Origin of the sequence: Pseudomonas sp. MWU13-2100 (assembly GCF_023242365.1) — a bacterium.
Lineage (GTDB): Bacteria > Pseudomonadota > Gammaproteobacteria > Pseudomonadales > Pseudomonadaceae > Aquipseudomonas.
In genome coordinates, this window is record NZ_JALLIX010000032.1 from 1 (window position 1) to 57,671 (window position 57,671).

General features: G+C 57.0%; 45 protein-coding genes and 5 pseudogenes (1 of these 50 running past the window's edge). 38 read left to right on the plus strand and 12 right to left on the minus strand.

The window, feature by feature from the left end; translation table 11 throughout:
* The first annotated feature begins 254 nt into the window (after positions 1 to 254).
* Both M5B99_RS20580 and M5B99_RS30325 read left to right on the plus strand, forming a co-directional pair.
* A complete protein-coding gene (locus M5B99_RS20580; RefSeq protein WP_248805756.1) occupies positions 255 to 1,796 on the plus strand; it encodes a dermonecrotic toxin domain-containing protein in 1,542 nt (513 codons plus the stop codon).
* A 1,912-nt stretch (positions 1,797 to 3,708) separates the two neighbouring features.
* Positions 3,709 to 5,118 (plus strand): NEL-type E3 ubiquitin ligase domain-containing protein, encoded by a 1,410-nt coding sequence (locus M5B99_RS30325; RefSeq protein WP_248805808.1) that lies wholly within the window; start codon positions 3,709 to 3,711, stop codon positions 5,116 to 5,118.
* Positions 5,119 to 5,138: 20 nt separating this feature from the next.
* Here M5B99_RS30325 and mnmC read toward each other — a convergent pair whose 3' ends face one another.
* A complete protein-coding gene (gene mnmC, locus M5B99_RS20590; RefSeq protein WP_248805757.1) occupies positions 5,139 to 7,151 on the minus strand; it encodes a bifunctional tRNA (5-methylaminomethyl-2-thiouridine)(34)-methyltransferase MnmD/FAD-dependent 5-carboxymethylaminomethyl-2-thiouridine(34) oxidoreductase MnmC in 2,013 nt (670 codons plus the stop codon).
* A 140-nt stretch (positions 7,152 to 7,291) separates the two neighbouring features.
* Between mnmC and pap the strand changes: the two genes are divergently transcribed.
* Together pap and M5B99_RS20600 are read left to right on the plus strand one after the other, a co-directional pair.
* Complete coding sequence (gene pap, locus M5B99_RS20595) at positions 7,292 to 8,800, plus strand: polyphosphate:AMP phosphotransferase (RefSeq protein WP_248805758.1); 1,509 nt, start codon at positions 7,292 to 7,294, stop codon at positions 8,798 to 8,800.
* Between the two features lie 108 nt (positions 8,801 to 8,908).
* Complete coding sequence (locus tag M5B99_RS20600; RefSeq protein ID WP_248805759.1) at positions 8,909 to 10,093, plus strand: thiolase family protein; 1,185 nt, start codon at positions 8,909 to 8,911, stop codon at positions 10,091 to 10,093.
* Between the two features lie 179 nt (positions 10,094 to 10,272).
* Here M5B99_RS20600 and M5B99_RS20605 read toward each other — a convergent pair whose 3' ends face one another.
* Positions 10,273 to 10,482 carry a DUF6316 family protein gene (locus tag M5B99_RS20605; protein WP_248805760.1) on the minus strand — a complete coding sequence of 70 codons (210 nt, stop codon included), beginning with the start codon at positions 10,480 to 10,482 and terminating at the stop codon, positions 10,273 to 10,275.
* 210 nt (positions 10,483 to 10,692) lie between these two features.
* Here M5B99_RS20605 and M5B99_RS20610 point away from each other — a divergent pair, with 210 nt between their 5' ends.
* Complete coding sequence (locus M5B99_RS20610; RefSeq protein WP_248805761.1) at positions 10,693 to 11,655, plus strand: DMT family transporter; 963 nt, start codon at positions 10,693 to 10,695, stop codon at positions 11,653 to 11,655.
* 125 nt (positions 11,656 to 11,780) lie between these two features.
* Here the strand turns inward: M5B99_RS20610 and M5B99_RS20615 are convergent, their stop codons facing one another.
* Positions 11,781 to 13,175, minus strand: a complete 1,395-nt coding sequence (locus M5B99_RS20615; RefSeq protein ID WP_248805762.1) for a class II fumarate hydratase — start codon at positions 13,173 to 13,175, stop codon at positions 11,781 to 11,783.
* Between the two features lie 191 nt (positions 13,176 to 13,366).
* On the opposite strand from M5B99_RS20615, the gene M5B99_RS20620 reads away from it, so the two are divergent.
* The 7 genes from M5B99_RS20620 to M5B99_RS20650 all read left to right on the plus strand — a co-directional run bounded on the left by M5B99_RS20620 (position 13,367) and on the right by M5B99_RS20650 (position 21,216).
* Positions 13,367 to 13,894 carry a DUF2059 domain-containing protein gene (locus tag M5B99_RS20620; protein WP_248805763.1) on the plus strand — a complete coding sequence of 176 codons (528 nt, stop codon included), beginning with the start codon at positions 13,367 to 13,369 and terminating at the stop codon, positions 13,892 to 13,894.
* Positions 13,895 to 13,906: 12 nt separating this feature from the next.
* Complete coding sequence (locus M5B99_RS20625; protein ID WP_103495907.1) at positions 13,907 to 14,203, plus strand: BolA family protein; 297 nt, start codon at positions 13,907 to 13,909, stop codon at positions 14,201 to 14,203.
* 117 nt (positions 14,204 to 14,320) lie between these two features.
* Positions 14,321 to 15,259 (plus strand): rhodanese-related sulfurtransferase, encoded by a 939-nt coding sequence (locus tag M5B99_RS20630; RefSeq protein WP_248805764.1) that lies wholly within the window; start codon positions 14,321 to 14,323, stop codon positions 15,257 to 15,259.
* Positions 15,260 to 15,295: 36 nt separating this feature from the next.
* Entirely contained in the window at positions 15,296 to 15,898 is a 603-nt protein-coding gene (locus M5B99_RS20635) for a DsbA family protein (protein ID WP_248805809.1), read from the plus strand.
* Positions 15,891 to 17,702: an ABC transporter ATP-binding protein gene (locus M5B99_RS20640; RefSeq protein WP_248805765.1), complete on the plus strand. Its 1,812-nt coding sequence runs from the start codon at positions 15,891 to 15,893 to the stop codon at positions 17,700 to 17,702. The genes M5B99_RS20635 and M5B99_RS20640 overlap by 8 nt, the downstream gene beginning before the upstream one ends.
* Positions 17,703 to 17,912: 210 nt before the next feature.
* On the plus strand, positions 17,913 to 20,372 hold the full coding sequence (locus M5B99_RS20645) for an EAL domain-containing protein (RefSeq protein ID WP_248805766.1): 2,460 nt from the start codon (positions 17,913 to 17,915) through the stop codon (positions 20,370 to 20,372).
* Positions 20,373 to 20,451: 79 nt separating this feature from the next.
* Complete coding sequence (locus M5B99_RS20650) at positions 20,452 to 21,216, plus strand: iron-containing redox enzyme family protein (protein ID WP_263860599.1); 765 nt, start codon at positions 20,452 to 20,454, stop codon at positions 21,214 to 21,216.
* Between the two features lie 137 nt (positions 21,217 to 21,353).
* On the opposite strand, the gene M5B99_RS20655 is transcribed toward M5B99_RS20650, so the two are convergent.
* The 5 genes from M5B99_RS20655 to M5B99_RS20675 all read right to left on the minus strand — a co-directional run bounded on the left by M5B99_RS20655 (position 21,354) and on the right by M5B99_RS20675 (position 26,124).
* On the minus strand, positions 21,354 to 22,280 hold the full coding sequence (locus M5B99_RS20655; protein ID WP_248805768.1) for a GGDEF domain-containing protein: 927 nt from the start codon (positions 22,278 to 22,280) through the stop codon (positions 21,354 to 21,356).
* 272 nt (positions 22,281 to 22,552) lie between these two features.
* The gene (locus M5B99_RS20660; protein WP_248805769.1) at positions 22,553 to 23,293 is read right to left on the minus strand and encodes a YciK family oxidoreductase; all 741 of its coding nucleotides are present in this window, start codon (positions 23,291 to 23,293) and stop codon (positions 22,553 to 22,555) included.
* A 36-nt stretch (positions 23,294 to 23,329) separates the two neighbouring features.
* The gene (mupP, locus tag M5B99_RS20665) at positions 23,330 to 24,001 is read right to left on the minus strand and encodes an N-acetylmuramic acid 6-phosphate phosphatase MupP (protein ID WP_248805770.1); all 672 of its coding nucleotides are present in this window, start codon (positions 23,999 to 24,001) and stop codon (positions 23,330 to 23,332) included.
* A gap of 3 nt (positions 24,002 to 24,004) precedes the next feature.
* Positions 24,005 to 24,703: a bifunctional 2-polyprenyl-6-hydroxyphenol methylase/3-demethylubiquinol 3-O-methyltransferase UbiG gene (ubiG, locus tag M5B99_RS20670; protein WP_248805771.1), complete on the minus strand. Its 699-nt coding sequence runs from the start codon at positions 24,701 to 24,703 to the stop codon at positions 24,005 to 24,007.
* Positions 24,704 to 24,792: 89 nt separating this feature from the next.
* Positions 24,793 to 26,124, minus strand: coding sequence for a TRZ/ATZ family hydrolase (locus tag M5B99_RS20675; protein WP_248805772.1), 1,332 nt, complete (start codon positions 26,122 to 26,124; stop codon positions 24,793 to 24,795).
* Between the two features lie 109 nt (positions 26,125 to 26,233).
* Between M5B99_RS20675 and mtnA the strand changes: the two genes are divergently transcribed.
* The 18 genes and pseudogenes from mtnA (at position 26,234) to M5B99_RS20765 (ending at position 48,034) form a co-directional block, all read left to right on the plus strand.
* Positions 26,234 to 27,310: an S-methyl-5-thioribose-1-phosphate isomerase gene (mtnA, locus tag M5B99_RS20680; RefSeq protein ID WP_248805773.1), complete on the plus strand. Its 1,077-nt coding sequence runs from the start codon at positions 26,234 to 26,236 to the stop codon at positions 27,308 to 27,310.
* A 327-nt stretch (positions 27,311 to 27,637) separates the two neighbouring features.
* Positions 27,638 to 30,289 (plus strand): DNA gyrase subunit A, encoded by a 2,652-nt coding sequence (gene gyrA / locus M5B99_RS20685; protein WP_248805774.1) that lies wholly within the window; start codon positions 27,638 to 27,640, stop codon positions 30,287 to 30,289.
* Between the two features lie 93 nt (positions 30,290 to 30,382).
* Positions 30,383 to 31,468, plus strand: coding sequence for a 3-phosphoserine/phosphohydroxythreonine transaminase (gene serC, locus M5B99_RS20690; protein WP_248805775.1), 1,086 nt, complete (start codon positions 30,383 to 30,385; stop codon positions 31,466 to 31,468).
* Complete coding sequence (pheA, locus tag M5B99_RS20695) at positions 31,468 to 32,562, plus strand: prephenate dehydratase (protein WP_017129662.1); 1,095 nt, start codon at positions 31,468 to 31,470, stop codon at positions 32,560 to 32,562. The genes serC and pheA overlap by 1 nt, the downstream gene beginning before the upstream one ends.
* A gap of 11 nt (positions 32,563 to 32,573) precedes the next feature.
* Positions 32,574 to 33,686: a histidinol-phosphate transaminase gene (gene hisC / locus M5B99_RS20700; protein ID WP_248805776.1), complete on the plus strand. Its 1,113-nt coding sequence runs from the start codon at positions 32,574 to 32,576 to the stop codon at positions 33,684 to 33,686.
* Positions 33,679 to 34,629: pseudogene (locus M5B99_RS20705) on the plus strand (prephenate dehydrogenase/arogenate dehydrogenase family protein); the annotation flags it as partial. The gene hisC and the pseudogene M5B99_RS20705, both read left to right, overlap by 8 nt.
* A gap of 5 nt (positions 34,630 to 34,634) precedes the next feature.
* Positions 34,635 to 35,324: a (d)CMP kinase gene (gene cmk, locus M5B99_RS20710; protein ID WP_248805777.1), complete on the plus strand. Its 690-nt coding sequence runs from the start codon at positions 34,635 to 34,637 to the stop codon at positions 35,322 to 35,324.
* A 120-nt stretch (positions 35,325 to 35,444) separates the two neighbouring features.
* Positions 35,445 to 37,136, plus strand: a complete 1,692-nt coding sequence (rpsA, locus tag M5B99_RS20715; protein ID WP_100939090.1) for a 30S ribosomal protein S1 — start codon at positions 35,445 to 35,447, stop codon at positions 37,134 to 37,136.
* 186 nt (positions 37,137 to 37,322) lie between these two features.
* Entirely contained in the window at positions 37,323 to 37,604 is a 282-nt protein-coding gene (locus M5B99_RS20720) for a hypothetical protein (protein WP_248805778.1), read from the plus strand.
* 122 nt (positions 37,605 to 37,726) lie between these two features.
* A complete protein-coding gene (gene ihfB, locus M5B99_RS20725) occupies positions 37,727 to 38,041 on the plus strand; it encodes an integration host factor subunit beta (protein ID WP_104448966.1) in 315 nt (104 codons plus the stop codon).
* 19 nt (positions 38,042 to 38,060) lie between these two features.
* The gene (locus M5B99_RS20730; RefSeq protein WP_248805779.1) at positions 38,061 to 38,270 is read left to right on the plus strand and encodes a hypothetical protein; all 210 of its coding nucleotides are present in this window, start codon (positions 38,061 to 38,063) and stop codon (positions 38,268 to 38,270) included.
* 185 nt (positions 38,271 to 38,455) lie between these two features.
* Entirely contained in the window at positions 38,456 to 39,499 is a 1,044-nt protein-coding gene (locus tag M5B99_RS20735; RefSeq protein ID WP_248805780.1) for an LPS O-antigen chain length determinant protein WzzB, read from the plus strand.
* Between the two features lie 468 nt (positions 39,500 to 39,967).
* The gene (tviB, locus tag M5B99_RS20740; RefSeq protein WP_248805781.1) at positions 39,968 to 41,245 is read left to right on the plus strand and encodes a Vi polysaccharide biosynthesis UDP-N-acetylglucosamine C-6 dehydrogenase TviB; all 1,278 of its coding nucleotides are present in this window, start codon (positions 39,968 to 39,970) and stop codon (positions 41,243 to 41,245) included.
* A gap of 59 nt (positions 41,246 to 41,304) precedes the next feature.
* Entirely contained in the window at positions 41,305 to 42,354 is a 1,050-nt protein-coding gene (locus M5B99_RS20745) for an NAD-dependent epimerase/dehydratase family protein (RefSeq protein WP_248805782.1), read from the plus strand.
* Positions 42,355 to 42,359: 5 nt separating this feature from the next.
* Positions 42,360 to 43,583: an oligosaccharide flippase family protein gene (locus tag M5B99_RS20750; RefSeq protein ID WP_248805783.1), complete on the plus strand. Its 1,224-nt coding sequence runs from the start codon at positions 42,360 to 42,362 to the stop codon at positions 43,581 to 43,583.
* Between the two features lie 232 nt (positions 43,584 to 43,815).
* Complete coding sequence (locus M5B99_RS20755) at positions 43,816 to 44,910, plus strand: hypothetical protein (RefSeq protein ID WP_248805784.1); 1,095 nt, start codon at positions 43,816 to 43,818, stop codon at positions 44,908 to 44,910.
* A 34-nt stretch (positions 44,911 to 44,944) separates the two neighbouring features.
* Positions 44,945 to 46,870, plus strand: coding sequence for an asparagine synthase (glutamine-hydrolyzing) (gene asnB / locus M5B99_RS20760; RefSeq protein ID WP_248805785.1), 1,926 nt, complete (start codon positions 44,945 to 44,947; stop codon positions 46,868 to 46,870).
* Between the two features lie 24 nt (positions 46,871 to 46,894).
* Positions 46,895 to 48,034, plus strand: coding sequence for a glycosyltransferase family 4 protein (locus tag M5B99_RS20765; protein ID WP_248805786.1), 1,140 nt, complete (start codon positions 46,895 to 46,897; stop codon positions 48,032 to 48,034).
* Positions 48,035 to 48,703: 669 nt separating this feature from the next.
* Here M5B99_RS20765 and M5B99_RS20770 read toward each other — a convergent pair.
* From M5B99_RS20770 to tnpB, 4 genes and pseudogenes are all read right to left on the minus strand, one after another.
* Positions 48,704 to 49,264 (minus strand): annotated as a pseudogene (locus M5B99_RS20770) (transposase); the annotation flags it as partial.
* A 46-nt stretch (positions 49,265 to 49,310) separates the two neighbouring features.
* Positions 49,311 to 49,475 (minus strand): annotated as a pseudogene (locus tag M5B99_RS20775) (transposase domain-containing protein); the annotation flags it as partial.
* A 64-nt stretch (positions 49,476 to 49,539) separates the two neighbouring features.
* A pseudogene (locus M5B99_RS20780) lies at positions 49,540 to 49,902 on the minus strand (IS3 family transposase); the annotation flags it as partial.
* A 184-nt stretch (positions 49,903 to 50,086) separates the two neighbouring features.
* A complete protein-coding gene (gene tnpB / locus M5B99_RS20785) occupies positions 50,087 to 50,251 on the minus strand; it encodes an IS66 family insertion sequence element accessory protein TnpB (protein ID WP_248805787.1) in 165 nt (54 codons plus the stop codon).
* Between the two features lie 85 nt (positions 50,252 to 50,336).
* On the opposite strand from tnpB, the pseudogene M5B99_RS30330 reads away from it, so the two are divergent.
* The 8 genes and pseudogenes from M5B99_RS30330 to M5B99_RS20820 form a co-directional block, all read left to right on the plus strand.
* Positions 50,337 to 50,494: pseudogene (locus M5B99_RS30330) on the plus strand (hypothetical protein); the annotation flags it as partial.
* A 269-nt stretch (positions 50,495 to 50,763) separates the two neighbouring features.
* A complete protein-coding gene (locus M5B99_RS20790; RefSeq protein ID WP_248805788.1) occupies positions 50,764 to 51,804 on the plus strand; it encodes a polysaccharide biosynthesis protein in 1,041 nt (346 codons plus the stop codon).
* A gap of 3 nt (positions 51,805 to 51,807) precedes the next feature.
* Positions 51,808 to 52,926: a UDP-2-acetamido-2,6-beta-L-arabino-hexul-4-ose reductase gene (gene wbjC / locus M5B99_RS20795; RefSeq protein WP_248805789.1), complete on the plus strand. Its 1,119-nt coding sequence runs from the start codon at positions 51,808 to 51,810 to the stop codon at positions 52,924 to 52,926.
* Positions 52,927 to 52,949: 23 nt separating this feature from the next.
* Entirely contained in the window at positions 52,950 to 54,080 is a 1,131-nt protein-coding gene (gene wecB / locus M5B99_RS20800) for a non-hydrolyzing UDP-N-acetylglucosamine 2-epimerase (RefSeq protein WP_248805790.1), read from the plus strand.
* A 14-nt stretch (positions 54,081 to 54,094) separates the two neighbouring features.
* Positions 54,095 to 55,348, plus strand: a complete 1,254-nt coding sequence (locus M5B99_RS20805; protein ID WP_248805791.1) for a glycosyltransferase family 4 protein — start codon at positions 54,095 to 54,097, stop codon at positions 55,346 to 55,348.
* Positions 55,348 to 56,310, plus strand: a complete 963-nt coding sequence (locus M5B99_RS20810; RefSeq protein WP_248805792.1) for a UDP-glucose 4-epimerase family protein — start codon at positions 55,348 to 55,350, stop codon at positions 56,308 to 56,310. Before M5B99_RS20805 ends, M5B99_RS20810 begins: the two co-directional genes overlap by 1 nt.
* 2 nt (positions 56,311 to 56,312) lie before the next feature.
* Positions 56,313 to 57,347, plus strand: coding sequence for an MraY family glycosyltransferase (locus M5B99_RS20815; protein ID WP_248805793.1), 1,035 nt, complete (start codon positions 56,313 to 56,315; stop codon positions 57,345 to 57,347).
* A gap of 94 nt (positions 57,348 to 57,441) precedes the next feature.
* Positions 57,442 to 57,671 carry the 5' end (the start) of a polysaccharide biosynthesis protein gene (locus tag M5B99_RS20820; RefSeq protein WP_248805794.1) on the plus strand. It continues 1,765 nt past the right edge of the window, so 230 of the gene's 1,995 nt are visible here — the first part of the coding sequence; the start codon lies at positions 57,442 to 57,444; the stop codon falls past the right edge of the window.

Here is a 57,671-nt window from a genome sequence, read left to right on the forward strand (position 1 = left end):
GAATGATCCCGTAGTACATCACCTCAGGCCGGCCTTGTGCCCGGCCTTTGCCAATGCTCGTGGTTTTGCCGGCCGCCGGGCATTGCCGTGGACTCCGCTGCTGCGCCGCGTTGCCCGACGAGGTGTTATCCGACTATCCGAAAGGTTTGAATGTCTGATTTAACTTACTGATAAATAATGAATTTTTTTGAATTTTAAAACCTGGGCTGGCTGATATCCTCGATGGACATGGACGATTTAAAAGGATGTTTGCAATGTCAGCCGTTACCCATCTTGCGCCCGCCGCCCTGGACGAACATAGCGCCAACGAAGACGTGATCAACAGCAATGCGCCACCTTGGTTGTTGGGCGCCCGCGCCGAAAATATTGCACGCCTGCGCGAACACCTGCGGCGCAGTCTTTTACTCAAGGAGGAGGTGACCGAGTGGCTCAAGGATCTGCAAACCGTCCGGGGGTTTTGTGAGCCTGTGCTGGAGCGCGCGCTGCGAGATCGATTCGGTCCGGGCCTGGATATCCATCGGGATCAACTGAAAATTGCCAATCGCTGGCCGACACTGCCACCGCCGATCGGCTCGGCTCACTTCTTCCCGATGAACTATACCGGCCGCAGTTTGCTGGAAGCCGCGCTGCAGAACTTCGAGCCCGATGAACGTTTCCCCCCTCAATCCCATGTAAGCCTGAGCTGCAATCCGAAACTTGCGCCAACGATCAGCCTGGATGCCTTTGTCGAGCTGGTGCGCCAGCTCGATCTGGGAAGGCGCTATCAGCAGCACCTGTGCCAGGTTTTTCATCTTCCGGAAGGTGAGGGGGAGGAGGCGGATAACAATGAATTTCGTATCGAATCGGCCATCGTGCAGCAAAAGAAAGCCGATATGTTGGTGGATGCCTACATCGCCTACATGAAAAAAGACATCGATGGCATGACTCATCAGCAAGTTTGCAAATGGATCGAGCTGAATGTTGACGTTGCCCCGGATGGCTCGAGGATGATGGCCTACGACGTGCGCATGCTGGGGGTCACCTTGTCCGGCATGTGCCTGTTTACTCTGGCGAATTTGCCGTCGCCCGAGCAGAGCAGTGTGAAAAACCGGGTGCTGGTGCATATTCCCAACGACCCACTGACGCGATTCAAGCTCTACGCCTCGCTCGAGGCGTTTCAGGCTGAGCTGTGCCGCCGCCTTTGGCAGCCTGCTTATGAGGCGTTTTTCTGTACGTTTGTCAGCCAGCGCGACTTGCCAGGTTTCCTCGCGCGGTTGCGCAAGAGCCTGACCCTTGAGACCCGCGACGCCGCGGGCAAGGTCACGAAGTCCCTGAACCAGGCGGCCGACCTGCAGTTGACACCGCAACTGCTGAGTGGCGAGTTGTTTTCTCATCTTTACCGGCAACAGATCCTCAGGTTGCAGGAAGATGCGCGGATCGTGGCGGTCCCGACCGAGGATGTCGACCAGGACGCCCGCCAGGCCAGGTATCTGTCGCACCTGGGCCTGGGCATGACCCTGTTGAATCTGGCCGCCTTCGCCAATCCCTGGCTCGGCGTGCTGATGATGGGGGTTGCGGTCGGCCAACTGCTGGCGCAAACCTATGAAGGTTATGAGGATTGGCGGTACGGCGAGCGTGACGAGGCAATCACGCACCTGATGTCGGTGGCCGAGGATATCGCGACGATGGTTGCCCTGGGGGTGGCCATGCACTGGGGGAGCAAGGCCATCGGGCTTTTTCCAACGGCGCTCGGACTTTTTCGAGGACCTGCTGCCGGTCAGGTCGAGCGATGGTCGCTACCGGCTGTGGCAGGCTGACCTGCGCGCCTATCGCCATGATGTCTCCGGACTTGCGGACAGGACGCTGGACCTGGAGGGCTTCTATCAGGGCGACGAGGCGGATGAAGGACATCGCTACCTGGATATCGCTGGCGAGCCTTATCGGGCCTATCGGGATGAGTCAGTCGGTGCCTGGCGCCTGCGCCATCCGCTCCGGGCATCCGCCTACGAGCCTTTGCTCGAGCACAACGGCGCGGGGGCCTGGAGGCTGGCGCACGAATGGCCGCTGCAATGGCACGATCCGGTTTACCTGTTTCGTCGCCTGGGGCCTGATGTCCGTTTTTTGAACGATGAAATGATCGAGCGGATCCTGTCGATTCAGCGACTCGACGAATCGCTGCTGCGCCGGATACATATGACTGATGCAACGATTCCGGCCCGACTGCTCGACTCGATACAGCGTTTCAATCTGGACAATGAGTTGAACTGGCTGCTCGTGCCTGCCGATGCACCGGCGGCGGCCGAGGCGCGCCTGCTTGACCTGAAGTTGCAGATCCTGCCGAGCCTCAAGGGCTGGCCCCGGGATCACACGCTGATGCTGCTGGACGGGGCGGGCAAACCGTTGCGCGAATACGGAGTGGACCTGGCAGTACAGCCTCTGAAGTTGATTGTGCAGCTCCGGGACATTGAGACAGATGGATTGGCGGTGGTCTTGAACAAACTGACCCTCCAGGATCGCAAGGTACTGCTTGGTCCGAAGACTGACTCCGAACAGGCGCCGTCGCTGCTGGAGAACGTGCTGCGCAGCCATGTGCGGGAGCATCACGCCACGGTGTTCCAGCGACTGTACAGGTTGTGCTGTCTGACCGATAACGGGCTGCCATTGGGCTTGCGGCGTGGCTTTCCCGAGTTGCCGGACGGGGTCTTGCGTGAAGTCCTGGGGCAGATGGACGATGTGCTGAAAGGGCGCTTGGGTTCCAGTGATCGCCTGCCCTTGCAGTTGCTCGAAGAGATGGGCGAGAGCCTGCGTGAAGTTCGCGTCAACCAGGCGCTGGAAGGCGGTTTTCTCAACAATCCGGACAGTCTGGATACCGTCAGGTTGCAGTTGTCCATACTGAAAACGATGGGCGGCTGGCCGAAAGATGTCCGCTGGGAGATTCGTCAGGATCGTTTTGATGGCCCGTTGTTGATCGGGATGGGCGATTTTGATTTTTCCCGGCGCCGGGTCCTGGTCAGGACCACCCAGGGTTATCAGGCCTTTGATGGCTCGGGCCTGAGTCTGGGGCCGAAGGCAAAGGGTCCCTATGCCCTGAGCGGTGCCTTGCTGAGTGGCCTGCGGCTGATTGAACGGGAGGCGATGGGGGTCAAGCTGGGCGAGGCCGACCTGCTGCACAAGCTGCTGATGTCCAAGTTGCTGGAGCGTCCCCGGGCCGAGCTCGAAGAGACACTCGGACTTCCCGCCCGCAAGTCCGGATACCGCTCGCGGACATGGCGCAACAACGATTCTCCCGGCTGTCTGCGTGTCAGGCGCGGCGGTGTCTATGGGTCGCGACGCGGCCTGCGACGGTTGGGCCGACTGTATCCCGACCTCTGTGAGCCGGAGGCGCGCAACCTCTATATTGCCCTTGGCGACGATCCCCTTCAGGTCAGAAATCGGCTTGAGGCCCTCGAGGAAGAACTCCGCCAGCTGCGGTTGACGCTCAGTGGTTGGCGAGGGGTGGAGGCGAGTCTTCACCGGCGGCATGCCTGGCTGGGAGGCATGGATGAAAGCCGTGAACAGGCATCCTCGATCATCGAGCGTTGCTGGCGCTGGCAAACCCCCCGGACCTATGACGAGAACGGCGTGGTCATCGGGCGCAGCCTCAGTCTGGCGGGGTTGCGTGTTGACAGCTTGCCGAACCTGCCCTTCGGGATCAGCTTTGATCATGTCACCGAGCTGTCGTTGAAAAACATGGGTGTGGAGCGTATTCCCGAAGACTTTCTCGAGCATTTTTCCAATCTGCGCGTCCTCGAGTTGAACAACAATCAGCTTGAGTTCCTGCCGGACGCCATTGCGGACATGAGCGAGCTCAGGGAGCTGCACGCACAGGACAACCGGATCACGTTGACCCGGGGCTCGGTCAATATGCTGTCGAGCTTGCACAATCTTGAAGTGCTGAACCTGAACGGCAACTTCGATGTCGGCTTGCTGGATGTCGGCCAGATGCCGCACTTGCGCCGTTTGCACTTGCGCGGTACGGGAATCGATGGCCTGCCCTCGGGCTTGCTGACGCGGGTGCGATTGTACGAAGCGGACCTGCGTGACAACCGGATCCAGAGTATGTCGAGTGCGGTTTTCACGGCGCCTTCGCCGATCAATCGGCGGATCATTCTGCGTAACAATCCCTTTACCGTTGACTATCAGAATCTGCTGGCGGCCTATCGGACACGCACCGGTATCACTTTCGGCATTCCGGAGACGGAGCTGGCGTTGGATGAGTACAGCGCGCGCCAGCGTTGGTTGGCCGATATCGAGGAAGGGGAGCGACGTGACACCCTGCAGAACCTCTGGCAGGACTTGCGGCGAGAGGCGGGCTCCGAGGAGTTTTTCGTGTTGTTGGGGCGATTGGGGGGGAGCGCTGAGTATCGGAAGATTCGCGCGGACCTGACGCGACGTGTCTGGGAGGTGCTGGCGGAAGCGGCCGAGAACACGGCGTTGCGCAATGAGTTGTTTGACTTGGCCGCCGATCCGCTGACGTGCGTCGACAGCGCCGCGCGAAACTTCAGCCATCTGGAAGTCCGGGTATTGCTGTCCAGGGCCCGCAGCCTGGCGGCCAGGAGCAATGAGCCGACGGAGCTGCTGAAGTTGGCGCGCGGCCTGTTTCGCCTGGAGCGTATCGATGATATCGCCCGGGAGCATATCAAGGCCCTGCATGAGCATCCCGAGTTGCCTTCATCGAGTGGCGTCGATGAACTCGAAGTGCACCTGGCCTATCGGGTCGGTCTGGGCCGTTCGCTGTATTTGCCCGGACAACCGAAGGAAATGTTCTTCAGGTCGATTGCCAATGTCAGCGAGGAGGAGATCCTCGCTGCCCGCGCACGTATCCGGCAGGCCGAGAACACACCGGCGATGAAGACCTTCGTGGCTTCGCGGGATTTCTGGATCGACTACCTGAAAAAGAAATACCCGCGTGATTTTGTTCGCTTCAACAAACCCTTCCATGATCAGGAAGAGCTGTTGCTGACACAGTCCCCGGAGATGCTCAGCGAGAGATATGCCCGGCGTTTGTCGGTGTTGATGGAAACCCGTATGGCCGAGGAAAAAGTCTTCCTCGAGGCGCTGACCCAGCACGAACTGGATGAGCATCCCGCGCCGTTCTGACTCGACGGCGGGAGGCGGGGTCAGGGGCCTGTCTGCGGCTTGCTCTTGCCTCGAATCAGTTCACGCAAGGCGAAGCGATTCGGATGACAGGCCTCGGCGACGCTACGCGGCAGGGGCAGCGGCTCGTTCTCCAGCCAGGCGGCGAGCAGTTCGCCCGAGAGCGGCGCACTGATCAGCCCGCGCGAGCCGTGGCCGCTGTTGATATACAGGCCCTCGAGCCAGGGGCAGGGGATTTGTGGTACCTGCCGGGCATCTTTGCCCAGTACGCCATAGGCGTTGGCGAAATGCTCAGGGTCCGCCAGCGGTCCGACGATCGGCAGATAGTCCGCGCTGGTGCAGCGAAAGGCGGCCCGCCCTTGCAGCTGTTCCGGGGCCAGTTCGGCGGCGTTCAGGCGCAGGGCCAGATCGGGCGAGATGTCCTGTAGCAATGCCAGGTTGCCGATGTGCTCCGCCGTGGTGGGGGTCAGGTCAGTGCTCTTGAAGTCGAAGCTGGCGCCGAGGGTATGTTCACCGAGGCGTGCCGGTGCGACATAACCTTCGGCGCAGACCACGGTGCTCAAGGCTGTGCTGTCGGCGGTTTGCGCCAGGCGGGTAATCTGCCCGCGAATGCGCTTGAGCGGCAACGCGGCGCTGGCGGCGAAGCGTTTCACTTCGGCGGCCCCGGCAAGGATCACCACCGGGGCGCAGCCCAGCAGGGTATCTGCATCCCAGGCCTGCCATTGGCCGTCGACCCTGCGCAGTTCGACGGCGTCGCTATGGGGGCGTACTGCAATATTCGGATGGCTGGCCTGCCACTGACACAGGGCCGGCGGATGGACCCAGCCGCCTTCGGGGAAAAACAACCCACCGTGCTCAAGCGCGACACCGGCCAGGACTTGGGACTGGGCTTGATCCAGGACGTGCAGCAACTCGGGGCTGAAGGCAGCAGCCAGCTGCGCCTGGCGTTCGGCCTCTTTCTCATCGAAGGCCAGTTGCAGTACCCCACAGCCATCCCAGTCGAGGCCGCGCTGCAACTGTTCGAGCAAGCGCCGGGTATGCCCGAAACCGCTGAGGATCAGTTGTGACAGTGTCGTGCCGTGGGCCGACAGTTTGAGGTAGAGGACGCCTTGCGGGTTGCCTGAGGCTTCCTGGGCCAGGTCCGCGTGGCGCTCCAGCAGGCAGACCTGCCAGCCACGGGCCGCGAGACTCGCGGCGCTGGCACAACCGGCCAGGCCGCCGCCGATCACCAGGGCCTGCCGCTCGCCACCGGGCGGCTGTGGACGGGCGAACCATGGCTTGGCCGGCGGCGGCGCGGCGATGTCCGTGGGCCAGCCGATAAATTCGCCGCGCAGGATTTCCCACTTGTGGCCGATGCCCGGGGTGCGGCGCATCTTGAAGCCCGCCGCGTTCAATGAGCGCCGAACCCAGCCGGTGCTGGTAAAGGTGCTCAGGGTTGCGTCGGGGGCCGCCAGTCGCGCCAGTTCGGCGAACAGTTCGGGGCTCCACATTTCGGGGTTTTTCGCCGGGGCGAAGCCATCGAGGAACCAGGCATCGATCTGGGCATCCAGTTGCGGCAACTGTTCCAGTGCATCGCCGACCAACAGCGTCAGGGTCACCCGGCCATTGTCCAGCAACAGCCGCTGGAAGCCTTGATGAATGGCGAGGTACTGACCGAGCAATTGCGCGCTGAAGGTCGCCAGTTCGGGCCAGAGGGTGAGGGCGCGTTGCAGGTCGGCGTGGCTCAGCGGGTACTTTTCCACGCTGACGAAATGCAGTCGGGCGCCCTGCACCGCGCAGGCCTCGAACAGTTGCCAGGCACAAAGGAAGTTCAGCCCGGTACCGAAGCCGGTTTCACCGATCACCAGCCGATCGCTCGGCCCCAAGGCCGCAAAACGCTCTTTCAGGCGATTTTGTTCGATGAAGACGTAGCGGGTTTCTTCCAGGCCCGACAGGTCGGAAAAATACACGTCGTCGAAGACCCGCGAGTGCGGGCGACCCTGGTCGTCCCAGTCGATCTGGGCGTGGGCGGGAGAGGGGGGCGATACGCGGGTCATGGGGCAGCTCGACGGCAACAAGGCGGCTATTCTAGCCGATTGCCGGACACCGGATTGATCCACGGCAAGGCCTGGGGATTTCCCGCCACACGGCGCGGTCCGATCCGTTAGTCTTGCTCCATCTTGGAAGGGAGTCGCCCATGTTTGAATCCGCCGAAATCGGTCACGCCATCGACAAAGAAACCTACGACGCTGAAGTCCCGGCCCTGCGCGAAGCCTTGCTGGAGGCGCAGTTCGAACTCCACCAGCAAAAGCGCTTTCCGGTCATAGTGCTGATCAATGGCATCGAGGGGGCGGGCAAGGGCGAGACGGTCAAGTTGCTCAATGAGTGGATGGATCCGCGCTTGATCGAGGTCCGCACTTTCGACCAGCAAACCGATGAAGAGCTGGCCCGGCCACCGGCCTGGCGCTACTGGCGGCAGTTGCCGGCCAAGGGCCGCATGGGGGTGTTCTTCGGCAACTGGTACAGCCAGATGTTGCAGGGGCGGGTGCATGGGCACTTCAAGGACGCCGTGCTGGACCAGGCGATCGGCGGGGCCGAGCGCCTGGAGAGAATGCTCTGCGACGAAGGCGCGCTGATCTTCAAGTTCTGGTTCCACCTGTCCAAGAAGCAGATGAAGGCGCGCCTCAAATCGCTGCAGGATGACCCGCTACATAGCTGGCGCATCAGTCCGTTGGACTGGCAGCAGTCGGAGACTTACGACCAGTTCGTGCATTTCGGCGAGTGGATACTGCGCCGTACCAGCCACGATTATGCGCCTTGGCATGTGATTGAGGGGCTCGACCCCCGCTACCGCAGCCTGACCGCGGGCAAGATCCTGCTGGAAGGCTTGCAGACGGCGCTCAAGACCCGGGACGCCAAGCCGCGTCCGACCAATGCCGCGCCCTTGCTTTCGGGGGTGGACGATCTGAGCCTGCTGGATAGTCTGGATCTGAGCCAGCACCTGGACAAGGACGATTATGAAGAGCAACTGATTACCGAGCAGGCGCGGCTGGCCGGTTTGCTTCGGGACAAACGCATGCGCCGACACGCGCTGGTGGCGGTGTTCGAAGGCAACGACGCGGCGGGCAAGGGCGGGGCGATCCGCCGGGTTGCGGCGGCGCTTGATCCACGACAGTACCGCATCGTGCCGATCGCCGCGCCGACCGAGGATGAGCGTGCCCAGCCCTACCTCTGGCGGTTCTGGCGGCATATTCCACCACGAGGCAAGTTCACCGTGTTCGATCGTTCCTGGTACGGCCGCGTGCTGGTGGAGCGGATCGAAGGTTTTTGCAGCCAGGCGGACTGGATGCGCGCCTACAGTGAGATCAACGATTTCGAAGAGCAACTGAGCGAAGCCGGGGTGATCGTGGTGAAGTTCTGGCTGGCCATCGACAAGCAGACCCAATTGGAGCGTTTCCAGGAACGCGAGGATATTCCGTTCAAGCGTTTCAAGATCACCGAGGACGATTGGCGCAACCGTGAGAAATGGGAGCTGTACCGCGATGCCATCGGCGATATGGTCGACCGTACCAGTACCGAAGTGGCGCCCTGGACACTGGTGGAGGCCAACGACAAGCGCTGGGCCCGGGTCAAGGTGCTGCGCACCCTCAACCTGGCCATCGAGGGCGCGTTCGCAAGGGATGGCAAGAAGGGCAAGTCGAAGTAGGACGATGGCCGCGCATACGCCGGATGAATGATTGTCGCGGTCGGGAATCGGGTGGGCTTATGCTCACTCGATCCTTCCAACCGACAACAACAATCAATGAGGTAGGCCATGCGTGAAGTGGTGATCGTCGACAGCGTGCGGACTGGCCTGGCCAAGTCCTTTCGCGGCAAATTCAACCAGACCCGGCCGGACGACATGGCCGCCCATTGCGTCAATGCCTTGCTCAGCCGCAACGGCATCGATCCGGCCAGCGTCGAGGATTGCATTGTCGGCGCCGGCTCCAACGAAGGTGCGCAGGGGTACAATATCGGTCGTAACGTCGCGGTGTTGTCGAAGCTGGGCACCGGCACCGCCGGCATGACTCTCAATCGCTTCTGTTCTTCGGGTTTGCAGGCGATTGCCATTGCCGCCAACCAGATTGCTTCCGGCTGCAGCGAGATCATTGTCGCCGGAGGGGTCGAGTCCATCAGCCTGACGATGAAAAGCGTCAACACCGACAACCTGATCAACCCGCTGCTCAAGGAGCAGGTGCCGGGGATTTATTTGCCCATGGGCCAGACCGCCGAGATCGTCGCCCGGCGCTACGCGGTCAGTCGCGAGCAGCAGGACCTGTATGCGCTGCAAAGCCAGCAGCGCACCGCCGCTGCCCAGGCCGCGGGGCTGTTCGACGATGAGATCGTGCCCATGACGGTGACCTATGCGGTCGAGGACAAGGCCAGTGGGCAGATCCAGCATCTGCAAGGTGTGGTAGAGCGCGATGACTGCAATCGTCCGGATACCACGCTGGAAAGCCTGGCCGGTTTGAAACCGGTGTTTGCCGAAGACGGTTCGGTCACGGCGGGCAACTCGTCGCAACTGTCCGACGGTGCTTCGATGACCCTGGTGATGAGCCTGGAAAAAGCCCTGCAACTGGGGCTCACACCCAAGGCCTTGTTCCGTGGTTTCGCCGTGGCCGGTTGCGAACCGGACGAGATGGGGATCGGCCCGGTGTTTTCGGTGCCCCGGCTGCTCAAGGCCAAGGGCCTGAGCGTGGCGGATATCGACCTGTGGGAATTGAACGAAGCATTCGCTTCCCAGTGTCTGTACAGCCGCGATCGGTTGGGCATCGACAACGAGAAGTACAACGTCAACGGTGGTTCGATTTCCATCGGCCATCCGTTCGGCATGACCGGCTCGCGCCAGGTCGGGCACCTGGTGCGCGAACTGCAACGGCGCAAGCTGCGTTATGGCATCGTCACCATGTGCGTGGGCGGCGGCATGGGCGCGACGGGCTTGTTCGAAGCGTTGCGCTGAGGCTCATTACCGGACGGGCTTGTCCGCAAGACTGTTGGCGGTCTTGCGGGCCCCTTCGCGATGGTGCGCGATCCGACGAACTCTGCTCCCACGGATTCGTGTCGCATGGTAAATCTGTATTCGACGCAAAACTGTAGGAACATGGCTTGCCCGCGAAGCTTTTGGCAATCTCGAGTCTGCTACAGGGCCTGGCTGGCGCGGATGTCTCTGGCCAGTTGCATGCGCTTCAGATACAGCTGTGTTTCGCGCTCGGCATCGTCTCGGGTAAAAAAGGGCCCTTCCAGGGTGTTTTCCCGGGTGCTGAAAAAAAACAATCCATTGATGACCGTGACCCGGTGGCTGCGAAAATGCGTGGCCTCGGAGCTGTCTTGTGCGCGTTTGCCGTACATGGCGAAATCTCACTGGTGAACGTAGCTGTCAGAAATACAGCATAAAACTTATAAAGATAGCTCGTCCAATCGTCCGATCAATGGTTGTAGGCAGTTTATTGGCGGCGCTTCCAGCATGCTTGAGGTCGCATCGGGCTTGGCTTCCCGGCTGTGTTGTCGGCCATGCAAGGCCTAGAATGGCGGCTTCCCCATACGTCCATAGGACTCTTCATGCACATTTCATCCGGTCGCTGGGGCTATGGTCTGTTCCTGGCGCTGCTGACAGCCGTGCTCTGGGGCATTTTGCCGATCAAGCTCAAGCAGGTGTTGCAGGTGATGGATCCGGTGACCGTGACCTGGTGCCGATTGATCGTGTCGGGGGGCTTTCTCTTCATTTATCTGGCGACGACCCGGCGTTTGCCGAGCCGGCACGACCTCGGACCGCGGGGCGGCTGGCTGGTACTGCTGGCGGTGTTCGGCCTGGTGGGCAACTACGTGCTTTACCTGATGGGCCTGAACCGGCTCAGTCCCGGTACCGCCCAACTGGTGGTGCAGATGGGGCCGATCTTCCTGTTGATCGCCAGCCTGTTTGTGTTCAAGGAGCGCTTCAGCCTGGGGCAGGGGATCGGCCTGCTGGTGCTGCTGTTCGGCTTTGGTCTGTTTTTCAACCAGCGTCTGGTTGAGTTGCTGACGTCCCTGGGGACTTATACCGCCGGCGTATTGCTGGTGTTGCTGGCGTCGACGGTCTGGACCTTCTACGCCTTGAGCCAGAAGCAATTGCTGACGGCCTGGAATTCGTTGCAGGTGATGATGGTGATCTACCTGTTTTGCGCCTTGTTGCTCAGCCCTTGGGCGCACCCGAGCGAAGTCCTGCAACTGAGTTCGTTGCAGGGCTGGCTGTTGTTGGGCTGTTGTCTCAATACCCTGGTGGCTTACGGCGCTTTTGCCGAGGCCTTGGCGCACTGGGAAGCCTCGCGGGTGAGCGCGACCCTGGCGATCACGCCCCTGGTGACCTTTGCCGCGGTGGCCCTGGCGGCCTGGCTGTGGCCCGGGTTCGTGCAACCCGAAGACATCAACGGTCTGGGGTATGGCGGCGCGTTGCTGGTGGTGCTGGGCTCGGCGCTGGTGGCCTTGGGGCCTTCGCTGATGGCCGGGCTCAAGGCCCGGCGCGTGCGTTTGACGATGAATCCATAGTGAACACCTTTGCAGGAGTTCCCCATAACCGGTGGGAGCAGAGCTTGCTCGCGAAGGGGCCCTTGCGGCCGCCAAAAGCTTCGCGAGCAAGCTTTGCTCCCACAAGGACGAATTAACGCTCGGCGTCAGCCGTTCTTGCCGGACTCAAGCATGTTTTCCGGCCGCACCCAGGCGTCGAACTCCTCGTCGGTCAGATAACCGAGCGCCAACGCCGCCTCACGCAAGGTGAGATTTTCGCCGTAGGCCTTCTTGGCGATCTGCGCCGACTTGTCGTAGCCGATATGCGGATTCAACGCCGTCACCAGCATCAGGCCTCGCTCCAGGTGCGCAGCCATCTGCACCGGGTCGGGTTCCAGCCCGGCAATGCAGTGCTGCTGGAAGTTGCGACAGCCATCGCCGAGCAGTTGGATCGACTGCAGCAGATTGTGGATGATCACTGGCTTGAAGACATTCAACTGCAAGTGCCCTTGGCTGGCGGCAACGCCGATCGTCACGTCATTGCCCATGACCTGGCAGGCCAGCATCGACAGCGCCTCGCACTGGGTCGGGTTGACCTTGCCGGGCATGATCGAACTGCCCGGTTCGTTGGCTGGCAATTTGACCTCGGCCAACCCGGCCCGTGGTCCTGAGCCCAGCAGGCGCAGGTCGTTGGCGATTTTCATCAGGGCCACGGCAAGGGTTTTCAACGCGCCGGAGAGGGTGGTCAGGGGTTCATGGCCGGCCAGGGCGGCGAATTTGTTCGGCGCGCTGATGAACGGCAAGCCGGACAGCGCCGCCAGTTCGGCGGCGACCGCCTCGGCAAAGCCATGCGGCGCATTCAGCCCGGTGCCGACGGCAGTGCCGCCCTGGGCCAGCTCGCAAACCGCCGGCAAGGCCGAGCGAATCGCCCGCTCGGCGTAGTTCAGTTGGGCGATATACGCCGAGACCTCCTGGCCGAAGGTGATCGGCGTGGCATCCATCATATGGGTGCGTCCGGTCTTCACCAGCTTCATATGGCGTGCCGCCAGTTCCGCCAGTCCGCCGGACAACTCGGCCATCGCCGGCAGCAACTGCTGGTACACCGCCTGGACGGCGGCGATATGCATGGCGGTGGGGAAACAGTCATTGGAGCTCTGGGAGCGGTTGACGTGATCGTTGGGGTGTACTGGCGACTTGCCGCCGCGGCCCTTGCCGGCCAGCTCATTGGCACGCCCGGCAATCACTTCGTTGGCGTTCATGTTGCTTTGGGTACCGCTGCCGGTCTGCCAGACCGCCAGCGGGAACTGGTCGTTGTGTTCGCCGGCGAGCACTTCGTCGGCGGCCTGTTCGATCAGCCGGGCAATATCGGCGGGCAGGTCGCCATTACGGTTGTTGACCCGGGCCGCGGCCTTCTTGATCAGGGCCAGGGCGTGCATGACCGCCAGGGGCATTTTTTCCGTGCCGATGGCGAAGTTGATCAGCGAACGCTGGGTCTGGGCGCCCCAATAGGCCTCTTGCGGTACGTTCACCTGGCCAAGGCTGTCGGTTTCGATGCGACTCATTCGGTTTCACTCCTGATGGCGGGTAAGCGCAGTTTAGGTCCTGATCGACGGAATGGGTTCCCTTCCAGGTTTTACTCTCTTCGCGACCGTTGGGCACCTGCGCGCTTGCCACGGGGTTGAGTGACACACTTTGTTAGGCGCAGAATGGTCGCCCTTGGGGTTTTACCTCGCCTGTTTAGAAAGGACACTCGATGACCCGTCTTCGTGCCATCTGTACCGCGGTTGCTCTGGTATGCGCCAGCGGCCAGGTTTTCGCCGATACCGCCAGCCACAACGCCAGCGCCGAAGCTTTCCTGACGTTGGCCCATGCCGACAAGCTGGGAACCCCGGTCTACGCGCAAGTGCAACAAATGTTCGCCCAGCGCTTCGAGCAGACCCAGGCACCGGCTTCGAAAAAGCCGTTGCTCGACACCTACCAGGCCAAGGCCAATGCCGCCCTGGACCAGGCCATCGGCTGGAACAAGCTCAAGCCTGACATGCTCAAGCTCTACACCGACAACTTCAGCGAGTCCGAGCTCAAGGACCTGGTCGCGTTCTACCAGTCGCCACTGGGCAAGAAAGTCCTGGAAAAAATGCCGCAGTTGACCCAGCAGTCGGCCCAGATGACCCAGGCCAAGCTGGAAAGCGCGGTACCGGTGGTGAACAAGCTGCTGGAAGACATGACCAACGAACTGACGCCAGCCAAGGCCGCCGCGCCGGCCGCCAAGAAAAAGCCGTAAGCGGAGCTTGAGATGAGCATGCAGCAACGTATTGAAACCGCACTGGGCGCCCTGCAACCCGAGCACCTGCAAGTCCTGGACGAAAGCCATATGCACAGCCGCGGGTTGCAGACCCACTTCAAGGCGGTGCTGGTCAGCGCACAGTTTGCCGGGTTGAACAGCGTCAAGCGCCATCAGAAGGTCTACGCCACCCTGGGTGACCTGATGAGTGAGTTCCATGCGTTGGCCCTGCATACCTACACCCCTGAAGAGTGGGTGAAAATCGGCGTGGCCCCGGCATCGCCGGTCTGCGCCGGCGGGGGGCATTGATGCTGGTTTTTTGACCGGTGTTTTTTTGCTAGAATCCGCAACGCGCCGCACTGTCGGCGCGTTTTTTTTGCATCCGGTTCGCCCTTTGCGAGGGCAGCCACCTGGAGAGAATCACCCATGACTCAAGCCATAGTCGTGGCGGCACTTTATAAGTTCGTCACCCTGGAAGATTACGTTGCCTTGCGCGAGCCACTGCTGCAGGCGATGGTCGACAACGGTATCAAGGGCACCCTGCTGATCGCCGAAGAGGGCATCAACGGTACCGTTTCCGGTAGCCGCGAAGGCATCGACGGCCTGCTCGCCTGGCTCAAGCGGGATCCGCGGATGGTCGATATCGACCACAAGGAATCCTATTGCGACGACCAGCCGTTCTATCGGACCAAGGTCAAACTGAAGAAAGAAATCGTCACCCTGGGCGTCGAGGGTGTGGACCCGAACAAGCAGGTCGGCACCTATGTCGATCCGCAGAACTGGAATGCGCTGATCGCCGATCCGGAAGTGCTGTTGATCGATACCCGCAACGATTATGAAGTCTCGATCGGCACCTTCGAAGGCGCCATCGACCCGAAAACCACCAGTTTTCGCGAGTTCCCCGACTACATCAAGGCTCATTTCGACCCGTCCCGGCACAAGAAGGTTGCCATGTTCTGTACCGGCGGCATTCGCTGCGAGAAGGCCTCCAGCTACATGCTCAGTCAGGGCTTCGACGAGGTCTATCACCTCAAGGGCGGGATCCTCAAGTACCTCGAAGAAGTGCCGCAGGAGCAAAGCAAGTGGCAGGGCGACTGCTTTGTCTTCGACAATCGCGTTACCGTGCGCCATGACCTGAGCGAAGGCGACTACGATCAATGTCATGCCTGCCGCACGCCGATCAGCGTCGAGGAACGTGCCTCGGAGCACTATGTGGCCGGGATCAGTTGCCCGCATTGCTGGGACACCTTGAGCGAGAAAACCCGCCGTAGCGCCATCGATCGCCAGAAGCAGATCGAACTGGCCAAGGCCCGTAACCAGCCGCACCCGATCGGTTACAACTATCGTCAATCTTCCGAGGGCTGAACCATGTCCGCGCGGCTGCTGTATGTCATGGACCCGATGTGTTCCTGGTGCTGGGGGTTTGCCCCGGTGGCCGAGGCCCTGGTCAAGCAGGCGCAGGCGGCGGGTGTCGAACTGCACCTGGTGATGGGCGGCCTGCGCACCGGCAGTGGCGCCGCGCTGGAGCCGACGACCCGGCGCTATATCATGGAGCACTGGCAAGCGGTCACCGAGGCTACCGGCCAGCCGTTCAAGCTCGACGGCGCCTTGCCCGACGGTTTTGTCTACGACACCGAGCCGGCCTGTCGCGCCGTGATCACCGCGCGCAGCCTGGCGCCGGACTGTGCCTGGACACTGGTGGGGCTGATCCAGCAGGCCTTTTACGTCGAGGGCCGGGATGTCACCCAGGCCAGCGTGCTGGTGGAGCTGGCGGAGCAAGCCGGTCTGCCGCGCATCGAGTTTGCCGGTGCCTTCGACACGGCAGGGCAACATGCGGCTACCGCCGCCGATTTCACCTGGGTCCAGGACCTGGGGATCGCCGGTTTCCCGACCTTGCTGGCCGAGCGCAACGGCCAGTTGGCGCTGCTGACCAATGGCTACCAACCACTGGCTGAACTTGCTCCGCTGCTCGGCCGTTGGCTGGAGCGCGCGGCCAGTGCTTGAGCAGCCCGAACCCGTCAACCCCCCTGTGGACCGCCTGAGCTGGGCGGAAATCCGGCGTCTGGCCCTGCGCCATAAAAAAGCCCTGTGGATCGCCAACGCGGTGGCCGTGCTGGCGACCTTGTGCAGTGTGCCGATTCCCCTGCTGTTGCCGCTGTTGGTGGACGAAGTCCTGCTGGGCCACGGCGATGCCGCGCTCAAGGTGATGAACCACCTGCTGCCCGACCCCTGGCAGCGCGCCGTCGGCTATATCGGCCTGATGTTGCTGGTGACCCTGTGCCTGCGCAGCGCCGCCCTGGTTTTCAACGTGGTGCAGGCGCGGTTGTTCGCCGGGTTGGCCAAGGACATTGTCTATCGCATCCGTACCCGGCTGATCGAACGCTTGAAGCGCATTTCCCTGGGCGAATACGAAAGCCTCGGGAGTGGTACCGTGACCACGCACCTGGTGACCGACCTGGACACCCTGGACAAGTTTGTCGGCGAAACCCTGAGCCGCTTTCTGGTGGCAATGCTGACGCTGGTGGGCACTTCGGCCATCCTGGTCTGGATGCACTGGAAACTGGCGCTACTGATCCTGCTGTTCAACCCGTTGGTGATCTATGCCACGGTCCAGCTGGGCAAGCGGGTCAAGCACCTGAAGAAACTGGAAAACGACAGCACCTCGCGGTTTACCCAGGCGCTGACCGAGACCCTTGACGCGATCCAGGAGGTCCGCGCCGGCAATCGCCAGGGCTTTTTCCTCGGGCGCCTTGGCGTTCGGGCCCGGGAGGTGCGTGATTACGCCGTGGCGTCGCAATGGAAAAGCGATGCCTCGAGCCGGGCCACGGGGCTGCTGTTCCAGTTCGGCATCGATATCTTCCGCGCGGCGGCGATGCTCACGGTGCTGTTCTCGGACCTGTCCATCGGCCAGATGCTTGCGGTGTTCAGTTACCTCTGGTTCATGATCGGGCCGGTGGAGCAGTTGCTGAACCTGCAATATGCCTTCTATGCCGCCGGTGGTGCGCTTGAGCGGATCAACGAATTGCTGGCGCGTGCCGATGAGCCGCAATACCCCGGCGGTGTCGACCCCTTCGCCGGGCGTGATACCGTGGGCATCGAGGTACAGGCCCTGAGTTTCGCCTATGGCGAGGAGCCGGTGCTCGACCAGTTGGACCTGTCCATCGCCCCCGGTGAAAAAGTTGCGATTGTCGGTGCCAGCGGCGGTGGCAAAAGCACCCTGGTGCAACTGTTGCTGGGACTGTATACGCCTCAGTCCGGGACCATTCGCTTTGGCGGCGCGTCCCAGGCCGAGATCGGCCTGGATACCGTGCGCGAGAACGTCGCAGTGGTGTTGCAGCACCCGGCGTTGTTCAACGATAGCGTAAGGGCCAATCTCACCATGGGCCGCGAGCGTAGCGACGAAGCCTGCTGGCGGGCACTGGAAATTGCCCAGCTCGACGCTACGATCAAAGTGTTGCCGCAGGGCCTGGACAGCATTGTCGGGCGTTCCGGGGTGCGTTTGTCCGGTGGTCAGCGTCAGCGCCTGGCGATTGCCCGAATGGTCCTGGCCGAGCCCAAGGTGGTGATTCTCGACGAGGCAACCTCGGCGTTGGACGCGGCCACCGAGTACAACCTGCATCAGGCTCTGAGTCGGTTTCTCAGTGGTCGTACCACCTTGATCATTGCCCACCGCCTGTCCGCGGTGAAACAGGCGGATCGAGTACTGGTGTTCGACGGCGGGCGGATTGCCGAGGACGGTGACCATCAACAGCTGATTGCTGACGGCGGTCTTTACGCCAAGCTGTATGGGCATTTGCAAAAAGTTTGACGCGCTTGAGTTTTGCTCGGTTTTCTGTGCTTAGTGATTGAATTAGCTGATAGAAAGACTTTTTTCTCTGTGCGTGCGAGCGGCGGGTAAGAACCGAAGATCCGGAAGGGCTCGTCGAGTCCTTCGAGGTCATGGAAATTAGCCTAGGCTGTGCTATCGGAGTGGATTTCTCTCGAGTGCTCATCTGGCAGTGCTGATGCAAGGGATCTCATGAAGCAAACGCGGACTCTCGGAACGCCACGGCTGTTGGGCATCGTCTGGCCATTTATCGCTGTTGTCGTGTTTCAGGCCTTGCTCGGCTGTCTGAGCTTGTATGTGCTTTCCGCCGTGCGCGGTTATGTGGCAGGCGAGAGCCTCTGGTCCAAGGGCCAGAAGGACGCCATCTACTACCTCAACCTGTACGCCGATAGTCGCGACGAAACGATCTTCCGTAAATACCAGGAAGCGATTGCCGTGCCCCAGGGCGGACATGACCTGCGGGTCGCCCTGGATGCGCCGACCCCGGACCTGGCGGCTGCCCGGCGCGGGATCCTGCAGGGTGGCAATCACCCCGACGATGTCTCCAGCATCATCTGGTTGTACCTGAACTTCCGGCATTTCAGCTATATGGAACGGGCCATTGAAAAATGGACGGTGGGTGACAGTTATCTGGTGCGGCTGGACACGGTCGCGCAGCAGATGCACCAGGCGATCTCCGTCAATCAGGAGAGCAATAACGACATTCAGCGCTGGAAGGGCCGGATTTTTGCCATCAATGATGGTGTGACGCCTGCCGCGAAAGCGTTCAGCGATGCCCTGGGCGAGGGTTCGCGGGTGATTCTGCGCATGCTGCTGATCACCAATCTGGCCACCGCCCTCGGCCTGATCGCCCTGGCTTTGCTGCGTACGCACAAGTTACTGGCCCAGCGCCATGCCTTTGCCGATGCCTTGCAACTGGAAAAAGAGCGGGCGCAGATTACCCTGGAGTCGATTGGCGACGGGGTCATCACCACCGATGTGGAAGGTGCCATCGCTTATATGAATCCGGCCGCCGAGCACCTGACCCACTGGAAAGCCGGGCAAGCCTATGGCTTGCCCCTGGCGGCGCTGTTCAACCTGCTCGAGGAAAATGCCCAGGACGAAGGTTTTACCCTGATCGAACATATTCTCAGCGGCCGGCTGGGCGGTGGCAGCGAGCACTCCAAGCTGATCCAGCGCCTGGACGGCAGCACCGTGTCGGTGACCCTGGTGGGGGCGCCGATTCGCAACGCCGGCAAGGTCAGTGGCACGGTGCTGGTGCTGCACGATATGACCCAGGAGCGGCAGTACATTGCCAACCTGTCCTGGCAGGCCACCCATGATGCCTTGACTGGCCTGGCCAACCGACGCGAATTCGAGTATCGCCTGGAACAGGCGCTATACAACCTGAGCCGCCAACCGGCACGCCACTCGTTGATGTTCCTCGACCTGGACCAGTTCAAGCTGGTCAATGACACCTGCGGTCATGCCGCCGGCGATGAATTGCTCCGGCATATCTGTGCCTTGCTGCAATCCGGCTTGCGCGAGGGCGATACCCTGGCCCGCCTGGGCGGTGATGAGTTCGGCATCTTGCTGGAGAACTGCCCGTCGGAGGCGGCGGAAAAGATTGCCGAAGGCCTGCGGCAGACCGTACAGAACCTGCATTTTGTCTGGAAAGGTCGGCCGTTCGTGACAACGGTGAGTATCGGCCTGGTGCATATCGCCCAGGCACCGACCACTTTGGAAGCCTCGCTGCGGGCGGCGGACATGGCCTGCTACATGGCCAAGGAGAAGGGGCGCAACCGGGTCCAGGTGTATCACGCGGACGATTCGGAGTTGTCCTTGCGCTTTGGTGAGATGGCCTGGGTCCAGCGTTTGCACATGGCCCTGGAGGAAAATCGGTTCTGCTTGTACGCCCAGGAAATCGCCGCCTTGGGCAATGCCGATCATACCGGTGGCCATGTGGAAATCCTCCTGCGTTTGCACGACGAGGCCGGGCGGATGATCCTGCCCGACAGCTTTATCCCGGCCGCCGAGCGTTATGGCCTGATGACCCAGCTGGATCGCTGGGTGGTGCAGAACGTTTTCAAGGTCATTGCCGAATGCATCGCCCAGAAACGCGAGGGGGTGATGGCGATGTGCGCGATCAATCTGTCGGGGATCACCATTGGCGACGAGGGGTTCCTGGGCTTCCTGCATGAGCAGTTCAAGGTGCACGGCATTCCGCCGGATATGATTTGTTTCGAAATAACTGAAACCAGCGCGATCTCCAATCTCGGCAGTGCCATACGATTTATCAATGAACTCAAGAACTTGGGCTGTCGGTTCTCGTTGGACGACTTTTGCGCGGGAATGTCTTCGTTCGCCTATCTCAAACATTTGCCTGTAGACTTCCTGAAGATCGATGGAAGTTTCGTAAAGGATATGCTGGACGACCCGATTAACCGCGCCATGGTCGAGGTGATCAATCACATCGGCCATGTCATGGGGAAGCGAACGATTGCAGAGTTCGTTGAAACACCGCAGATCGAGCAGGCCCTGCTCGAGATCGGTGTCGACTATGCTCAAGGCTACATTATCGAGCGACCGCAGTTGTTTACCTGTGACAGCCTGTTGTGTCGGCCCGCTCGACCCCGGCCTCTCTTGTTCAAGGCGCCTGGTACATTCCGCTGAAACCTTTGCTGATCTGCTTAAATCACCATTCAGAAGGAGCCCGACAGTGATCGACACATTCAGCAGAACCGGCCCGCTCATGGAGGCCTCCAGCTACCCCGCGTGGGCGCAGCAACTCATCCAGGATTGTAGCGAGAGCAAGCGCCGGGTTGTCGAACACGAACTTTACCAGCGGATGCGCGACAACAGGCTGAGCGCTAGAACCATGCGCCAGTATCTGATTGGCGGCTGGCCGGTGGTTGAACAGTTTGCGTTATACATGGCACAGAACCTCACCAAGACCCGTTTTGCCCGCCACCCCGGCGAGGACATGGCGCGGCGTTGGCTGATGCGCAATATCCGCGTGGAACTGAATCACGCCGATTATTGGTTGCATTGGAGCCGTGCCCACGGCGTGACCCTCGAGGATCTGCAGGCACAACAGGTACCGCCCGAGCTGCACGCGCTGAGTCATTGGTGCTGGCATACCAGTTCGGCCGACTCGCTGATCGTCGGGATTGCCGCGACCAACTATGCCATTGAAGGGGCCACCGGCGAGTGGTCGGCGCTGGTCTGTTCGACGGGGGTCTATGCCGCGGCATTTGCGGAAGAAGACCGCAAACGTGCGATGAAATGGTTGAAGATGCATGCCCAGTACGATGATGCCCATCCGTGGGAGGCGCTGGAAATCATCTGCACCCTGGCCGGCAACAATCCCGCCAAGGCGCTGCAGGTCGAGCTGCGGCAGGCGATCTGCAAGAGCTACGACTACATGTACCTGTTCCTTGAGCGTTGCATGCAACTGGAGCACGGGGAAAAGGCTCCGGCCACCCGCGAGCGCCAGGTCGCTCTCGCCGAGGGTTGATTTGCCATGTCGGTAGCGTGCTGATCCTGAGCTCGATGCGGTCACTGTGGAAGCCGGCTTGCCGGCGATGAGGCTCCTGGGCCTTGCTGTGTCTATCCAGACGCCATCGCCGGCAAGCCGGCGTCGGCATCGTGGACTCAGCCCGCCATGGTCAGGCGGTTGCGACCTTCGCGCTTGGCCACATACAGGGCATTGTCCGCGCGGCGCAGCAGGCTTTCGGTGGACTCGCCCGGCAACAGCGTGGCACATCCCAGGCTCACCGTCAGATTGATCAGCTTTGCATCGCAATCGTAATCCTTGGCTTGTGCCGCATAACGCAGGCGTTCACCGACCAGTGCCGCGGCCTCGCGATGGGTATTGGACAGCAGGATCAGAAACTCCTCGCCGCCATAGCGGAATACCCGATCGACATTGCGCAGTTGGTTCTTGATCGACGTAGCGACAATCTTCAGCACCTTGTCGCCGACGCTGTGGCCGTGGTTGTCATTGATCTGCTTGAAATGGTCGATATCCAGCATCAGCACCGAGATCGGCTGGTTGTGGCGGCGTGCCAGTTCGAATTCCCGCTGCAGGGCCTGCTCCATGGCGATGCGATTGCCGGTTCCGGTCAGCGGGTCGCGCAATGCACTGCGCGTGGCGGCACGGTAGAGCAGGGCGTTGCGCATCGGGTACAGCAGGCTCGCCAGCAGTGACTCCAGGTTGCCCAGTTCCTGTTCGTCGAAGCGGCTGCGGCGGCGGAATATCAACTCGCCCAGCTGCTCGCCCTCATGGCTGAGACTGTAGCTGATCAGGTGATGGCCGCGATGACCGAACTCCAGGCGCAAGTCGCTGGCGGGGTGCAGGTAGCTCAGGGCATCCAGTGGCACCGCGCGCTGAATCTCGCGGAAGAAGATGTCCAGGATGCGCTCCGGCTCCAGGCTGACCTGCAACTGCAGGGCCAGTTGATGGCGCAGTTGAGCCAGGCTGATGGGGCGTTGCTGGGCGGGGGGGAGCTGGCCAAAGCCCAAACGTTGCAATCTGGCGCGATCAAAGTCAATTGCGTTGGTCTGGGTCGGCGTTTTCATGGTGGTGAGCCCCTAAGCACAAAATACGGTCTTACAGGGTGGGCGAGAGCGGCTTGGAGCCGTTCTCGCGCTGCGTAGTTGAAGACGTTAGAGCGAAAGTCGTGCCAATCGGTTCAACCGAATAAAAGTCGTTTGAATTCAGAGGCTTTGATTTTTAGGGAAGAGTGCCGTCTACGGCCAATCGCGGCAGTAGTTTGACTTGCGTTGATGGCTTTTTGGAGTTGAGTCGCTGCGTGCCAGTATTCTGGCACGTGCGGCGGGGTGAGGCGGGGTTACTGCGCGTCGAAGGCCTGGCCGTTGACGCCGTTGCTGTCGGGCCCCATCAGGTACAGGTAGACCGGCATGATTTGCTGCGGTGTCGGATTGTTTTCCGGATTCTCTCCGGGATAGGCCTGGGCGCGCATGCTGGTGCGGGTGGCGCCGGGGTTGATGCTGTTGGCGCGCACCGGGGCCACGCTATCGAGCTCGTCGGCCAAGGTTTGCATCAGGCCTTCGGTGGCGAACTTGGACACACCATAGGCGCCCCAGTAGGCGCGACCTTTGCGACCGACGCTGCTGGAGGTGAAGATCACCGAGGCGTCCCGGGACAGCTTGAGCAGCGGCAGCAGGGTGCTGGTCAGCATGAACATGGCATTGACGTTGATGTGCATGACGCGCATGAAGTTTTCGCCGGACAGCTGTTCCAGCGGGGTGCGCGGGCCAATGATCGAGGCGTTGTGCAGCAGGCCGTCGAGGTGACCGAATTCGGTTTCGATCATGGCCGCCAGTTCGTCGTACTGGTGTGGCAGGGCGGTTTCCAGGTTGAACGGGATCACGGCCGGTTGCGGGTGGCCGGCGGCTTCGATCTCATCATAGACCTGACTCAGGTTGGCTTCGGTCTTGCCCAGCAACAGCACGGTGGCACCGTGGGCGGCATAGGTCTTCGCGGCGGCGGCGCCGATGCCGCGACCGGCACCGGTGACCAGGATAACGCGGTCCTTGAGCAGATCGGGGCGGGCGGAATAATCGAACATGGCTAAACCTCTACAAATGTAATACAGCTGGCAGGCTCAACAGCTGCACAGCGCGTTATCCAATACCGTGCGTAACTCCAGCGGATGATCGACCACCACATCGGCGCCCCAGTGATCGGGATTGTCGTCCGGGTGGATGTAGCCGTAGCGTACCGCTGCGGTGCGGGTGCCGGCGTCGCGACCGGACTCGATATCACGCAGGTCATCACCGACGAACAATACGCTGGCCGGGTCAAGGTCGAGCATCTTGCATGCAAGGATCAGCGGCTCCGGGTGGGGCTTGCTGTTCGTCACATGGTCCGGGCAGATCAGCAGTGCCGAACGCTCTGCCAGCCCCAACTGTTGCATGATCGGCTCGGCGAAGCGCAGCGGCTTGTTGGTGACCACGCCCCAGAGCAGATTGGCCTTCTCGATGTCGGCCAACAGCTCGGCCATGCCGTCGAACAGGCGGCTATGCACGACGCAGGCCTTGAGGTAGCGCTCGAGGAACTCCTGGCGCAAGTCTTCGAAGCCCGGCGACTCGGGGTCCATCATGAAGGTCACGGCGACCATGGCGCGGGCGCCGCCGGAGATCTCGTCGCGAATCGCCCGGTCGGCAATCGGCGGCAGGCCGCGCTCGGCGAGCATGGCCTGGCAGATGGCAATGAAGTCCGGCGCGGTGTCGAGCAGGGTGCCGTCCATGTCGAAGAGAACCGCTCTCAAACGCATGGGTCACTCCTCGCGCAGGGTCTGGATCATGTAGTTGACGTCGACGTCCGCCGCCAGCTTGTAGTGTTTGGTCAGGGGGTTGTAGGTCAGACCGATGATGTCCTTGACCGCCAGGCCCGCCTCGCGGCTCCAGGCGCCGAGCTCGGAGGGACGGATGAATTTCTTGAAGTCGTGGGTGCCGCGCGGTAGCAGGCCCATGATGTATTCCGCGCCGACAATGGCGAACAGATAGGCCTTGGGGTTGCGGTTGATGGTGGAGAAGAACACCTGGCCGCCGGGCTTGACCATGCGGAAGCAGGCCCGGATCACCGAGGACGGGTCGGGGACGTGCTCGAGCATTTCCAGGCAGGTCACTACATCGAACTGCTCGGGCATTTCCTCGGCCAGGGCTTCGGCTGTGATCTGCCGATACTCGACGCTGACCCCGGACTCCAGTTGGTGCAACTGGGCCACGGCCAGGGGCGCTTCGCCCATGTCGATGCCCGTCACGGTAGCGCCGCGCTGGGCCATGGCTTCACTGAGAATGCCGCCGCCGCAACCGACGTCGAGGACCTTCTTGCCGGCCAGCTTGACCCGCTCGTCGATCCAGTTGACCCGCAGCGGGTTGATGTCGTGAAGCGGCTTGAACTCGCTTTCGCGGTCCCACCAGCGATGGGCGAGGGCTTCGAACTTGGCGATTTCAGCGTGGTCGACGTTGCTCATGGACTATCCTCTAAAGCTTGGAAATCAGGTTGATGCCGCCCGCCGGGCGTTGCGTCATCTTCAATTCAATACGCTCTATGGCGCGTCAATCAATGTGCCTGGGCGCCGATGCGCTGGCCCCAGGCCCGGGCCGTGGCCCCCAACTGCTGTTCATCCAGACGGGTCAGGCGGCGGTCTTCGAGCAGTGGCTTGCCGCCGACCCAGACATGCTGCACGCAGTCGCGGCCGCTGGTGTAGATCAGTTGCGATACCGGGTCGTAGATCGGCTGCCGGGCCAGGCCCGACAGGTCGAAGGCGACGATGTCCGCCGCCTTGCCGATCTCCAGCGAGCCGATCTCCTGTTCCAGGCCCAGGGCTCGGGCGCCATTGAGGGTCGCCATGCGTAATGCGCGGTGCGCGTCCAGGGCCGTGGCGGAGCCGGCGACGGCCTTGGCCAGCAGCGCGGCGGTGCGGGTTTCACCGAGCAGGTCGAGATCGTTGTTGCTCGCCGCGCCGTCGGTACCCACGGCCACATTCACGCCGGCTTGCCACAGGCGCTCCACCGGACAAAAGCCGCTGGCCAGTTTCAGGTTCGATTCCGGGCAGTGGATTACGCTGCTGTTGCTTTCTACCAGCAATGCCAGGTCATCATCGCTGATCTGGGTCATGTGCACGGCCTGGAAGCGCGGGCCGAGCAGACCAAGGCGGCCCAGGCGTGCCAGTGGGCGTTCGCCGCGGTGTTCCACGGACTGCTGCACTTCAAAGGCGGTTTCATGCATGTGCATGTGGATGGCGGCATCGAGCTCTTCGGCGATGACCCGGACTTTTTCCAGGTTTTCGTCGCCAACGGTGTAGGGTGCATGGGGGCCGAAGGCGATCTTGATCCGTGGGTGGTGCTTGAGGTCGCCGAACAGTTCGATGGCCTGGCGCAGCGATTCATCGGCGCTGGCGGCGCCGGGGATCGGGAAATCGAGGATCGGAATGGCGATCTGCGCGCGGATGCCGCTGTTGTGCACGCGTTCGCTGGCGATTTTAGGGAAAAAGTACATGTCCGAGAAACAGGTGATGCCGCCCTTGAGCTGCTCGGCGATGGCCAGGTCGGTGCCATCACGGACGAACGCTTCGTCGACCCATTTGGCTTCGGCGGGCCAGATATGTTGCTCCAGCCAGGCCATCAGCGGCAGGTCGTCGGCCAGTCCGCGAAACAGGGTCATGGCGGCGTGTCCATGGGCATTGACCAGGCCGGGGGCGAGTAGGGTCTCCGGCAGCTCGCGGACTTCCCTGGCGGCGAGTTTCAAGGCCTCGGCCCGGGGGCCGATAAAGGCGATGCGTCCGTCACGAATGCCCAGGCCATGCTCTTTGAGTACCACGCCTGCCGGTTCGACCGGGACCAGCCAGGTCGGTAGCAGGAGAAGATCGAGCGGGGCGGCGGTGTTCGGCATCGTGGACGGCTTCCGGGCTTTATCTGAAATAATGGCGAAGTATACCCGAGCGTCCTCATGGGGGGATCGCTATAATCGGCGGCTTTTGTTCCGGAGTGTGGGGTGAATCATGCGCGATCGGCTATTGGCTGCGGAAAAAGTGAAGGCCATCGATTGGCGTGATGGTGCCTTGTATCTGCTCGATCAGCGCATCCTGCCGTTCGAGGAAACCTGGTTGGCTTGCGACAGCGCGGCGGGGGTCGCCGAGGCGATTCGTTCGATGGTGGTGCGCGGTGCGCCGGCCATTGGCATCAGTGCCGCTTACGGAGTCGTGCTGGCAGCGCGGGCGCGACTGGCGGAGGGCGGCAACTGGCAGGTGGCGATGGAAGCCGACTTTGCCCTGCTGGCGAACTCGCGACCGACCGCGGTCAATCTGTTCTGGGCCCTGGACCGCATGCGCGAGCGTCTGGAGCGGGTCAAGGACGGTGCCGATCCGTTGGCGGCCCTGGAGGCTGAGGCAGTAGCGATCCATGACAGCGATCGCGAGGCCAATCTGACCATGGCGCAACTGGGGGTCGACCTGATCCGCAAGCACCAGGGCAATGCCCAGGCGATCCTGACCCACTGCAATACCGGAGCTCTGGCCACCGGCGGTTTCGGTACGGCGCTGGGGGTGATTCGCGGCGCCTTTCTGGAAGGCATGGTCGAGCAGGTCTATGTCGATGAAACCCGGCCCTGGCTGCAAGGCTCGCGTCTGACTGCCTGGGAGCTGGCCAACGAAGGCATTCCGGTGACCCTGAACGCCGACTCGGCCGCCGCGCATATCATGAAGACCAAGGGCGTGACCTGGGTGATTGTCGGGGCCGACCGCATCACCGCCAATGGCGATGTGGCCAACAAGATCGGCACCTATCAGCTGGCGGTCTGCGCGATGCACCACGGTGTACGTTTCATGGTGGTGGCGCCGAGCTCGACTATCGACATGGATCTGGCCAGTGGCGACGAGATCCCGATCGAAGAGCGCGACGGCAGCGAGCTGTTGAGTGTCGGTGGTCATCGGGTCGGGGCCGAGGTCGAGGCCTTTAATCCGGTCTTCGACGTGACGCCGGCTGACCTGATCGATGTCATCGTGACCGAAAAAGGCATCGTCGAGCGTCCGGACACCGCGAAGATGGCCCAGTTGATGTGTCGCAAACGCCTGCATTGACCGGCTTTTGTCCTTGGCCTAGGGGTATTTTGCAGGCGGAAAAGGCAATCATTTTGCTTCTAAGCCCCTCTCGGCGCGCTCTCGGTCGGTTACAGCGGCCGCCCGTCTACGTCCTTGCCTCTGCCGGGGTAGGTGCGTGGCGGCGATTGTGATAACATCCGACGGTTTCCAGGGTGGCCCGAACCGGCTGCCTTCACTGCGCAGATCCAAGGCATAACTCGTTGATTTGTCGTAAGTCGTTGCAGGGCATCAGGCCCGCGGCGGCGAGCTTCGTTCGTCCCATATGGATGTGACGAAGTTTCACCAGAAAAAGGAATCAGGCTTCTCATGGGCGAACTGGCCAAAGAAATCCTCCCGGTCAATATCGAAGACGAGCTGAAACAGTCCTACCTCGACTACGCGATGAGCGTGATTGTCGGGCGGGCACTGCCTGATGCGCGCGATGGCTTGAAGCCCGTGCACCGGCGTGTGCTGTTCGCGATGAGCGAACTGGGTAATGACTGGAACAAGCCGTACAAGAAATCTGCCCGTGTGGTCGGTGACGTGATCGGTAAGTATCACCCGCACGGTGATACCGCGGTCTACGACACCATTGTTCGGATGGCGCAGCCATTCTCCCTGCGCTACCTGCTGGTCGATGGCCAGGGCAACTTCGGTTCGGTGGACGGCGACAACGCCGCGGCCATGCGATACACCGAGGTGCGCATGACCAAGCTGGCGCACGAGCTGCTGGCCGACCTGCATAAGGAAACCGTGGACTGGGTGCCGAACTATGACGGCACCGAGCAGATCCCGGCGGTCATGCCGACCCGTATTCCCAACCTGCTGGTCAACGGCTCCAGCGGTATCGCCGTGGGCATGGCGACCAACATCCCGCCGCACAACCTCGGTGAAGTCATCGACGGTTGCCTGGCGCTCATCGACAACCCGGAACTGACCGTCGATGACCTGATGCAGTACATCCCGGGGCCGGACTTTCCGACTGCGGCGATCATCAACGGTCGTGCCGGTATCATCGAGGCCTATCGCACTGGTCGTGGCCGCATCTACATGCGCGCCCGTTCGACCATCGAGGACATCGACAAGGTCGGCGGTCGCCAACAGATCGTCATCACCGAGCTGCCATACCAACTGAACAAGGCCCGGTTGATCGAGAAGATCGCCGAGCTGGTGAAAGAGAAGAAGCTCGAAGGCATCACCGAGCTGCGCGACGAGTCCGACAAGGACGGTATGCGCGTGGTCATCGAGCTGCGCCGTGGCGAAGTGCCAGAGGTGATTCTCAACAACCTCTATGCCCAGACCCAGTTGCAGAGTGTGTTCGGCATCAACATCGTTGCGCTGATCGACGGTCGCCCGCGGATCCTCAACCTCAAGGACCTGCTCGAAGCCTTTGTCCGTCACCGTCGCGAAGTGGTGACCCGGCGTACCGTGTTCGAACTGCGCAAGGCCCGCGAGCGTGGGCATATCCTCGAAGGCCAGGCCGTGGCGCTGTCCAACATCGACCCGGTGATCGCCCTGATCAAGGCATCGCCGACGCCGTCGGAAGCCAAGGAAGCGCTGATCAGCATGCCTTGGGAGTCGTCGGCGGTGGTGGCGATGGTCGAGCGTGCCGGTGCCGATTCGTGCCGTCCGGAGACCCTGGACCCGCAATACGGTCTGCGTGATGGCAAGTACTTCCTGTCGCCGGAACAGGCGCAAGCCATCCTCGAGCTGCGTCTGCATCGCCTGACCGGCCTGGAGCACGAGAAGCTGCTGGCCGAGTACCAGGAGATCCTCAACCAGATCGGCGAGCTGATTCGCATCCTCAACAGCGCCACACGCCTGATGGAAGTGATCCGCGAAGAGCTGGAAGTGATTCGTGCCGAGTACGGTGACGTGCGTCGTACCGAGATCCTCGATGCCCGTCTCGACCTGACCCTGGGTGACATGATCCCGGAAGAAGAGCGCGTGGTGACCATTTCCCACGGCGGCTATGCCAAGACCCAGCCGTTGGCGGCCTACCAGGCCCAGCGCCGTGGTGGCAAAGGCAAGTCGGCGACCGGCGTCAAGGATGAGGACTACATTGCCCATCTGCTGGTTGCCAACAGCCACACCACGCTGCTGCTGTTCTCCAGCAAGGGCAAGGTGTACTGGCTCAAGACCTATGAAATTCCCGAAGCGTCCCGCGCCGCCCGTGGTCGTCCGCTGGTGAACCTGCTGCCGCTGGATGAGGGTGAATACATCACCACCATGCTGCCGGTGGAGGAGTACACCGAAGGTCACTTCATCTTCATGGCGACCGCCGACGGTACCGTGAAGAAGACCCCGCTGGAAGCTTTCAGCCGTCAGCGCAGCGTTGGCCTGATCGCCCTGGAGCTGGACGAAGGCGACGTGCTGATCAGCGCCGCGATCACCGATGGCGAGCGTGAGGTCATGCTGTTTTCCGACGCCGGCAAGGTCACCCGCTTCAAGGAGTCCGACGTCCGTGCCATGGGTCGTACGGCCCGCGGTGTGCGCGGCATGCGCCTGAATGAAGGCCAGAAGCTGATCTCCATGATTATCCCGGAAGAAGGCAGCCAGATCCTCACGGCTTCCGAGCGCGGCTTCGGCAAGCGCACCGCGATCAGCGAGTTCCCGGAGTACAAGCGCGGCGGCCAGGGTGTGATCGCCATGGTCAGCAACGAGCGTAACGGTCGTCTGGTCGGTGCGGTGCAGGTGCTCGACGGTGAGGAGATCATGCTGATTTCCGACCAGGGCACATTGGTGCGTACCCGTGTCGATGAAGTCTCCAGTCTGGGTCGTAATACCCAGGGTGTGACGCTGATCAAGCTGGCCAGTGACGAAACCCTGGTAGGCCTGGAGCGTGTCCAGGAGCCTTCGGAAGTCGAAGGCGAAGAACTGGAAGAAGGTGTCGAGTTGGACGGCGAAGTGTCGATCGATGACGCGGCCGACGACCAGGCGCTGGATGCAGCGACCGACGAGGCGCAACCGCAGGACTAAAAGCGCCTGTCTGCTCTACTCTCTACCGTAGGCGTAGCCGGTCTGGAGTAGGGCGCAGGCCGGTGTGTATTGAAAAGCATAGCGAGAGTGGATGTGAGCAAACGAGCCTATAACTTCTGCGCGGGTCCTGCTGCGCTGCCTGAAGCTGTCCTTTTGCGTGCCCAGTCCGAGCTGCTCGACTGGCACGGCAAGGGTCTGTCGGTCATGGAGATGAGCCATCGCAGCGATGAGTTCGTGTCCATTGCCACCAAGGCCGAGCAGGATCTGCGTGACCTGCTGGATATTCCCTCGGACTACAAGGTGCTGTTCCTGCAGGGCGGCGCCAGCCAGCAATTTGCCCAGGTTGCACTGAACCTGCTGCCCGAAAGTGGCAAGGCCGACTACATCGAGACCGGTATCTGGTCGAAGAAGGCCATCGAGGAAGCTTCGCGTTTCGGCAATGTCAATGTCGCCGCCAGCGCCAAGCCCTATGACTATTTCGCCATTCCCGGCCAGAACGAATGGAAGCTGTCGAAAGACGCGGCCTATGTTCACTATGTCTCCAACGAAACCATTGGTGGCCTGGAGTTCGACTGGATCCCGGAAACCGGCGACGTACCCTTGGTGACCGACATGTCCTCGGACATCCTCTCGCGTCCGGTGGATATTTCCCGCTTCGGCATGATCTACGCCGGGGCGCAGAAGAATATCGGCCCGAGCGGCATCGTCGTCAATATCGTTCGCGAAGACCTGCTGGGTCGTGCCCGTTCGATCTGCCCGACCATGCTCGACTACAAGGTCGCGGCCGACAACGGCTCCATGTACAACACTCCGCCGACCCTGGCCTGGTACCTGTCGGGCCTGGTTTTCGAGTGGCTCAAGGAGCAGGGTGGGGTTGAAGCCATCGGCAAGCTCAATGAAGTCAAGCAGCGCACGCTGTATGACTTTATCGACGCCAGCGGCCTGTACAGCAACCCGATCAACAAGACCAACCGCTCCTGGATGAACGTGCCGTTCCGCCTGGCCGACGACCGCCTGGACAAGCCATTCCTGGCTGGCGCCGAGGAGCGGGGCCTGTTGAACCTCAAGGGCCACCGTTCGGTGGGAGGCATGCGCGCCTCCATTTACAACGCCGTCGACATCAACGCGGTGAACGCGCTGGTGGCGTACATGGCAGCGTTCGAGAAGGAACACGGCTAATGTCCGAGCAAGAACTCAAGGCACTGCGCCTGCGTATCGACAGCCTCGATGAGAAAGTTCTCGAACTGATCAGTGAGCGTGCTCGCTGCGCCCAGGAAGTCGCGCGGGTAAAAATGGCCTCGCTGGCCGAAGGCGAAGTGCCGGTGTTCTATCGTCCCGAGCGTGAAGCTCAGGTGCTCAAGCGGGTCATGGAGCGTAACCAGGGGCCGCTGGGCAACGAAGAGATGGCGCGGCTGTTTCGCGAGATCATGTCTTCCTGCCTGGCCCTGGAACAGCCGCTGAAAGTGGCTTACCTGGGGCCGGAAGGTACCTTCACCCAGGCCGCGGCGATGAAGCATTTCGGCCATGCGGTGATCAGCAAGCCGATGGCGGCGATCGATGAAGTCTTCCGTGAAGTGGCGGCAGGCGCGGTGAATTTCGGCGTGGTACCGGTGGAAAACTCTACCGAGGGTGCGGTCAATCACACCCTCGACAGTTTCCTCGAACACGACATGGTGATTTGCGGTGAGGTCGAGCTGCGTATTCACCACCATCTGCTGGTGGGCGAAAACACCAAGACCGACAGCATCAGCCGCATCTACTCCCACGCCCAGTCCCTGGCCCAGTGCCGCAAGTGGTTGGACGCCCATTACCCGAACGTCGAGCGCGTGGCGGTTTCCAGCAACGCCGAAGCGGCCAAGCGGGTCAAGGGGGAGTGGAACTCGGCGGCGATTGCCGGTGACATGGCGGCCGGCCTGTATGGCTTGACTCGCCTGGCGGAGAAGATCGAGGACCGTCCGGACAACTCCACGCGGTTCCTGATGATCGGCAGCCAGGAAGTGCCGCCTACCGGCGACGACAAGACCTCGATCATTGTTTCCATGAGCAACAAGCCAGGTGCGCTCCACGAGCTGCTGGTGCCGTTCCACGACAACGGGATTGACCTGACGCGTATCGAGACCCGACCTTCGCGCAGTGGTAAATGGACGTATGTGTTCTTTATCGACTTCGTCGGCCATCACCGCGACCCGCTGGTCAAGGGTGTGCTGGAGAAGATCAGTCAGGAAGCTGTCGCCCTCAAGGTGCTGGGCTCCTACCCGAAAGCGGTTCTGTAAAGGCGTTGATCATGAGCGGTAACTTCCTCGCCCTGGCGCAGCCGGGCGTGCAACAACTGTCGCCTTACGTTCCGGGCAAGCCCGTGGACGAACTGGCCCGTGAGCTGGATATCGATCCGGCGCGGATCATCAAGTTGGCGAGTAACGAGAATCCCCTGGGGGCGAGTCCCAAGGCCCTGGCGGCGATTCATGCTGCCCTGGCGGATTTGACCCGTTATCCGGATGGTAATGGTTTCGAGCTCAAGCAGCGTCTGTCCGAGCTGTGCCGGGTACAGGCCAGCCAGGTGACCCTGGGCAACGGTTCCAACGATATTCTCGAGCTGGTCGCCCGTGCCTACCTGGCACCGGGGTTGAACGCGGTGTTCAGTGAGCATGCCTTTGCCATCTATCCCATCGTGACCCAGGCGGTGAATGCCGAGGCTCGTGTGGCGCCGGCCAAGGACTGGGGGCACGACCTGACGGCGATGCTCGCAGCCATCGACGCAAACACCCGGGTGGTGTTTATCGCCAATCCGAACAACCCGACCGGCACCTGGTTCGGTCCACAGGCGCTGGAAGCGTTTCTCGCCGCGGTGCCGCAGGATGTCCTGGTGGTGCTGGACGAGGCCTATATCGAGTACGCCGAAGGCGTCGATCTGCCGGATGGTCTGAACTACCTGGCGAGTTACCCGAACCTGCTGGTTTCGCGGACCTTCTCCAAGGCCTATGGCTTGGCGGCCTTGCGTGTCGGTTATGCGCTGTCGTCGCCCGCCGTGGCGGATATCCTCAACCGCGTTCGCCAACCGTTCAACGTCAACAGCCTGGCATTGGCAGCGGCCCGTGCGGCCCTCGACGATGTCGAGTATGTCGCCCGGAGCCGGCGTTTGAACGAAGCAGGCATGCAGCAACTGGAAGAAGGCTTTCGTCAGTTGGGGCTGGGCTGGATCCCCTCGAAGGCCAACTTCATCGCGGTCGATGTCGGTCGTGAGGCGGGGCCGGTGTATCAGGGGCTGCTGCGTGAAGGTGTGATCGTGCGTCCGGTGGCCGGCTACGGCTTGCCGAAGCACTTGCGGGTCAGCATTGGCCTGGCCGCTGAGAACAGTCGTTTGCTGGAGGCGCTGGCCAGGGTCCTGGCCCGTGGTTGATGTCATGTCGATGCAATCTGTGAAGCCTATGATCGGCCGCCTTGTGGTGGTGGGTCTGGGGTTGATCGGCGGATCCTTTGCCAAGGGGCTGCGGGAAAGCGGTCTGTGCCGGGAAGTGGTCGGTGTTGACCTTGATCCGCTATCACGTGAGCTTGCGGTCGAGCTGGGTGTGGTCGATCGCTGCGAGGTCGACCTGGCGGCTGCTTGTCAGGGCGCCGATGTGATTCAACTGGCGGTACCGATCCTGGCCATGGAGAAAATGCTCGGTTTGCTGGCGGGCATGGACCTGGGGCAGGCGATCCTCACGGATGTCGGCAGTGCCAAGGGTAATGTCGTGCGCGCCGCCACTCAGGCCTTTGGCGGCATGCCGTCGCGTTTTGTTCCGGGGCACCCGATTGCCGGGTCCGAACAGAGTGGCGTGCAGGCTTCCAACAGCGCGCTGTTCCGTCGGCACAAGGTGATCCTGACGCCCTTGGCCGGGACCGATCCGTCGGCGCTGGCGACGGTCGATGCGCTCTGGCGGGCCCTGGGCGCGGATGTCGAGCACATGCAGGTCGAGCGCCACGACGAAGTGCTGGCGGCGACCAGTCATCTGCCGCACCTGCTGGCCTTCGGCCTGGTGGACTCGTTGGCCAAGCGCAACGAGAACCTGGAGATTTTTCGCTATGCAGCGGGCGGATTCCGCGATTTCACACGGATCGCTGGCAGCGATCCGGTGATGTGGCACGATATCTTCCTGGCCAATCGCGATGCTGTGCTGCGCGCGCTGGACAGTTTTCGCAGTGACCTGGACGTCTTGCGCGATGCCGTCGATGCCGGGGACGGACCTCAGTTGCTGGAGGTTTTCCAGCGCGCGCAGGCGGCGCGCGAGCATTTCGGCAGAATTCTGGCCCGTCGGGCTCGCAAGGGCACCCTGAACGCCAATGATGATCACAAAGAGGCACGGTCGTGAATATTCAAGCTCCAGTTATCACCATTGACGGGCCGAGCGGTTCGGGCAAGGGCACGGTCGCCGGGATTCTGGCCAAGCGCCTGAACTGGTGCCTGCTGGATTCCGGCGCCCTGTACCGGCTGCTGGCGTTCGCCGCGCGCAACCATGGGGTCGACCTGACCAACGAGGAACTGCTCAAGGCCCTGGCCGCCCACCTGGACGTGCAGTTCCTCGGTGCGACCACTGATCGTGCGGCGCGGATCATTCTCGAAGGCGACGACGTCACCGAAGATATTCGCAACGAGCAGGTCGGCGCCTGGGCGTCCCAGGTGGCGGCGTTGCCGGCGGTGCGTGAGGCTTTGCTGCAACGCCAGCGGGCGTTCCAGGAGCCGCCGGGCCTGGTGGCCGATGGCCGGGACATGGGCACGGTGGTGTTTCCCGATGCGCCATTGAAGATTTTCCTGACCGCAAGCTCCGAGGAGCGGGCTCGTCGCCGGTACTTGCAGTTGAAGGCCAAGGGCGATGATGTTAGTCTGTCGAGTCTGCTAGATGAGATACGTGCACGCGATGAGCGTGACACCCAGCGAGCGGTAGCCCCGCTCAAGCCGGCGGCTGACGCCATACAGCTGGATTCCACGGAATTGTCCATCGAGCAGGTGCTGGAACGCATCATGAGCGAGATCGCCATTCGCGATATCGCCGGGTGACCAAGAGGTGTGCGGGGGACCAGTCATAGTCCCGCATAGGCTCTTTCATATGAACGTAACCCACACCGTCTGGGGTGTGGCAGATGGGCGTATTCTTCGCCCTTATCAACAGGAATTAAAATGAGCGAAAGCTTTGCGGAACTCTTTGAAGAGAGCTTGAAGACCCTTAATCTTCAGGCTGGTTCGATCATCACCGGTGTTATCGTTGATATCGATTACCAAGCTCGTTGGGTCACTGTCCACGCCGGTCTGAAGTCTGAAGCTCTGATCCCGCTGGAACAGTTCTACAACGATGCTGGCGAGCTGAACATCAACGTCGGTGACGAAGTTCACGTGGCGCTGGATTCGGTTGAAGACGGCTTTGGTGAAACCAAGCTGTCCCGTGAAAAAGCCAAGCGCGCTGAATGCTGGATCGTTCTGGAAGCAGCCTTCGCAGCCGAAGAAGTGGTCAAGGGCGTTATCAACGGTAAGGTTAAAGGCGGCTTCACTGTCGACGTTAACGGCATCCGTGCGTTCCTGCCAGGTTCTCTGGTTGACGTCCGTCCAGTGCGCGACACCACGCACCTGGAAGGCAAAGAGCTCGAGTTCAAGGTCATCAAGCTCGACCAGAAACGCAACAACGTTGTCGTTTCCCGCCGCAGCGTCCTGGAAGCCGAGAACTCCGCCGAGCGTGAAGCTCTGCTGGAATCCCTGCAGGAAGGTCAGCAAGTCAAAGGTATCGTCAAGAACCTCACCGATTACGGCGCATTCGTCGATCTGGGTGGCGTCGATGGCCTGCTGCACATCACCGACATGGCTTGGAAGCGTATCAAGCACCCATCGGAAATCGTCAACGTTGGCGACGAGATCGATGTCAAGGTTCTGAAGTACGATCGCGAGCGCAATCGTGTTTCCCTGGGCCTCAAGCAACTGGGCGAAGATCCATGGGTTGCTATCAAAGCCCGTTACCCAGAAAGCACTCGCGTCACCGCTCGTGTTACCAACCTGACCGACTACGGCTGCTTCGCTGAGCTGGAAGAAGGCGTTGAAGGCCTGGTACACGTTTCCGAAATGGACTGGACCAACAAGAACATCCACCCTTCGAAAGTCGTACAAGTCGGCGACGAAGTGGAAGTCATGGTTCTGGACATCGACGAAGAGCGTCGTCGTATCTCCCTGGGCATCAAGCAGTGCAAGTCGAACCCATGGGAAGACTTCTCTGGCCAGTTCAACAAGGGCGACAAGATCTCCGGCACCATCAAGTCGATCACCGATTTCGGTATCTTCATTGGTCTGGACGGCGGCATCGACGGTCTGGTTCACCTGTCCGACATCTCCTGGAACGAAGTGGGCGAAGAAGCCGTGCGTCGTTTCAAGAAGGGCGACGAGCTGGACACCGTTATCCTGTCGGTTGACCCAGAGCGCGAGCGCATCTCCCTGGGTATCAAGCAGCTGGAAAGCGATCCGTTCTCCGAGTACGTCTCGGTTAACGATAAAGGCGCCATCGTTAAAGGCATCGTGAAAGAAGTTGACGCCAAAGGCGCCATCATCGTTCTGGCCGACGATATCGAAGCGACTCTGAAAGCCTCCGAAATCAGCCGTGACCGCGTTGAAGACGCGCGCAACGTTCTGAAAGAAGGCGAAGAAGTAGAAGCCAAGATCATCAGCGTTGACCGCAAGAGCCGCGTGATCCAGTTGTCGATCAAGTCGAAAGACGTTGAAGACGAAAAAGAAGCCATCCAGAGCCTGCGCGACAAGCCAGCTGCTTCGGATGCTCCAGTCGACACCACTCTCGGTGCTCTGCTGCGTGCTCAGATGGAAAAACAGAACTAAGTTCTGTCAGACCATAGAAAAAGGGCGACTTCGGTCGCCTTTTTTTGTGCCCGAAATTTGAGGTTAAACATCTGAAACAAATCCATGGTAGCGATGGTCTGATGCCTATGTGCTGGAGCCTTTTTCGTCAGGGATGGTTGATTTAAGCGCTGGGGGCGGATCAGGGTCCCATCGGTAAGGAAGTGAATGAACAAGCTAATGGTTATTCTCGCGTTGTTCATGCTTGCAGGGTGCGTCACCCATGCCAAGACTCACGCCAGGCACGGTGTGAGTGGTATCGAGATTGACTGCTCAGGGCTGGGGTCGGATTGGGACAGGTGCTACAAGCGGGCGGCCCGGGAGTGTAAGGCCCAGGGTTATAAGGTGATCACCAGGTCCAGTGATGCCAAGGATGAGGAGGGTTGGTATCCTTTTGGCTGGAATCCAGCCGGTGCCGTCACTCGCACCATGCTGGTGATTTGTAATTAGCTGTCTCGGTACGGTGTTTTGTCCACATGTAGATAAGTCAATAGATGGGCTGTTCAAAAACCTCCGCACATGCTAAAACCTTCGAAGTGCTTTCCTAGCTGCTTGAAAAAGAAGGGAAAAATATGACGAAGTCGGAGTTGATCGAACGAATTGTCACCCATCAGGGGCTGCTCTCATCCAAGGATGTGGAGCTGGCCATCAAGACCATGCTTGAGCAAATGTCCCAATGTCTGGCTACTGGAGATCGCATCGAGATCCGGGGGTTTGGCAGCTTCTCTCTGCACTACCGCGCTCCACGGGTTGGTCGTAATCCGAAAACCGGGCAGTCTGTCAGTCTCGACGGCAAATTCGTCCCGCATTTCAAGCCGGGTAAAGAATTGCGTGATCGTGTAAATGAGGAAGAGGAGGGTTTGGGTGGTGATGAGTTGGCGAGATGAGAGTTGCATCAAGCGATTCATGATCACTGGGTTTGTCTTGTTAATATCAATTACAAGCCTGCTGCTCTTCGTGCTGGAAAACCAGCAGCTTGTCGTTGTTTCTCTCTTCGGTTTTTCGTCACTCCAGCTACAGATCTCGCTGTTCGGAGTTGCTTTGTTCCTGATGTGGATGATTTTTGCTGGAGCGGTCGTGGTGGCTCATTTTCTGGGGAGGAGGCGCGGACGATAGGCTAGGCATTGATTTTGCCTGGTGTTATTGATCTGCGCGCCCATGGGTGCAATAAAATATTTTCGTGACTTTAGAAAAGGGGTGTTGTAATCTCCTATTTTTCCGTCTGGTTCGTTTTGACTCTTCTAAAATGGTTTGGTTTTTGTAATTAACTTAACTGCTTAAGTAAAAAAGGCTAGCAATATATGCGTGTTGATTCAAAAAAAGATAATGCGTTGGAAGAATTTGAGTTTCGAAGATTTGTTCGTGCGTTTTTAAGGCAGAAATTTGTTGTTATCGGTTCTACTGTTTTGGGGGCTGCTCTGGCAGCGAGCTATGCTTTTCTGGCTTCTCCCGTTTATGAGGCGAAAGTTTCTGTGATGCCGCCGTCTCAGAGTGATATATATAACTTTAACTACGGTCGAATAAGAGAGCCGGGGTTGGCTCCTTACACAGTTAACGATGTCTATAATATTTACACTCGATATCTGCAGGCAGAGGCCCTCCGTCTAGATTTTTTTAGCAAGATTTATGTGCCGAGTTTGCCCCTGGAGGAGCAACAAAAATCCCGGGATGTCCTGCGCTCGAAGTTTTCCAAGGTGTTGCGTGTGGTTCCGCTGCTCGGGGAAAACGCTGGCAGGTATTCGGTTGTCGTGCGGGCCACTAATCCCGAGACAGCCAAAGAGTGGGTTGCTGAATATGTGGCTCAGGCTGGTGAATTAGCCAAGAAGGAAATAATCAAGAACGTTTCAATTGAGTCTGAGGTCTGGGCTCGTAATTTGGAGCAGCAGATTAGTTCCGCCAGAGAGAAAAGCAGCAAGGCTAGAGAAGACTCAATTGCCAGGTTGGGTGAGGCGCTGCAGGTTGCCGAGTCAATCGGTCTGGAGAAGCCGCCAGCGATCACGGTGAGTCAGTCGGCCATTGCGGGTGGGGAGGCTGGCCAGCTTACGTATATGCGTGGCGCGAAAGCGCTAAGGGCGGAAGTTGAAAGTTTACGGGCGCGCCAGTCTGATGACCCTTTTACGGATAACTTGCGTGATCTTCAGGATCGATATAGCTTCTTCAAGGCGCTGAAAATAGAGCCGGCGGTGGTATCTGTCTATCGGCAAGACGGGGTTGTGGAGTTGCCAGATAACCCGGTGGAGCCTCACAAGGCTCTGATCCTTATATTGGGTGTTATTGCTGGCCTGATCGTAGGCATTGCTTTCGTATTGCTTCGTGGGCTGTTTGTCGCTAGGTCGGAAGAATAGGGGTTTTGGAAAATCAGCCTGGGAGGGGATTTCTGTCCTTGGCTCAGAAACAGACTGTTTGGCCGTTTAGTTGAAGCGGATCGGGTTCTGGTTGGGGTGTTGATTTCAGCGCCCTTGCTACTGTCGAATCTGACAGGAATGTTTGCAGGTAAAACGCCGCTATCCGGGAGTCGCATGTTTTTTTAATGTGCGGGGTTGAATCTGTGCCCGGTACCATGCTAGTCCGGGTGCGATCAAAGATTGGTAATCGCGTCGAAGCGGCTTGCGTTGCAGGCGTGGTTTTGAGTGTGTGCAGGTGGAAAGGAGGGTGTTGAGCTCTTCGTTGGCTTTCTGAAAATTCTTATGGCTCCCATAGGCGCTTTCGGTATAATTTCTAATTTGCGCAGCCGTAATGTCTATTCAAAAATGCGAAATTTTGCGCGTTTTTTTTGCGATCGACTTAATATTGATGAATGGCAAGGGAAAACAATGCTTAAACTCGAAGATGTGAAGTTGGCCATAGTGGGGCTCGGTTATGTGGGCTTGCCGCTGGCGGTTGAGTTTGGCAAAAAAATGCAAGTCGTCGGATTTGATATCAGCCAGCTTCGAATCGAGGCGCTCAAAGCCGGTCATGACGCTACTCTCGAAGTGTCTGATTCTGAGTTGCGTTCTGCGTCGGGTTTAAGTTTTAGCTCTGTGCTGGAAAATTTGTCTGCCTGCAATATATATATTGTTACCGTCCCAACCCCGATTGATGAGCATAAGAGACCGGATCTGACTCCTTTGGTTAAAGCCAGTGAGTCGATTGGACGTGTTTTGAAAAAGGGCGATATCGTTATTTATGAGTCAACAGTCTATCCTGGCGCTACTGAAGAAGACTGTGTTCCAGTGCTGGAAAAAGTATCCGGACTGAAGTTCAATGTCGATTTCTATGCAGGCTATAGCCCGGAGCGGATAAATCCTGGCGATAAAGAGCATCGTGTTACTACCATCAAGAAAGTAACTGCAGGGTCCACTCCAGAGGTCGCTGATCTGGTTGATGCTTTGTATAATGAAATAATTGTCGCCGGCACTCATAAGGCCAAAAGTATCAAGGTTGCCGAGGCGGCGAAGGTTATTGAAAATACACAACGCGACTTGAATATTGCCCTGATCAACGAGTTGGCACTTATTTTTAATAAAATGGGTATCGACACTCAGGCGGTTCTGGAGGCGGCTGGGACGAAGTGGAACTTCTTGCCTTTCCGTCCGGGACTGGTTGGCGGCCACTGCATCGGTGTAGATCCCTATTACTTGACTCACAAGGCGCAATCCATCGGATATCATCCGGAGATCATTTTGGCGGGTCGTCGCTTGAATGACAGCATGGGAGCCTATGTGGTATCTCAACTTGTCAAGGCGATGCTCAAACGCAAGATTCATGTTGATGGTGCTCGCGTCTTGATCATGGGGTTGACGTTCAAAGAGAACTGCCCGGACCTGCGTAACACTAAAATCATCGATATCGTGAATGAACTTGCTGAATTCAATATTGTTGTTGATGTTTATGATCCGTGGGTAGATGCGGCGGAAGCAATGCACGAATACTCAATCACTCCTATCGGGCAACCACAGGTCGATTCTTACGACGGTATCATCTTGGCTGTCGCACACAGTGAGTTCTCTGCGATGGGGGCTGAGCAGATTCGCAGCCTGGGTAAAGCTGAGCATGTTCTCTATGATCTCAAGTACCTGCTGGATGCCTCTCAATCAGATCTGCGTCTCTGAATATCAGGGTCTGTAAAGACCCTGATTCGTTACCGCCGGAAAAACAAGTCGAGAGTCAAATGATCCGTTTCGAAGAAGTTAAAGCTGAAATTCAACAATCCCCAAAGGTTTGGCTGATTACGGGGGTGGCCGGATTTATTGGCTCCAATTTACTGGAGACACTGCTGCAATTAGATCAGCGGGTTGTAGGTCTCGATAACTTTGCAACAGGGCACCAGCATAATCTCGATGAAGTGCAATCAATAGTGAGCCCTGAACAATGGGCACGCTTTGTGTTGGTAAAAGGTGATATCAGAAATATTGACGATTGCCGATCCGCGATGACTTTCCCTGCGGCCACCGATATTCCGGTGGATTACGTCTTGCACCAGGCCGCATTAGGTTCTGTTCCACGTTCCATCAATGATCCCGTTACAACGAACAGTACCAATATCGACGGTTTTCTGAATATGTTGGTTGCGGCGAAGGATGCGAAAGTAAAAAGTTTTACTTATGCCGCGTCCAGTTCTACCTATGGCGATCATCCTGGACTTCCAAAGGTTGAAGGTGTGATTGGCAAGCCACTGTCCCCTTATGCGGTCACAAAGTATGTAAACGAACTGTATGCTGAGGTTTTTTCCAGTACATACGGGTTCAATACCATTGGGCTTCGCTATTTTAACGTCTTTGGCAAGCGTCAGGATCCGAATGGCGCCTATGCAGCCGTGATCCCTAAGTGGACGGCGGCCATGATCAATAATGAAGCGGTTTTCGTCAATGGTGATGGTGAAACAAGTCGGGACTTTTGCTTCGTAGAAAACGCAGTGCAAGCCAATATACTGGCTGCCTGTGCCAGTCCTGAAGCAAAGAATAATGTTTACAACGTCGCGGTCGGTGACAGGACAACATTGAATCAGGTTTTTTTCTGCATCAAGGACGCGTTGGCTCGTGTTGATGTCAACTCTACATCGGATATGGTCTATCGGGATTTTCGGGCTGGCGACGTAAGGCACTCGCAGGCGAATATTGATAAGGCCAAGACTTTGTTGGGCTATAAACCACTATTCACTGTTGGTGAGGGTATGTTGAAATCAGCAAGTTGGTATGTCTCCTTCTTTGCAGGAAGTTAAGGTTAGTGACTAAAGAGATCTGCGCTATCACTGTTCTTGCAAACAAACTTTGCATGTTTGTATTGTTGTTCAGTTTGGCAAGAATTTTAGGCGTCGAACTATACGGCGTGTTTTCTTACCATTACGCGATAGTCACAGGCATCGCAACGGTGGTAGGAGAGTGCTTGAGTGTGGCGTTGAGTCGTTATGCGATCCTGAATGCAGAGGAAGTAAATTACAAGACCTCTTTGGGGCTCATGTCATGGGGCGGCATCATTGTAGCTGTCCTTTGTGTCATCGTGTTTTTGATTTTTCCGGCGCCAGCTTCTTCTTACGGAATGAATCCCGGTTACTTGCTGATCGGAGCATTTTTTCTGGGTTTCGCTTGTGTTTGCAATTTGACTATAACCGGATTGATGTTCTCCCTTAACACCTCGGGGAAATGGGCTGCTGCACTGGCGGTCCACGGTCTTATTGGATTGCTGCTGGTAGTTTCCATTGCGAAGATTACAGGGCAAATAGAAGGGGTTATTCTGACGCTCGCGATTTGTACGTTAATCGCGCCTGCATATGGATTCTTTACAATAAAGAAAAACCACTTCAGACATGGTGACAAGGGGGGGCGAGAGTCTTCTTTTTTTCGACAAATTACGGCATTGCTTTCGCGCTCAGGGGCTCCTACTATTGCTGGTAGTATGCTACTTGGGGCGCCTGTTCATATTGTTTGTCTGATGATATTTGCCAAATCGAGCTTGAACGTATCGGAGGTTGGCTATTTTAATCTGTTTTTCCTTTTTTATATTCTGGTCACTGTGTTGCCAAGCTCGCTGACATCCTATGCCATTGTAAAGCTGGCAGGAAGCGGGAAGAGCGCCAGTAAGCTGTACTTGATGCTCGGGCTATCAATTTCAGTATGCTTGCCTGTGTTCCTGGTCTTGTCGCAGAGCTATTGGCTGTGCCTGCTCGGCAGTCGTTTTTGCAGCAAAAATGATCTTCTGGCTTACGCAGTATTGGCGGGTGGCATAGGGCTTACGACTACAATCGTCACTCAAATATTGCACAGTAAAAACATGACCAGGGTTGTTTTTCTTGGTAGCTGTGTTTATGCGTTTGTTTATTTGTCGCTGACAGTAGTGGCAGGGTTAAAAGGCGATATGTTGGCGGTCGATCTTTTCAGGTCCTTTGTTTCCGCGCTGGCCGCTCAAATTGCCGTGCTTGCGGTCCTGGGTGGCCGTAAGTTGGTGCAGTGATGAACATATTGAACATGCGCGTTGGTGGCACAAGGTGCATGTCTGAAAGTAATATTGGGGCCAGTATTGAGTCTGGTTTACGGTTCAGTTGCGTTTTTTTTGTTGGTTAAGGCTAATGGTTATATTACTGGTTTCGACGTGCTTGCTGGTATTGCTTGTGCAATGCGTTCTGTGTCTGATATCAAAAAAATATCTCGTTGCTTTGTACGCCGTTTGCTATTCGGTGCCGTTTTTGGGGCTCGTCAGTTGCTTGTGGAGCGAGACCATTAAACTTTGGCCTATTGGAAACTATGAATTTTATCTGGATGACTTGTTAGTATTCCGACTTTCGCTGGTCTGGTTTCTTGGGGTTGCTGGTGGACTCGTTGCTTATCTATTGTCATCGCTGGTGCCGCCCAGAAATTTGCAAGTAGAGCGAAAAACATTTTTTTCTGCGTCGGACTTCAAGTTAGCAGGGGGCATTTTTATTGCGCTGTCCGTCTTCCTTATCGGCTTCAGGTTCGTGAACGCGGGCGCACTGCTTGAAATGTTCACGGGTGTCGAGTCAGTGATAGTTTTTTCCATCATTGCGATCATTGCCTTGGCATTTTCCTACCCATCCAGATCGATGTTTTTTGTGTCTGCGGCTCTGGTGGTTTCTTATTCTATTGTCAACTCAATGGCGGGGAAACGTGATTTTGTTGTCGTGGTTGTCGCTTCGATTCTGGGGCTGTTGTTTCGCTATAATCAGTTTGTCAAGCTTAAAACTCTGTTGTCCGTTGCTGTATTCATGGCTTTTCTGCTCCTCAGCGGTGTTGTTGTTTCAATGAACCGATTGGATGTGCCCTTTACGTCGGATAATATTACACAGTATTTCTTGTTCAACTCCTGGAATGCGATAATTTTGCCGCTCGTTCAGCAGTTAACCAATTTCTGGGATGGGGAGCACCTGCGTTACGGCCAGACCTATCTCGATATGTTTCTTTCGCTACCACCTTCACCTTTATATTCGGCTTTGGGTATGGAAAAACCCATTGTGGTGGATAATCCTGCCTTCTGGTATTATATTACCGGGCTCGGTGGGATCCACTCTGCTGGCGTGGCTTTTGAGAATTTCGGACTGTTTGGTGTTTTCCTCAATGGATTCATCAGTGTCTGCTTCTGGCGGTTGATCGACTCGCGCTGTCGCGAGGACGATTTTTTGCGAATTTTCTTGTACATGCTGTGTGCTTCATCGGTTATGCACTCTGTTTGGTACGGCGAAATATACTTGCTGAACTCATTGGTTTTTTATGTGATGGCATTAGGATTATTCTTCACGATGAAGCTCGTTCGGGTTTTGAAGTGAGTTTTAATATTTTCATTGGATTGAGATAGTCGGTATGTGCGGAATTGCGGGAGTTGTCGGGTGGAAGCAGGATCAGCAAGGCGCCGTTGCCGTTGGCAAGATGGTGGATGCGCTGATACATCGAGGGCCCGACGATGGAGCAGTTTGGTCAGATGCCGATAGGGGAGTGTCGCTGGGACACCGGCGGCTTTCGATCCTGGAACTCTCGGTACACGGCAGTCAGCCGATGATTTCCGATGATGAGCGATATGTTATCGTCTTCAATGGTGAAATCTATAATTTTAATGAGTTGCGCGAGAAGTTGATTGCGTCAGGTTTGACGCGCGTCTGGCGCGGGCACTCTGATACAGAAGTGTTGCTGGCAGCGCTCGGTGCGTGGGGGGTACAAAAAACCCTTGAAAACCTGGTGGGTATGTTTGCCTTTGCGGTTTGGGATAAAGTTTCCAGAACGATTACATTGGCACGAGACAGAATGGGAGAGAAGCCACTTTACTACGGTATTGTGGGCAACCGTTTTGTCTTCTCCTCCGAGTTGAAGGCGATCAAGGCTGCGTTTGGTAGCGATCTGCGAATTGATCGTCATGCGCTAGCCAAGTTCGTAAGATATGGTTACGTTCCGGCTCCGGAGTCCATCTATGAAGGCATTAAAAAGTTGGAGCCGGCACACTATTTGAGTGTCGGCTCGTTTTCTAGTGTGCAGGAACCCGTTTCCTATTGGTCGTTACCGCCGGTTGGCGAGTTAAAACATGAACTTTCGCAGGTCAGCGATAAGGAAGTTGTGGATGTTGTCGGTCAAAGATTGTCTGCTGCAGTAAAATCGCAAATGATCGCCGATGTTCCACTTGGTGCGTTTTTGTCCGGTGGTGTCGATTCAAGCTTGATAGTGTCGTTGATGCAATCACAGAGTTCTACCAGTATCAACACTTACACGATCGGGTTTAATGAGCCTGAGTTTGATGAGGCACCTTACGCCAAAGCGATTGCCAAGCACTTGGGGACTAACCATACCGAGTTTTATCTGAGTGCCGATGATGCTATTTCAATAATTCCGCACCTGCCGGAAATATACGACGAGCCGTTTGCTGACTCCTCGCAAATACCTACAATCCTGGTCTCCAGGATGACAAAACAGCATGTGTCCGTTGCCCTTTCTGGTGATGGTGGCGATGAGCTTTTTGCCGGATATCCCCGTTATCAGATTACTGCCGGGCTATGGGAGCGTATAAAAAAGCTGCCGTTGCCTGCACGCCAGGTCATGGCTTATTCACTTCGTTCGCTCTCGTCCAAGGGGTGGGACAACGTCTGTTCGATTCTGCCGGGCAGTCTTCGAACCAAAGTCAATGGTCGACGTATCTACAGAATGTCCGAGCTGTTGGGCTCTGAAAATCTGGCGCAGATGTATACCGGTTTGATGTCTCAGTGGCAGTCGACCGACAATGTGGTGCTGGGTGTCGATGCTCAACGGCACGACGTAATTTCCTGGGAGTCGGCAGTGGATTACGTCGAGGAAATGCGTCGTTGGGACGTCTCTCAGTATTTGCCTGGCGATTTGCTGGTTAAAGTGGATCGTGGTGCGATGAGCGCAAGCCTGGAAACCCGCGCTCCATTGCTTGATCATCGGGTTGCGGAACTCGCGTTTTCCTTGTCGTCAGACCAACTGATAAAAAATGGTGTGGGGAAGTGGCCGCTTCGCGAGCTTCTTAAGCGATATGTTCCTACTTCATTTTTTGACAGGCCGAAGGCGGGGTTCTCTATTCCATTGGCTCAATGGTTGCGAGGGCCGCTGAAGGAGTGGGCAGAGGACCTGTTAACGGAGGAACGGCTGAAGAGAGAGGGCTACTTCGACTCTCAGAAAATTCGCTCGGCATGGCTCCAGCATCAGAACGGAACATACGATCGCAGTCTTCATTTGTGGAATATTCTAATGTTCCAATCCTGGCTCGATAAAAATAGCCACTAATTCACATTGAGCAAAAGGTTTCCCATGAAGATAGTTTTCAATGCACTTTCTGCCCGGCTTGGTGGAGGTCAGACATATCTGATTAATCTTTTTCAGTTCGTACCTGACAATGCGGATCTTGAGATTCTGGTTTTCGCCCCGGCGTCACTCAAGCTGCCTGATCACCCGAGGATCAAGCGGATCGAACCGGCCTGGCCCACTGAAAACCCGATTATGAGAGCTGTGTGGGAGCGGTGGGTGCTGCCCGGTATTTTGAAGGCTGAGAAAGCTGACGTACTATTTTGTCCCGGTGGCGTAGTGGGTTCCTCTGCTCCAACAGGTTGCAAAGTTGCGACAATGTTTCGGAACATGATTCCATTTGATTTGCGAGTGCGCAAAAGTATTCCACTTGGATTGCAGCGTCTGCGAAATTGGTTGTTGAATCGTATTATGCTCAAGAGCATGCGCGAAGCGGATCTGACGATATTCATCTCAAATTACGCGCGAAGTGTTATTGAGTCACTGATCAATATCAAAAATCCAGTTACAATTCCTCACGGAATCAGCTCGGTATTCAGGACACATGGCGATTCTGCTGTTCTTCGGCCGGATTTTTTACCCGCCGGAGAATATATTTTATACGTGTCGCGATTTGATGTTTACAAACATCATTATGAAGTAGTTAGCGCTTATGCAGATCTGCCAAAGGAGCTTCGCGAAAAATTTCCATTGGTTCTTGTGGGCGAAACAAACCTGCCGGAGGCCGATCGGGTCAAGTCTCTAGTTGCAAGGCTAGGCCTTGACGGCCAAGTACTATTATTGGGCGCTATTCCCTATCAGATGCTTCCTCCACTGTATCATCACGCCTACCTGAATCTCTTTGCCTCATCGTGTGAGAACTGCCCTAATATTCTTCTCGAAGCGCTCGCTTCCGGAAGGCCGATGATTTGCTCCAACGTAATGCCGATGCCGGAAATTGGAGCGGATGCAGCACTGTATTTTTCTCCGTTTGATTCAAAAGATATAAAAAATGTGCTGTCTGAGGCGCTGACAAGTCCTGATACTTTGAAGGCGTTGTCCGTTGCGGCGGTGACGCAGAGCGATAAATTTGACTGGGAAAAGACTTCAAAAAAAACATGGTCAGAGTTGCTGGCGTTGGCCGTGAGTCCCAAAAAAGGTGTTTGATAAATGAAAGTTCTTGTGGTGTCGCAATATTTTTGGCTAGAGTCTTTTGTTGTCAATGATCAGGTTAAAGCTTTATCTATCCAGGGCCACGTTGTAAAATTCTTACCGGAAAGCCAAACTACCCGGATGGTGTAGTCTTTAACGGCTAGAGTGCCTCCGGCACTCGGGAAGAAAAGTTCGAGTCCTCTGTCAGTGTTTACCATGCACCGCTCAGACCGCGTGGTACTTCTGATGCAAAAAAAACCTCGTATTGAACTAATTGTCATTTATCTTGAATGGCTTGAGGCACTACCCACGCGCAGTGAAAGGGGATGCCTATCATGCGATTTTTGTATTTGCGCCAGCTCCAATTGCCTCGGTTATTCCGGCGACTTACTTGAGGTGGAAACGCAAAGCCATTTGGTTGTATGGGGCCAGGATCTCTGGCCAGAGAGCTTGAGTGCGACCGGGTTCATCAAGAACAAGGCAATATTGTGCGTTGTAGGCTGGCTGGTGAAAGGTATTTACGCCTTCGTCGATACGCTGCTTGTTCAATCGAGGGCGTTTCAAGACCCGGTTGCCCGTTATTCCGGTCCTGGCAAGGTTGTGCATTACCCCAACTCCTATCAGGACATACCGGCGATTTTCAAGATAGTTGTCGCGTGAGCGTGTCACGCTGCCTTTGATGTTTGTTGCAGTACCGCCTCCCTCTCTGGGGTTCAGGCACACAATCGGGGCCAGCGACCAATTCCTGATCTTGCCGCTCCAGCGCTCCGGATGCCTTGCACGTGCCGCCTCGTACAGCTCGATACGCTTGTGCAGCAGCTCTTGCGCCTGACCAGCTCGCCGCTGTGCCGGAGTTACAAACTTCAGCGCGCTGTGGCGATGCTCGTGGTTGTACCAGTCCATGAAGCGGTTCACCCAGTTCCTGGCCTGCTCCAGTGTTTCGAAGGGCCGCTCCGGCCATAGTGGGCAGTACTTGGCCGTGCGAAACAGGGCCTCGGCATAGGCGTTGTCATTGCTCATTCGGGGCGGCTGAACGAGGGCATCACCCCTAGGTTCTGCATCGCCGCCAGCATGGTCGAGCCCTTCATCGCACTGCCGTTGTCCGAGTGCAGTACCAGCGGCTGGTTCACGCAGACAGGCCTGACGCAACAACTGTGCGGCCTGCTCGGCGCTTTCGTTGACATGCACCTCGTTGGCTACCAACTTACGGCTGTAGACGTCCTTGATCATATACCAGTAGAAGTAACGTCACGATCCACGAACTACACCTACCTAAAGATGAGGTAGTCGTTTACCGTGGCATCTCTGGCGAGCAGTTCCACGGCAGCAGGGCTTCGAAGTCTTCTACCGACGTCGCCAGCGGCAGTCGCTCCAGTATGTGGCGCAGCCACGTATAAGGTTCCTGGCCATTGATCTTGGTGGTTTCGACCAGGCTGTAGATTTGTGCGCTGGCCGTGGGGTAATCCTCCCACTTTTAATACTCGCCAGAAATAGAGGTCAGGCCGCCAGGGCCAACTTCTGTTCTGCTGCGGATCACCCGGCTGAATATATTCCAATCGGATACCCCGTTTCTCGGCCCATCCAGCGAGCTTGGCGCTGATAAACTCTGGACCGTTAACGCTGCGGATCGCCTCTGGCTTTCCACGCCGCCAGCGGTTCGGGCTTCTCGCGCACAATGCGCTTATGCGGCTTGACCCGCAGGTTCAGTTCCAGTTCGCGATAAATCCGGTACACCCGCTTGTGATTCCAGCGATAGCCCTTCACGTTACGCAGATACAGAAAGCACAATCCAAACCCCAGTTACGCTGGTTATGCGTGAGTCGGATCAGGTGATCGGCGATCTCGGCGTTTTTAGGCGCCAAACGCGGTTGATAGCGATAGCACTGATACTACACCGACCTGAACGAACCGCTTCCTGCGCCATCTCTCTTCGCCGCGATGTCTTCACGCAAGATTTCCTTGATCCGATTAGGAAAAAATTCTACTTCCGATGAGCACTTTTTTCAGAGGGGATTACCGAGCCGCAGACAGAAGCCGTTGCGCTCCCAGTAAAGGATTTTCACCCGGTTACGGTGGGGGGGGGCGATTCAGAAAAACGAAAAGTGCCGGGTCGAACACGGCGACTCTGATGTCCAGTTCGACCAAGGCGGCGAGACCGTCGATGGATTTTCGAAAATCCACGGGCTTGGGGTGGAGGTAGACTTTTTCCACTTTTGCATCGGGTCGCATCATGACCGCGGGCTCCAGAAAGAATTCGGGAGCGCAGCATCGGGCATCAAGTATCGGCTTGGAATGTGGTCTTCATGGAGCGCTTACAGTCCTCGGGGCTCTAGGCGGGCACCGTGATTACAGGAGCCCCGGGCCTGCACTGCCGCCGGTATCCAGAAAAAGCTGGGACGAGGCAAACTTCTTCCATCGGGCATTACGAAAAAACTGGATGGTCGGCTGTTAGGTAACGGGTTGCCAGCTTACGATTCGACTCTTGGAGCTCGGCTCGAACTCGCGGCGTTGTTCGGGCTGAGCCATGAAGACGTCTATCCATAACGCATCCTCTTGTTCAACGGGTAAGGATGCACCATGACTCTCCGAGACTAATCAGAGAGCTGGATAGCGGTCTTGATGATGTAAAATGTGGTTCGTTTCGACCTATTTTTTGCGTGACAGGGGGTTGTTGTCCAAAAACTCCAGATCGTGCCCCAGGATGGGTATGGTACAATTCTGCATATTTTTTGAGAGGGTTCAGCGTGGAAAATTTCTCTGGCAAGGTATTGCTTATCAGTGGTGGAACTGGTTCCTTCGGGAACGCCGTTCTCAAGCGTTTTCTTAGCAGTGATATTGCAGAGATTCGCATTTTCAGCCGTGACGAAAAAAAACAAGATGACATGCGCAAGCGCTATGCCAACTCTAAGCTTAAGTTCTACATCGGTGATGTGAGGGACTATCAAAGTGTTCTAACGGCTACCCGTGGCGTAGATTACATATTTCACGCCGCTGCGCTCAAGCAGGTCCCATCTTGCGAGTTTCATCCGATGGAGGCCGTCAAGACCAATGTGATCGGCACCGACAATGTGCTGGAAGCCGCTATACATAACGGTGTAAAGCGTGTGGTCTGCTTGAGTACAGACAAAGCTGTGTACCCAATCAATGCCATGGGTATTTCCAAGGCCATGATGGAAAAGGTCATGGTTGCCAAATCTCGAAACGTCGATGAACAGAAGACGGTGATTTGCGGTACTCGTTACGGAAACGTGATGGCTTCCAGGGGATCTGTCATCCCTCTCTTCATTGAGCAGATACGTCAAGGAAAGTCGCTGTCCATTACTGATCCAAACATGACGCGCTTCATGATGACGCTGGCGGATGCCGTTGATTTGGTTCTGTATGCCTTTGAACATGGCAACAACGGTGATCTTTTTGTCCAGAAGGCACCAGCAGCAACAGTAGAAACCTTAGCTCATGCACTGACATCGATGTTGGGGCAGCCGGAGCATCCGATCCAGGTCATCGGCACTCGTCATGGCGAGAAACTGTATGAGGCACTCTTGAGTCGAGAAGAAATGGCCTGTGCAGAAGATATGGGGGACTACTTTCGCGTGCCGCCCGATCTACGTGATTTGAATTACAGCAAGTTTGTTGAGCAGGGCGAAGAAAAGATCTCCACGATGGAAGACTATAACTCGCATAACACTGAGCGTCTGGATGTTGAGGGAATGAAAAAGTTGCTGCTCAAACTTGATTTCATGCGTGCGATTCAGCGCGGTGAACACGTGATATCTGAGGAATAAGGCATGAAAGTATTGATCACCGGTGCCAATGGATTTCTCGGTAAAAACCTTGTTGCTCACTTGCAGGAGCGCAAAGACATCGAGTTGCTGCGATTTTGCCGTGAAGAGGATATTGCCAGTTTGCATTCACTTGTATCCAACGTGGACTTTATTTTCCACTTGGCCGGTGTCAATCGTCCTAAACATGTCGAGGAATTTATTTCGGGTAACACCAATTTGACACAGGCGCTGTGTGACGCAGTCGCTGCTAGTGGTCGTAATATCCCTTTGCTTTATACATCCTCTATACAGGCGGAGCAGGACAACGCTTACGGCACCAGTAAGCGCGATGCCGAAGACGCGCTCTTGAGTCTTTCGAGTCAGCAGGGCGTTGATGTGCATTTATACAGGTTGCCCAATGTGTTTGGGAAGTGGGCTCGACCTAATTATAATTCGGTCGTAGCGACGTTTTGCCATAATATTGTGCGTGATTTGCCCATCAGTATAAATGATCCGGATGCCAGTGTTTCGCTAGTTTATATCGATGATGTCATAAAAAGCTTTGTTGCTGTTATGGATGGAGAGCAATCTGGTAATCCGTTTGTTGTGATTGAGCCTCATTTTTCTATTACGGTAGGTGACCTTTCGGCGCAACTGCGGGCATTCAAAGAAAGCCGGCAGTCAATGATTACGGAGCGTGTCGGCACGGGGCTTCTGCGTGCGCTTTACTCTACCTATCTCAGCTACCTGCCGCCTGAAGAGTTTACTTATAACGTTCCGAAATACGGAGATGCTCGCGGTGTTTTCGTTGAGATGCTCAAGACCAAGGATTCGGGTCAGTTTTCGTATTTTACAGCGCATCCAGGGGTCACTCGAGGCGGTCATTATCATCATACGAAAACTGAAAAGTTTCTGGTTATCAAAGGCAAAGCCTGTTTCCGGTTTCGCCACATAGTGTCGGGCGACTTCTATGAGTTGTTCACCGACGGCGAATCGCCGGAAGTGGTAGAGACGGTCCCAGGTTGGAGCCACGACATTACCAACGTTGGCGAAAGTGAAATGATCGTCATGCTGTGGGCTAACGAGATTTTTGATCGTGAGTTTCCAGATACTTACACTATGGCTGTGGGCACACAAGCCTGATCGCATTAGGAATGAGCATCGCAATGAAAAAGTTGAAAGTCGTTACCGTCGTAGGCACTCGCCCCGAAATCATTCGCTTGTCACGAGTCATGGCTGCGCTGGACCAGCATTGTGATCATGTACTTGTACATACCGGGCAAAATTACGACTACGAACTGAACGAAATTTTCTTTCAAGATCTGGGTATCCGCAAGCCTGACCATTTCCTGAATGCGGCCGGCTCAACGGGTGCAGAAACCATTGGTAATGTGATTATCAGTGTAGATCGTGTACTGGCAGAGGTTCAGCCAGAGGCCCTGCTCGTGTTGGGTGACACGAACAGTTGCATGGCGGTTATTCCCGCCAAACGTCGCAAGATTCCAACGTTCCATATGGAAGCTGGTAATCGTTGTTTCGATATGCGAGTGCCGGAAGAGATCAATCGCCGTATCGTCGACCACACGGCAGACATCAATCTGACCTATAGTACAATTGCTCGGGATTATCTGCTGCGTGAAGGTCTTCCGCCTGATATGGTGATCAAGACCGGTAGCCCAATGTTCGAAGTTCTGAATTATTATCGTAATGGAATCGAGTCTTCGGATGTGTTGCAGCGTTTAGGTCTTGAAGCTGATAAATTTTTTGTGGTCAGTGCTCATCGTGAAGAGAATATCGATTCAGACAAAAATTTGCTCAAGTTAGTCGATGTGCTAAACTCCGTGGCGGTAGCCTACGGTTACCCGGTTATTGTTTCGACTCATCCACGTACTCAAAAGCGTGTCGACGCAATGGGCATCGTATTTCATGAGAATGTAAAGCTCCTTAAACCGTTGGGGTTCAAGGATTACAACAAATTGCAACTCGAATCCAAAGCAGTGCTGTCCGACAGCGGCACTATCAGTGAAGAGTCGTCGATTCTGAAATTTCGTGCGTTGAATATTCGCGAGGCTCACGAGCGTCCAGAAGGTATGGAAGAGGCCGCGGTAATGATGGTGGGGCTTGAGGTCGAGCGGGTCTTGCAGGGGTTGCTGATACTAGAAACACAGGCTTCTGGCTCGGAGCCTACCTTGCGGCTGGTTGCAGATTACAGTATGCCGAATGTTTCCGAAAAAGTAGTTCGGATTATGCACAGTTATACTGACTATGTAAATCGTGTTGTCTGGAAGTGTTACTAATTCGAGTTGTGATCATGGCTGAGAATAAACTGAAGATCTTGGTGGTCACGCAATATTTTTGGCCGGAAAATATGCGTATCAATGATTTGGTTCGCGATTTTACCGAGAAAGGGCACTCGGTTACTGTGTTGACGGGTTTGCCAAATTACCCGGAAGGCAAAGTATTTCAAGAGTATCAAGCGGCGCCTGAGCGCTTTGGTGACTACTTTGATGCGAAAGTTGTCAGGGTTCCAATGCTACCGCGAGGCAAGAGCAGCATTAGTCTGGTGCTGAATTATTTCAGCTTTTTTACCAGCGCCTCTATCGTTGGTGCCTATAAATTACGCGGTGAGAAATTTGACGCAGTATTTGTTTATGCTGTTTCACCGATAATGGTAGCAATTCCAGCACTGTTTATTGGTTGGTTGAAAAAAGCCCCGGTGTTTGTATGGGTTCTAGATCTCTGGCCTGAAACGCTAAGAGCGGTAGGAGTCCTAAAAAAACCTGCTTTGCTATCAATGGTCGGGAAGATGGTTTCATGGATTTATAATCGTTCCGACTATTTGCTTTTACAGTCACATGCGTTTTTCGAGAATGTTAAAAAATACTGTACGAAAGAAATAGCGTCCCAGCGACTAGTCTATTTTCCAAGTTGGGCTGAAGATGACTTTTCTGTATCGGCGCCTCAACGCTCCAACTTGTTAACGCGCGATGATTCCGTCTTCACTGTCGTATTTGCTGGCAATCTCGGCGAAGCCCAGAATCTTCCCGCCGTATTGGATGCTGCCGAGGAGTTGGTTGACAAGGTATCCGTGCGTTGGGTGATTGTTGGCGACGGGCGTATGAGTGAATGGCTTGATCAGCAGGTCCGTACCAGGCGGCTTGATAACGTGTTGTTGCTAGGAAGGCACCCACTAGAAGAGATGCCTGGTTTGTTCGCATGCGCGGACGCCTTACTCGTTTCACTGAAGACCAATGACGTATTCGAAAAAACCATACCTGGAAAGTTGCAAGCTTATCTCGCATCAGGCAGACCACTCCTGGGGATGATTAACGGAGAGGCGGCAAGGGTGATTGGCGACTCGGGTGCAGGCTTTACGTGCCCGTCTGGCGATGCGAGGGGACTCGCGAAGATTACCTTGGCTCTGGCGAAATCAGATGCAAGCCAGCTGAAGGCGATGAGTGAATCCGGTCGCGAGTATTACTTGAGTAACTATTCGAAACCTATTCTTCTAGCTCAGCTGGAAGATCTTTTCCGAAAAGCCACCTTACGAAAGGTCAGCCGCTAATGTTGCAGAGCATTTTTTTGACTGGGGCGACGGGCTTTGTTGGTGGAGCCATTCTAAATCGTCTGCACAACGAAAATAAGCATCCTGTCGTGGCAGTTGTTCGTAGTGAATCTCGGCTCCAGGTGCAGAGCGTTCCCTCGATATGCATAGACACGTTTGATGGCGACACCAGGTGGGAAGACAAATTTGCCAATTCGAATGTGATCATTCATTCGGCGGCTAGGGTTCATGTCATGAATGATGCCGAGGCCGATCCATTGGCAGCGTTTCGCAAAGTAAACGTTGAAGGCACATTGAATCTTGCCCGGCAGGCGGCTGCATCAGGTGTGCGACGATTTATTTTCATCAGCTCAATCAAAGTCAATGGAGAGGGGACGGCTCCGGGGGCACCTTATACTGCCGATGATGCCCCTGCTCCGGCGGACCCCTATGGTATTTCCAAGATGGAGGCGGAGCAGGGACTTCGCAAGCTAGCGGCAGAAACAGCCATGGAGGTCGTTATTATTCGGCCGGTACTGGTCTATGGACCAGGCGTTAAGGCGAACTTCTTGAATATGATGCGTTGGTTGGACAAGGGAATCCCCTTGCCTTTTGGAGCGATTTACAACAGTCGAAGTCTGGTCGCGTTAGATAATCTGGTCGATCTGGTATTGACCTGTATCTCTCACCCTGCCGCTGCCAATCAGACCTTTCTTGTCAGCGACGGAGATGATTTATCCACGACCGCATTGCTGAAGAGGATGGCGAAAGCGCTCAACAAACCAGCTCGACTCATTCCGGTACCTAGCTGGATGCTTCAGGGGGGGGCTGAAATACTGGGTAAAAAGGGGCTTTCCCAACGGCTATGTGGGTCGTTACAAGTCGATATCACAAAAACTCGTTCTCTTTTAGGTTGGATACCACCGGTGAGCGTTGATGAGGCTCTGGCGACCACTGCGTTATATTTTCGGGAACATCGATAACAATGATTTACTTGTGGCTAATTCCGGTTGTTGCTGTTCTTTCCTTGGCGCTGACTGCAGCTTTGCGACGCTATGCGTTGGCTCGAAGCATCATTGATGTTCCCAACGCTCGCAGTTCTCACTCTATTCCGACTCCACGGGGTGGTGGAGTGGCAATCGTTGTGGCCTTCCTTGTCTCGCTGCCCTTGTTGGGATTGACCAATCTAGCTCCTTGGACAGAACTGATTGCTGTGGGGGGGGCGGGCGGCTTGGTTGCAGTGATTGGTTTTATGGACGATCACGGTCATATAGCAGCTCGCTGGCGCTTATTAGGTCATTTCAGCGCTGGAGCTTGGGGTTTATTCTGGCTCGGGGGCCTGCCTCCTGTCAGTGTCTTGGGGTGGGTCGTGGACCTTGGCTGGATTGGGCATGTTTTGGGCGTCATTTATCTTGTTTGGATGCTCAACCTGTATAATTTTATGGATGGCATTGATGGTATCGCTAGCATCGAGGCCCTGTGTGCCTGCTTGGGAGCATGTTTGCTTTATTGGCTTGGCGGTTTTTCCGGACTTTTTTGGGTGCCATTGATATTGGCGATGGCCGTTGTGGGCTTTCTCTATTGGAACTTTCCTCCTGCACGTATTTTTATGGGAGATGCAGGAAGTGGTTTTCTGGGTATCGCCTTGGGGGCCATTTCCTTACAAGCTGCCTGGGTGTCATCAGCACTGCTTTGGGGGTGGTTGATCCTGTTAGGTGTGTTTGTCGTTGATGCAACATTTACCTTGCTGCGTCGGTTGATACGTGGCGATAGGGTATATGAAGCTCATCGTAGCCACGCTTATCAGTTTGCCTCTCGAAAGGCGGGTAAGCACCTGCCAGTAACACTTGCGGTGGCGTGCATCAACATGTTTTGGCTATTACCTATTGCTATCTGTGTTATAAAATTAGGCCTTGACGGTGTGTATGGTCTTGTGATCGCCTATCTGCCATTGATTGTTCTGGCGATAATGTTTCATGCCGGAGAGTTGGAAGACACGTCGCGGTCCTCGGCTGCCTGAGGTTCGGTATTTCTATTGTCTTGAATGTGCTCGAGTGTGATCGCTAGTAGGGTTCTCTCTAATTTAAGTGTGGCAAGAGGTGTTCAAAGAGGTTATGGACAGATTCCGAGCTTTATTGTTAGGTCTTCCGCGCCGCAGTAAACGACTTATTCAGGTGTCGACAGATGTCGTCCTTGTTTGGCTCGCGCTCTGGATGGCATTTGTTGTTCGTTTAGGGATTGACGATATAATCAATCCTTTTACTCAGCACCTCTGGTTATTCCTCGGTGCTCCAGTGGTTGCAATTCCCCTCTTTATCCGCTTCGGGATGTACCGGGCGGTGAT

What these genes read in the sequence shown, in the direction of transcription:
- M5B99_RS20580 (WP_248805756.1), top strand. Translation starts at nt 255, where the DNA reads ATGTCAGCCGTTACCCATCTTGCGCCCGCCGCCCTGGACGAACATAGC.
- M5B99_RS30325 (WP_248805808.1), top strand. Translation starts at nt 3,709, where the DNA reads ATGGGTGTGGAGCGTATTCCCGAAGACTTTCTCGAGCATTTTTCCAAT.
- mnmC (WP_248805757.1), bottom strand. Translation starts at nt 7,151, where the DNA reads ATGACCCGCGTATCGCCCCCCTCTCCCGCCCACGCCCAGATCGACTGG.
- pap (WP_248805758.1), top strand. Translation starts at nt 7,292, where the DNA reads ATGTTTGAATCCGCCGAAATCGGTCACGCCATCGACAAAGAAACCTAC.
- M5B99_RS20600 (WP_248805759.1), top strand. Translation starts at nt 8,909, where the DNA reads ATGCGTGAAGTGGTGATCGTCGACAGCGTGCGGACTGGCCTGGCCAAG.
- M5B99_RS20605 (WP_248805760.1), bottom strand. Translation starts at nt 10,482, where the DNA reads ATGTACGGCAAACGCGCACAAGACAGCTCCGAGGCCACGCATTTTCGC.
- M5B99_RS20610 (WP_248805761.1), top strand. Translation starts at nt 10,693, where the DNA reads ATGCACATTTCATCCGGTCGCTGGGGCTATGGTCTGTTCCTGGCGCTG.
- M5B99_RS20615 (WP_248805762.1), bottom strand. Translation starts at nt 13,175, where the DNA reads ATGAGTCGCATCGAAACCGACAGCCTTGGCCAGGTGAACGTACCGCAA.
- M5B99_RS20620 (WP_248805763.1), top strand. Translation starts at nt 13,367, where the DNA reads ATGACCCGTCTTCGTGCCATCTGTACCGCGGTTGCTCTGGTATGCGCC.
- M5B99_RS20625 (WP_103495907.1), top strand. Translation starts at nt 13,907, where the DNA reads ATGAGCATGCAGCAACGTATTGAAACCGCACTGGGCGCCCTGCAACCC.
- M5B99_RS20630 (WP_248805764.1), top strand. Translation starts at nt 14,321, where the DNA reads ATGACTCAAGCCATAGTCGTGGCGGCACTTTATAAGTTCGTCACCCTG.
- M5B99_RS20635 (WP_248805809.1), top strand. Translation starts at nt 15,296, where the DNA reads ATGTGTTCCTGGTGCTGGGGGTTTGCCCCGGTGGCCGAGGCCCTGGTC.
- M5B99_RS20645 (WP_248805766.1), top strand. Translation starts at nt 17,913, where the DNA reads ATGAAGCAAACGCGGACTCTCGGAACGCCACGGCTGTTGGGCATCGTC.
- M5B99_RS20650 (WP_263860599.1), top strand. Translation starts at nt 20,452, where the DNA reads ATGGAGGCCTCCAGCTACCCCGCGTGGGCGCAGCAACTCATCCAGGAT.
- M5B99_RS20655 (WP_248805768.1), bottom strand. Translation starts at nt 22,280, where the DNA reads ATGAAAACGCCGACCCAGACCAACGCAATTGACTTTGATCGCGCCAGA.
- M5B99_RS20660 (WP_248805769.1), bottom strand. Translation starts at nt 23,293, where the DNA reads ATGTTCGATTATTCCGCCCGCCCCGATCTGCTCAAGGACCGCGTTATC.
- mupP (WP_248805770.1), bottom strand. Translation starts at nt 24,001, where the DNA reads ATGCGTTTGAGAGCGGTTCTCTTCGACATGGACGGCACCCTGCTCGAC.
- ubiG (WP_248805771.1), bottom strand. Translation starts at nt 24,703, where the DNA reads ATGAGCAACGTCGACCACGCTGAAATCGCCAAGTTCGAAGCCCTCGCC.
- M5B99_RS20675 (WP_248805772.1), bottom strand. Translation starts at nt 26,124, where the DNA reads ATGCCGAACACCGCCGCCCCGCTCGATCTTCTCCTGCTACCGACCTGG.
- mtnA (WP_248805773.1), top strand. Translation starts at nt 26,234, where the DNA reads ATGCGCGATCGGCTATTGGCTGCGGAAAAAGTGAAGGCCATCGATTGG.
- gyrA (WP_248805774.1), top strand. Translation starts at nt 27,638, where the DNA reads ATGGGCGAACTGGCCAAAGAAATCCTCCCGGTCAATATCGAAGACGAG.
- pheA (WP_017129662.1), top strand. Translation starts at nt 31,468, where the DNA reads ATGTCCGAGCAAGAACTCAAGGCACTGCGCCTGCGTATCGACAGCCTC.
- hisC (WP_248805776.1), top strand. Translation starts at nt 32,574, where the DNA reads ATGAGCGGTAACTTCCTCGCCCTGGCGCAGCCGGGCGTGCAACAACTG.
- rpsA (WP_100939090.1), top strand. Translation starts at nt 35,445, where the DNA reads ATGAGCGAAAGCTTTGCGGAACTCTTTGAAGAGAGCTTGAAGACCCTT.
- M5B99_RS20720 (WP_248805778.1), top strand. Translation starts at nt 37,323, where the DNA reads ATGAACAAGCTAATGGTTATTCTCGCGTTGTTCATGCTTGCAGGGTGC.
- ihfB (WP_104448966.1), top strand. Translation starts at nt 37,727, where the DNA reads ATGACGAAGTCGGAGTTGATCGAACGAATTGTCACCCATCAGGGGCTG.
- M5B99_RS20730 (WP_248805779.1), top strand. Translation starts at nt 38,061, where the DNA reads ATGATCACTGGGTTTGTCTTGTTAATATCAATTACAAGCCTGCTGCTC.
- M5B99_RS20735 (WP_248805780.1), top strand. Translation starts at nt 38,456, where the DNA reads ATGCGTGTTGATTCAAAAAAAGATAATGCGTTGGAAGAATTTGAGTTT.
- tviB (WP_248805781.1), top strand. Translation starts at nt 39,968, where the DNA reads ATGCTTAAACTCGAAGATGTGAAGTTGGCCATAGTGGGGCTCGGTTAT.
- M5B99_RS20745 (WP_248805782.1), top strand. Translation starts at nt 41,305, where the DNA reads ATGATCCGTTTCGAAGAAGTTAAAGCTGAAATTCAACAATCCCCAAAG.
- asnB (WP_248805785.1), top strand. Translation starts at nt 44,945, where the DNA reads ATGTGCGGAATTGCGGGAGTTGTCGGGTGGAAGCAGGATCAGCAAGGC.
- M5B99_RS20765 (WP_248805786.1), top strand. Translation starts at nt 46,895, where the DNA reads ATGAAGATAGTTTTCAATGCACTTTCTGCCCGGCTTGGTGGAGGTCAG.
- tnpB (WP_248805787.1), bottom strand. Translation starts at nt 50,251, where the DNA reads ATGATGCGACCCGATGCAAAAGTGGAAAAAGTCTACCTCCACCCCAAG.
- wbjC (WP_248805789.1), top strand. Translation starts at nt 51,808, where the DNA reads ATGAAAGTATTGATCACCGGTGCCAATGGATTTCTCGGTAAAAACCTT.
- wecB (WP_248805790.1), top strand. Translation starts at nt 52,950, where the DNA reads ATGAAAAAGTTGAAAGTCGTTACCGTCGTAGGCACTCGCCCCGAAATC.
- M5B99_RS20805 (WP_248805791.1), top strand. Translation starts at nt 54,095, where the DNA reads ATGGCTGAGAATAAACTGAAGATCTTGGTGGTCACGCAATATTTTTGG.
- M5B99_RS20810 (WP_248805792.1), top strand. Translation starts at nt 55,348, where the DNA reads ATGTTGCAGAGCATTTTTTTGACTGGGGCGACGGGCTTTGTTGGTGGA.
- M5B99_RS20815 (WP_248805793.1), top strand. Translation starts at nt 56,313, where the DNA reads ATGATTTACTTGTGGCTAATTCCGGTTGTTGCTGTTCTTTCCTTGGCG.